Annotated in this window: 53 protein-coding genes, 1 tRNA gene and 2 pseudogenes (1 of these 56 running past the window's edge); 33 read left to right on the top strand and 23 right to left on the bottom strand. The window is 62.1% G+C overall.

Annotation, left to right across the window (positions count from 1 at the left end; genetic code table 11):
• The 3 genes from I8746_RS11465 to I8746_RS11455 all read left to right on the top strand — a co-directional run.
• A protein-coding gene (locus tag I8746_RS11465; RefSeq protein WP_003251307.1) for a hypothetical protein crosses the window boundary here: on the top strand, positions 1–133 show its 3' portion. Its footprint begins 29 nt before the window's first position; only the last 133 of its 162 coding nucleotides appear in the window; its start codon lies off the left edge, out of view; it ends in the stop codon at positions 131–133.
• A 97-nt stretch (positions 134–230) separates the two neighbouring features.
• Entirely contained in the window at positions 231–467 is a 237-nt protein-coding gene (locus I8746_RS11460) for a hypothetical protein (protein ID WP_088512501.1), read from the top strand.
• A gap of 417 nt (positions 468–884) precedes the next feature.
• Complete coding sequence (locus tag I8746_RS11455; RefSeq protein ID WP_012051789.1) at positions 885–1,742, top strand: RHS repeat-associated core domain-containing protein; 858 nt, start codon at positions 885–887, stop codon at positions 1,740–1,742.
• A 46-nt stretch (positions 1,743–1,788) separates the two neighbouring features.
• Here I8746_RS11455 and I8746_RS27550 read toward each other — a convergent pair.
• The 3 genes and pseudogenes from I8746_RS27550 to I8746_RS11445 all read right to left on the bottom strand — a co-directional run.
• A pseudogene (locus tag I8746_RS27550) lies at positions 1,789–1,893 on the bottom strand (IS5/IS1182 family transposase); the annotation flags it as partial.
• A pseudogene (locus I8746_RS11450) lies at positions 1,893–2,063 on the bottom strand (IS5/IS1182 family transposase); the annotation flags it as partial. The pseudogenes I8746_RS27550 and I8746_RS11450, both read right to left, overlap by 1 nt.
• Positions 2,064–2,180: 117 nt before the next feature.
• The gene (locus I8746_RS11445) at positions 2,181–3,863 is read right to left on the bottom strand and encodes an AMP-binding protein (RefSeq protein WP_221100700.1); all 1,683 of its coding nucleotides are present in this window, start codon (positions 3,861–3,863) and stop codon (positions 2,181–2,183) included.
• 324 nt (positions 3,864–4,187) lie between these two features.
• On the opposite strand from I8746_RS11445, the gene I8746_RS11440 reads away from it, so the two are divergent.
• From I8746_RS11440 to I8746_RS11425, 4 genes are read left to right on the top strand one after another with little or no spacing between them, the layout of a single operon-like run.
• Positions 4,188–5,351 (top strand): isovaleryl-CoA dehydrogenase, encoded by a 1,164-nt coding sequence (locus I8746_RS11440; RefSeq protein ID WP_003251317.1) that lies wholly within the window; start codon positions 4,188–4,190, stop codon positions 5,349–5,351.
• 19 nt (positions 5,352–5,370) lie between these two features.
• Entirely contained in the window at positions 5,371–6,978 is a 1,608-nt protein-coding gene (locus tag I8746_RS11435; RefSeq protein WP_004576464.1) for a carboxyl transferase domain-containing protein, read from the top strand.
• A 3-nt stretch (positions 6,979–6,981) separates the two neighbouring features.
• Positions 6,982–7,797, top strand: a complete 816-nt coding sequence (locus I8746_RS11430; protein ID WP_003251320.1) for a gamma-carboxygeranoyl-CoA hydratase — start codon at positions 6,982–6,984, stop codon at positions 7,795–7,797.
• Positions 7,794–9,746, top strand: coding sequence for an acetyl/propionyl/methylcrotonyl-CoA carboxylase subunit alpha (locus I8746_RS11425; protein WP_014755937.1), 1,953 nt, complete (start codon positions 7,794–7,796; stop codon positions 9,744–9,746). Before I8746_RS11430 ends, I8746_RS11425 begins: the two co-directional genes overlap by 4 nt.
• 147 nt (positions 9,747–9,893) lie before the next feature.
• On the opposite strand, the gene I8746_RS11420 is transcribed toward I8746_RS11425, so the two are convergent.
• Both I8746_RS11420 and I8746_RS11415 read right to left on the bottom strand, forming a co-directional pair.
• Positions 9,894–10,559 carry a LexA family transcriptional regulator gene (locus I8746_RS11420; RefSeq protein ID WP_014755936.1) on the bottom strand — a complete coding sequence of 222 codons (666 nt, stop codon included), beginning with the start codon at positions 10,557–10,559 and terminating at the stop codon, positions 9,894–9,896.
• 65 nt (positions 10,560–10,624) lie between these two features.
• Positions 10,625–11,278, bottom strand: coding sequence for a LexA family transcriptional regulator (locus I8746_RS11415; protein WP_003251326.1), 654 nt, complete (start codon positions 11,276–11,278; stop codon positions 10,625–10,627).
• 130 nt (positions 11,279–11,408) lie between these two features.
• Here I8746_RS11415 and I8746_RS11410 point away from each other — a divergent pair, with 130 nt between their 5' ends.
• From I8746_RS11410 to I8746_RS11400, 3 genes are all read left to right on the top strand, one after another.
• Positions 11,409–11,708 (top strand): DUF6124 family protein, encoded by a 300-nt coding sequence (locus tag I8746_RS11410; protein ID WP_003251328.1) that lies wholly within the window; start codon positions 11,409–11,411, stop codon positions 11,706–11,708.
• Positions 11,709–12,156: 448 nt separating this feature from the next.
• On the top strand, positions 12,157–12,672 hold the full coding sequence (locus I8746_RS11405) for a DUF4880 domain-containing protein (RefSeq protein ID WP_012051784.1): 516 nt from the start codon (positions 12,157–12,159) through the stop codon (positions 12,670–12,672).
• Between the two features lie 673 nt (positions 12,673–13,345).
• On the top strand, positions 13,346–14,023 hold the full coding sequence (locus I8746_RS11400; protein WP_004576451.1) for a DsbA family protein: 678 nt from the start codon (positions 13,346–13,348) through the stop codon (positions 14,021–14,023).
• Positions 14,024–14,180: 157 nt separating this feature from the next.
• Here the strand turns inward: I8746_RS11400 and I8746_RS11395 are convergent.
• From I8746_RS11395 to I8746_RS11365, 7 genes are all read right to left on the bottom strand, one after another.
• Positions 14,181–14,256: transfer RNA gene (locus I8746_RS11395), tRNA-Gly, on the bottom strand.
• Positions 14,257–14,319: 63 nt separating this feature from the next.
• Complete coding sequence (gene pgsA / locus I8746_RS11390; RefSeq protein ID WP_003251374.1) at positions 14,320–14,880, bottom strand: CDP-diacylglycerol--glycerol-3-phosphate 3-phosphatidyltransferase; 561 nt, start codon at positions 14,878–14,880, stop codon at positions 14,320–14,322.
• 33 nt (positions 14,881–14,913) lie between these two features.
• Positions 14,914–16,737, bottom strand: coding sequence for an excinuclease ABC subunit UvrC (gene uvrC / locus I8746_RS11385; RefSeq protein WP_003251376.1), 1,824 nt, complete (start codon positions 16,735–16,737; stop codon positions 14,914–14,916).
• Positions 16,738–16,743: 6 nt separating this feature from the next.
• Positions 16,744–17,382, bottom strand: coding sequence for a UvrY/SirA/GacA family response regulator transcription factor (uvrY, locus tag I8746_RS11380; RefSeq protein WP_003251380.1), 639 nt, complete (start codon positions 17,380–17,382; stop codon positions 16,744–16,746).
• Between the two features lie 63 nt (positions 17,383–17,445).
• On the bottom strand, positions 17,446–17,835 hold the full coding sequence (locus I8746_RS11375; protein ID WP_012051783.1) for a helix-turn-helix domain-containing protein: 390 nt from the start codon (positions 17,833–17,835) through the stop codon (positions 17,446–17,448).
• 107 nt (positions 17,836–17,942) lie between these two features.
• Positions 17,943–18,386 (bottom strand): GNAT family N-acetyltransferase, encoded by a 444-nt coding sequence (locus tag I8746_RS11370; protein WP_012051782.1) that lies wholly within the window; start codon positions 18,384–18,386, stop codon positions 17,943–17,945.
• 10 nt (positions 18,387–18,396) lie between these two features.
• Positions 18,397–18,783 (bottom strand): DUF488 domain-containing protein, encoded by a 387-nt coding sequence (locus I8746_RS11365; RefSeq protein ID WP_221100699.1) that lies wholly within the window; start codon positions 18,781–18,783, stop codon positions 18,397–18,399.
• A 128-nt stretch (positions 18,784–18,911) separates the two neighbouring features.
• Between I8746_RS11365 and I8746_RS11360 the strand changes: the two genes are divergently transcribed.
• Positions 18,912–20,528 carry an inorganic phosphate transporter gene (locus I8746_RS11360; RefSeq protein WP_017148209.1) on the top strand — a complete coding sequence of 539 codons (1,617 nt, stop codon included), beginning with the start codon at positions 18,912–18,914 and terminating at the stop codon, positions 20,526–20,528.
• 158 nt (positions 20,529–20,686) lie between these two features.
• Here I8746_RS11360 and I8746_RS11355 read toward each other — a convergent pair whose 3' ends face one another.
• The 3 genes from I8746_RS11355 to I8746_RS11345 all read right to left on the bottom strand — a co-directional run bounded on the left by I8746_RS11355 (position 20,687) and on the right by I8746_RS11345 (position 23,407).
• Positions 20,687–21,382 (bottom strand): glutathione S-transferase N-terminal domain-containing protein, encoded by a 696-nt coding sequence (locus I8746_RS11355; protein ID WP_003251392.1) that lies wholly within the window; start codon positions 21,380–21,382, stop codon positions 20,687–20,689.
• 87 nt (positions 21,383–21,469) lie between these two features.
• Positions 21,470–21,967, bottom strand: a complete 498-nt coding sequence (locus I8746_RS11350; protein WP_014755926.1) for a PaaI family thioesterase — start codon at positions 21,965–21,967, stop codon at positions 21,470–21,472.
• Positions 21,968–22,024: 57 nt separating this feature from the next.
• Positions 22,025–23,407, bottom strand: coding sequence for an amino acid permease (locus I8746_RS11345; protein ID WP_003251396.1), 1,383 nt, complete (start codon positions 23,405–23,407; stop codon positions 22,025–22,027).
• 257 nt (positions 23,408–23,664) lie between these two features.
• Between I8746_RS11345 and gcvA the strand changes: the two genes are divergently transcribed.
• Both gcvA and I8746_RS11335 read left to right on the top strand, forming a co-directional pair.
• Entirely contained in the window at positions 23,665–24,561 is an 897-nt protein-coding gene (gene gcvA / locus I8746_RS11340) for a transcriptional regulator GcvA (protein ID WP_221100698.1), read from the top strand.
• Positions 24,562–24,741: 180 nt separating this feature from the next.
• Complete coding sequence (locus I8746_RS11335; protein WP_221100697.1) at positions 24,742–25,992, top strand: aspartate aminotransferase family protein; 1,251 nt, start codon at positions 24,742–24,744, stop codon at positions 25,990–25,992.
• A gap of 3 nt (positions 25,993–25,995) precedes the next feature.
• On the opposite strand, the gene I8746_RS11330 is transcribed toward I8746_RS11335, so the two are convergent.
• On the bottom strand, positions 25,996–26,298 hold the full coding sequence (locus I8746_RS11330; protein WP_014590324.1) for a hypothetical protein: 303 nt from the start codon (positions 26,296–26,298) through the stop codon (positions 25,996–25,998).
• Positions 26,299–26,544: 246 nt separating this feature from the next.
• Between I8746_RS11330 and I8746_RS11325 the strand changes: the two genes are divergently transcribed.
• Entirely contained in the window at positions 26,545–26,970 is a 426-nt protein-coding gene (locus tag I8746_RS11325) for a hypothetical protein (protein WP_014755923.1), read from the top strand.
• A gap of 73 nt (positions 26,971–27,043) precedes the next feature.
• Complete coding sequence (fusA, locus tag I8746_RS11320; protein WP_014755922.1) at positions 27,044–29,155, top strand: elongation factor G; 2,112 nt, start codon at positions 27,044–27,046, stop codon at positions 29,153–29,155.
• 112 nt (positions 29,156–29,267) lie between these two features.
• On the opposite strand, the gene I8746_RS11315 is transcribed toward fusA, so the two are convergent.
• The 3 genes from I8746_RS11315 to I8746_RS11305 form a co-directional block, all read right to left on the bottom strand.
• Positions 29,268–30,710 carry a SulP family inorganic anion transporter gene (locus I8746_RS11315; RefSeq protein WP_003251409.1) on the bottom strand — a complete coding sequence of 481 codons (1,443 nt, stop codon included), beginning with the start codon at positions 30,708–30,710 and terminating at the stop codon, positions 29,268–29,270.
• An 83-nt stretch (positions 30,711–30,793) separates the two neighbouring features.
• Positions 30,794–32,503, bottom strand: coding sequence for a S8/S53 family peptidase (locus tag I8746_RS11310; protein WP_221100696.1), 1,710 nt, complete (start codon positions 32,501–32,503; stop codon positions 30,794–30,796).
• 53 nt (positions 32,504–32,556) lie between these two features.
• Positions 32,557–33,732 (bottom strand): hypothetical protein, encoded by a 1,176-nt coding sequence (locus I8746_RS11305; protein WP_221100695.1) that lies wholly within the window; start codon positions 33,730–33,732, stop codon positions 32,557–32,559.
• A gap of 125 nt (positions 33,733–33,857) precedes the next feature.
• Between I8746_RS11305 and I8746_RS11300 the strand changes: the two genes are divergently transcribed.
• The 16 genes from I8746_RS11300 to nuoN all read left to right on the top strand — a co-directional run bounded on the left by I8746_RS11300 (position 33,858) and on the right by nuoN (position 52,727).
• Entirely contained in the window at positions 33,858–34,622 is a 765-nt protein-coding gene (locus I8746_RS11300; protein WP_173879731.1) for a secretin N-terminal domain-containing protein, read from the top strand.
• A gap of 490 nt (positions 34,623–35,112) precedes the next feature.
• Positions 35,113–36,438 carry an isocitrate lyase gene (gene aceA / locus I8746_RS11295; protein ID WP_012051772.1) on the top strand — a complete coding sequence of 442 codons (1,326 nt, stop codon included), beginning with the start codon at positions 35,113–35,115 and terminating at the stop codon, positions 36,436–36,438.
• A gap of 289 nt (positions 36,439–36,727) precedes the next feature.
• Positions 36,728–37,390, top strand: a complete 663-nt coding sequence (locus I8746_RS11290; RefSeq protein ID WP_221100694.1) for a lysoplasmalogenase — start codon at positions 36,728–36,730, stop codon at positions 37,388–37,390.
• Between the two features lie 383 nt (positions 37,391–37,773).
• Complete coding sequence (locus I8746_RS11285; protein WP_003251427.1) at positions 37,774–38,187, top strand: NADH-quinone oxidoreductase subunit A; 414 nt, start codon at positions 37,774–37,776, stop codon at positions 38,185–38,187.
• A gap of 9 nt (positions 38,188–38,196) precedes the next feature.
• The gene (locus I8746_RS11280; RefSeq protein ID WP_003251429.1) at positions 38,197–38,874 is read left to right on the top strand and encodes an NADH-quinone oxidoreductase subunit B family protein; all 678 of its coding nucleotides are present in this window, start codon (positions 38,197–38,199) and stop codon (positions 38,872–38,874) included.
• A gap of 79 nt (positions 38,875–38,953) precedes the next feature.
• Positions 38,954–40,735, top strand: coding sequence for an NADH-quinone oxidoreductase subunit C/D (gene nuoC / locus I8746_RS11275; RefSeq protein WP_003251431.1), 1,782 nt, complete (start codon positions 38,954–38,956; stop codon positions 40,733–40,735).
• Positions 40,736–40,737: 2 nt separating this feature from the next.
• Positions 40,738–41,235 carry an NADH-quinone oxidoreductase subunit NuoE gene (gene nuoE, locus I8746_RS11270; protein WP_012313767.1) on the top strand — a complete coding sequence of 166 codons (498 nt, stop codon included), beginning with the start codon at positions 40,738–40,740 and terminating at the stop codon, positions 41,233–41,235.
• Positions 41,232–42,593 carry an NADH-quinone oxidoreductase subunit NuoF gene (gene nuoF, locus I8746_RS11265; RefSeq protein ID WP_010954901.1) on the top strand — a complete coding sequence of 454 codons (1,362 nt, stop codon included), beginning with the start codon at positions 41,232–41,234 and terminating at the stop codon, positions 42,591–42,593. Before nuoE ends, nuoF begins: the two co-directional genes overlap by 4 nt.
• Before the next feature lie 132 nt (positions 42,594–42,725).
• On the top strand, positions 42,726–45,440 hold the full coding sequence (gene nuoG, locus I8746_RS11260) for an NADH-quinone oxidoreductase subunit NuoG (protein WP_012051769.1): 2,715 nt from the start codon (positions 42,726–42,728) through the stop codon (positions 45,438–45,440).
• The gene (gene nuoH / locus I8746_RS11255) at positions 45,437–46,444 is read left to right on the top strand and encodes an NADH-quinone oxidoreductase subunit NuoH (RefSeq protein ID WP_003251440.1); all 1,008 of its coding nucleotides are present in this window, start codon (positions 45,437–45,439) and stop codon (positions 46,442–46,444) included. Before nuoG ends, nuoH begins: the two co-directional genes overlap by 4 nt.
• Positions 46,445–46,455: 11 nt before the next feature.
• A complete protein-coding gene (gene nuoI / locus I8746_RS11250) occupies positions 46,456–47,004 on the top strand; it encodes an NADH-quinone oxidoreductase subunit NuoI (protein WP_003251442.1) in 549 nt (182 codons plus the stop codon).
• A 10-nt stretch (positions 47,005–47,014) separates the two neighbouring features.
• Positions 47,015–47,515, top strand: coding sequence for an NADH-quinone oxidoreductase subunit J (nuoJ, locus tag I8746_RS11245; protein ID WP_221100693.1), 501 nt, complete (start codon positions 47,015–47,017; stop codon positions 47,513–47,515).
• A gap of 3 nt (positions 47,516–47,518) precedes the next feature.
• Positions 47,519–47,827: an NADH-quinone oxidoreductase subunit NuoK gene (gene nuoK / locus I8746_RS11240; RefSeq protein ID WP_003251446.1), complete on the top strand. Its 309-nt coding sequence runs from the start codon at positions 47,519–47,521 to the stop codon at positions 47,825–47,827.
• Positions 47,824–49,677: an NADH-quinone oxidoreductase subunit L gene (nuoL, locus tag I8746_RS11235; RefSeq protein WP_003251447.1), complete on the top strand. Its 1,854-nt coding sequence runs from the start codon at positions 47,824–47,826 to the stop codon at positions 49,675–49,677. Before nuoK ends, nuoL begins: the two co-directional genes overlap by 4 nt.
• Positions 49,678–49,717: 40 nt before the next feature.
• Positions 49,718–51,250, top strand: coding sequence for an NADH-quinone oxidoreductase subunit M (nuoM, locus tag I8746_RS11230; protein WP_003251448.1), 1,533 nt, complete (start codon positions 49,718–49,720; stop codon positions 51,248–51,250).
• Between the two features lie 7 nt (positions 51,251–51,257).
• Positions 51,258–52,727 carry an NADH-quinone oxidoreductase subunit NuoN gene (gene nuoN, locus I8746_RS11225; RefSeq protein ID WP_014861246.1) on the top strand — a complete coding sequence of 490 codons (1,470 nt, stop codon included), beginning with the start codon at positions 51,258–51,260 and terminating at the stop codon, positions 52,725–52,727.
• A gap of 90 nt (positions 52,728–52,817) precedes the next feature.
• Here nuoN and I8746_RS11220 read toward each other — a convergent pair whose 3' ends face one another.
• Entirely contained in the window at positions 52,818–53,081 is a 264-nt protein-coding gene (locus I8746_RS11220) for an ogr/Delta-like zinc finger family protein (protein ID WP_004576942.1), read from the bottom strand.
• A 179-nt stretch (positions 53,082–53,260) separates the two neighbouring features.
• On the opposite strand from I8746_RS11220, the gene I8746_RS11215 reads away from it, so the two are divergent.
• Entirely contained in the window at positions 53,261–53,641 is a 381-nt protein-coding gene (locus I8746_RS11215; protein ID WP_180688578.1) for a helix-turn-helix domain-containing protein, read from the top strand.
• Here the strand turns inward: I8746_RS11215 and I8746_RS11210 are convergent.
• From I8746_RS11210 to I8746_RS11200, 3 genes are read right to left on the bottom strand one after another with little or no spacing between them, the layout of a single operon-like run.
• Complete coding sequence (locus I8746_RS11210) at positions 53,638–54,000, bottom strand: hypothetical protein (protein WP_180688579.1); 363 nt, start codon at positions 53,998–54,000, stop codon at positions 53,638–53,640. The two genes, I8746_RS11215 and I8746_RS11210, sit on opposite strands and share 4 nt — an antisense overlap.
• The gene (locus tag I8746_RS11205) at positions 53,993–54,340 is read right to left on the bottom strand and encodes a head completion/stabilization protein (RefSeq protein WP_221100692.1); all 348 of its coding nucleotides are present in this window, start codon (positions 54,338–54,340) and stop codon (positions 53,993–53,995) included. Before I8746_RS11205 ends, I8746_RS11210 begins: the two co-directional genes overlap by 8 nt.
• 12 nt (positions 54,341–54,352) lie before the next feature.
• Complete coding sequence (locus I8746_RS11200; protein ID WP_003251454.1) at positions 54,353–54,601, bottom strand: helix-turn-helix domain-containing protein; 249 nt, start codon at positions 54,599–54,601, stop codon at positions 54,353–54,355.
• A gap of 220 nt (positions 54,602–54,821) precedes the next feature.
• On the opposite strand from I8746_RS11200, the gene I8746_RS11195 reads away from it, so the two are divergent.
• Positions 54,822–56,894 (top strand): TonB-dependent receptor domain-containing protein, encoded by a 2,073-nt coding sequence (locus I8746_RS11195; RefSeq protein ID WP_221100691.1) that lies wholly within the window; start codon positions 54,822–54,824, stop codon positions 56,892–56,894.
• Positions 56,895–56,987 lie beyond the last annotated feature (93 nt).

Raw genomic sequence — 56,987 nt, 5'->3', positions numbered from 1 at the left:
CGATCCCAACATCGACGACCCGAGCTTGCCGCCACCCGTACCGGAAGAAGACCCGGACGAGCTGCCGATCAAGCCGACCGTGCCGCCGACGGTTGGTGACCCGCCGAGTCAGGAGCCACCGGTGAAGGCTTAAGGGTAGACCACGCTACCTGATATTTTTGCCAGTAGCGGTGCCGATGGGTTGTGCTGAAGATTGAGGCTCCAGATATCAAGCCAGGAGCCTCTTAATCGTGGATACCGCAACCCGCCGGCAGCGTGAGGAATATGAGCGACAAGTGGTCGATATGCTTCAGGATGCAGGTGTGGTCGACTCGGGGCCAGGTACCGTGCTGGCACATCTGGACAGGGACAAATGCGAATTTGCGTTGATGCGCCTGGAGGCGCGTTACAGTGTTCGTTTGCGGCGTGATTACCTGAGCGTTGCCGAGGTTGCCGGCGAACTCTACAAGGCGTTGGATGAGCGCTGACCATTTCGGCCCTTTCGCGGGCTTGCCCGCGCCCACAGGTACTGCGCCGTATCATAGGTCGGCGCGGGCCCTGTAGGAGCAACTGTCTTCTCGTGGAAGCTGGCCTTGCCTGCGCGAAATAGGGGCCGGACAGCCCAGCACATCATTCATGTTGACGCGGTTTAACTGTGCTCGCCGCTACGAATGACCGTTACTGGATCACTGAGTCGCGACAGCTATTAAATCCATTAGCCTAGGATTTACACAGAGTTCAATACAACTGACATTTCTGCCAGCAGCACAGGTGCTCTACTTTAGAGCATGCTTCCCGTGATTACCCTACTAAAAGCGGCTTGGCTTGGCCGTACATAGACCGAGGCGAAATCACAGCACTTTCAAGAAGCAAGCCGACAACTGCGCGAAGCAAAGGAGTCATGAATGCCCCCATCAACTCCACACACTCAAAGCCCTCTGCCGATATGCTTTACCCCCTATGGCCACAGTGGGGGGATCGGCGACGCGGCCATCGCCACTGGTTTCAATGGTGTTCCGTTTGATATTCACGCCAATTGCTACCACTTAGGCCAGGGCTATCGGGCATTCTTTCCCGGGTTAATGCGATTCTCCAGCCCCGATAGCCTGAGCCCGTTTGGGCTCGGTGGACTGAACGCGTATGCCTATTGTAATGGCGACCCTGTTAACTACGGCGACCCCCAGGGCACAGCCGGAGTGCCGATTGGGCGGACTGGGAACACCCCTCGTCCTGGGAGGGTCACCGCGAAAGGCCAATTTGGTATTGGCAACACATCGCATCAAGTAAAATCCTATAGGAACGCAATGCGGGAGAATGAGAAGGTGCAGGGAGTCGATATCGCTCTGGGCCTCTTAAATCATGAAGTTGATCTATTCAATGCCGTGACAAAGGATCTGAAAAAATTGGATAATACCGCCGTTCGTAGAAACCCCTTCGTCCGGGAAAAGCTCATCAAGGCTAGTACTGAGGCGTTTACAGACCATATGAAGAATGTATTAGTCGGCGAGAAGCGACGGTATGCTGATGATGTTATTTTAACCGATGCGCATAGAAAATACCTGAGCACCCTCGATTCAGCATTGATACGTGCCTACGCTCCGTACCGGGAACATCAGAGCCACTGGTACCACCCTGGGTACCATATTGAGGGGATAAGGGATACACCCCTGTTGCTGGCACAATGGGCAATAAGGGACGCTAAATTATTGCTCGATGTCGGTGATTCACCACTTTACCGCGGAGTTAAGGATAGTCTGAAGTAGTCATACATTTCTGGCTGACTGCAGTATCTGCCGATTTCAAAAGCGCCAGGCACACCTCTGCTGCGTTGGCCAGCAAATGTCGGCGGGCCATCCACAGATTCGACAGGGCAAACAGCGTCACCATCTGCGCCGCATTCTCTGACAATCCTCGCCGCGATCCCCCAGGTGGCCGTTGATCACGGCCAGAATTACGTACGCCAACTTATGGTTCTCCAGCAGACGACGGAAGTTGAGGATGGGGGTTTCGTACGGCGCTTCCTCCATCGCAGGATCGCTGTAACCGAACCAGTTCTACATCAGGTGCACGCGCAACATCGCAATTTTCCTGGCATGCAGCGACCTCAATATCGAGCCAATGTAATAGATCCGGAATCTGATGCTGGCATGGCTTGGCCTCATCGTGGGTTCACCCGCGAAGAGGCCGGATAACCCAGTGCATCAACCTGCAGAAACAGCCGAAATTTCTGCGACACTGATCTCACGCATCCTGAATTTTTGCACCTTGCCTGTCACCGTCATCGGGTATTCGTCAACGAAACGGATATACCGCGGCACCTTGAAGTGGGCAATGCGCGCCTTGCACCAGCCCTGCAGCTCCTCGGCCGTGGCGCTGTGCCCAGGGTGCAGCTTGATCCAGGCGACGATCTCTTCGCCATAGCGGCTACACGGGATGCCGATCACCTGCGCATCGGCCACCGCCGGGTGGGTGTAGAAAAACTCTTCCAGCTCACGCGGGTAAATGTTCTCGCCGCCGCGAATGATCATGTCCTTGTTGCGCCCGACGATTCGCACATAGCCCTGCTCATCCATCACCGCCAGGTCGCCCGAATGCATCCAGCCGGCCGGGTCGATGGCATCCGCCGTGGCCTGGGGGTTGTCCCAGTAGCCCAGCATCACGCTGTAGCCGCGGGTGCACAGTTCGCCAATCTCGCCGCGGGCGATGATGCAGCCGTCGGCGTCCACCAGTTTGTTTTCCAGCTGCGGCTGGGTGCGGCCGACGGTGGTCACGCGCAACTCCAGGTCATCGTCCGGGCCGGTCTGCAGCGACACCGGGCTGGTTTCGGTCATGCCGTAGGCGATCTGCACTTCAGCCATGTGCATCTGGTCGATGACCCGGCGCATCACCTCGATCGGGCAGGTGGCGCCGGCCATGATGCCGCTGCGCAGGGTCGACAGGTCCATCTGCGCACGCGATGGGTGATCGAGCATGGCGATGAACATGGTCGGCACGCCGTACAGGATGCTGGCACGCTCCTCGGCCACGGCGCGCAGGGTGAGCTCGGCGTCGAAGGCGTCGTTGGGGTAGATCATGGTGCTGCCGTGGGTGATGCAGCCGAGGTTGGCCATGACCATGCCGAAGCAATGGTACAGCGGCACCGGGATCACCATACGGTCGCGGGCCGTCAGGCCTAGGCTTTCACCCACCATGAAACCGTTGTTGAGGATGTTGTAGTGACTGAGCGTGGCACCTTTGGGCGCACCGGTGGTGCCTGAGGTGTACTGGATGTTTACCGGCTGGTCGAATTGTAGGCTTTGCTGACGGGCTGTGCAGGCCTCAACAGACGTCTGCCCTGCCCGCTCGGCCAAGGCGTGCCAGGGCAGGAAGCCGGCAGGCGGGTTGGCGGCCAGGCTGATGACACCACGCAACTGGGGCAGGCATTCACTGGCCAGCTCACCAGGCCGGGCGCTGGCCAGTTCAGGCACCAGCGCCAGCACCATGGCGTGGTAATCAGACGTCTTGAAGGCTTCAGCGCAGACCAGCCAGCGGCAACCGGACTGGCGCAACACGTATTCCAGCTCACCCACACGGTAGGCCGGGTTGATGTTGACCAGGATGGCGCCGACCTTGGCACTGGCCAACTGCAAGATGCACCACTGGGCGCAGTTGGGCGACCAGATGCCAACACGGTCGCCGGTGTTCACGCCCAGTGCGATCAGCGCACGGGCGTGTATTTCGACCTGTTCGGCCAACTGCCGCCAGCTGTAACGCAAGCCCTGGTGGCGGGACACCAGGGCCTCGCTGTCGCAACAGCGGGCCACGGTGGCATCAAAGGCCTGGCCGATGGTCTGGGTCAGCAAGGGTCGGTCCTGGCGACCGCGGGTATAGCTCGGTTGACTCATGGGTGTCCCTTCTTGTGGTTGTTTTGGGCACGGCTGAAGCAAGCGGGAATACTCTGGCGCAGATTTACGTTTACGTAAAGGTGACGAGTGGATTGACAGTGCCTCCCCGCAGGTTTACGTTAACGTAAAGGTGATGAACGATACCGGAACCTCCGGCATGACGCCGACCCTTGCAGGAGCGGGCTTGCCCGCGAATGCGATCACCCAGGCAATGACGGTGGTCCTGCTGACGCATTCGCGGGCAAGCCCGCTCCTACAGGGGTCGGCGGTTAGGCTTTGAGCTACGGTGTTACCCAATTTCCAAGAACAAGAAGGTGCCCCAGCATGCATTACCCCTCCCTGAACTTCGCCCTGGGCGAGACCATCGACATGCTCCGCGACCAGGTGCGCACCTTCGTCGCCGCCGAACTGGCCCCGCGTGCCGCGCAGATCGACCACGACAACCTGTTCCCCGCCGACATGTGGCGCAAGTTCGGTGACATGGGCCTGCTGGGCATCACCGTACCGGAAGAGTATGGCGGCGCTGGCCTGGGCTACCTGGCCCATGTGGTGTCGATGGAAGAAATCAGCCGTGGCTCCGCCTCGGTGGCGCTGTCCTACGGCGCCCATTCCAACCTGTGCGTCAACCAGATCAACCGCAACGGCACCCATGAGCAGAAGCTCAAGTACTTGCCCAAGCTGATCAGCGGCGAGCACATCGGCGCCTTGGCCATGAGCGAGCCCAATGCCGGCTCCGACGTGGTGTCGATGAAACTGCGCGCAGAAAAACGCGGCGATCACTACGTGCTCAACGGCAGCAAGACCTGGATCACCAACGGTCCCGACGCCAACACCTACGTGATTTACGCCAAGACCGACCTGGACAAGGGTGCGCACGGCATCACCGCGTTCATCGTCGAGCGTGACTGGAAGGGCTTCAGCCGCAGCAACAAGTTCGACAAGCTGGGCATGCGTGGGTCCAACACCTGCGAGCTGTTCTTCGACGGTGTGGAAGTGCCGGCAGAGAACATTCTGGGCCAGCTTAACGGCGGCGTGCGCGTCCTGATGAGCGGCCTGGACTACGAACGTGTGGTGCTGTCCGGCGGCCCGACCGGCATCATGCAAAGCTGCATGGACCTGGTGGTGCCGTATATCCACGACCGCAAGCAATTCGGCCAGAGCATCGGCGAGTTCCAGCTGATCCAGGGCAAGATTGCCGACATGTACACCCAGCTGAACGCCAGCCGCGCCTACCTGTATGCCGTGGCCCAGGCCTGCGACCGTGGCGAGACCACCCGCAAGGATGCTGCCGGGGTGATCCTGTACACCGCCGAGCGCGCCACGCAAATGGCCCTGGAGGCGATCCAGATTCTTGGCGGCAACGGCTATATCAACGAATTCCCGGCTGGGCGCCTGTTGCGCGACGCCAAACTGTACGAAATCGGTGCCGGCACCAGCGAAATCCGCCGGATGCTGATCGGCCGCGAACTGTTCAACGAAACCCGCTGAACATAAGGGACGGGCGCACATGGCTACCTTGCACACCCAGATCAACCCGCGTTCGGCAGAATTTGCCGTCAACAGCGCGGCCATGCTCGAACAGGTCCAGGCCCTGCGCGGCTTGCTCGCCCAGGTTGCCCAGGGCGGCGGGCCCAAGGCCCAGGAACGGCATACCTCGCGTGGCAAACTGCTGCCGCGCGAGCGTATCGACCGCCTGCTGGACCCGGGCTCGCCGTTCCTCGAAATCGGCCAGTTGGCCGCCCATGAGGTGTACGGCGAAGACGTGCCAGCGGCGGGCGTGATTGCCGGCATCGGCCGCGTGGAAGGCGTGGAATGCATGATCGTGGCCAACGACGCCACGGTAAAAGGCGGTTCGTACTACCCGCTGACGGTGAAGAAGCACCTGCGTGCACAAACCATCGCCCTGCAGAACCGCCTGCCGTGCATCTATCTGGTGGACTCCGGCGGCGCCAACTTGCCACGCCAGGACGAAGTGTTCCCCGACCGCGAGCATTTCGGGCGCATCTTCTTCAACCAGGCCAACATGAGCGCGCAAGGCATCCCGCAGATCGCCGTGGTGATGGGCTCGTGCACCGCTGGCGGCGCCTACGTGCCGGCCATGGCCGACGAAGCGATCATGGTGCGCCAGCAGGCGACCATCTTCCTCGCCGGGCCGCCGTTGGTAAAAGCCGCCACCGGTGAAGTGGTGAGCGCCGAAGACTTGGGGGGCGCCGATGTGCATTGCCGCACCAGCGGCGTGGCCGACCACTATGCCGACAACGACGAACATGCCCTGGCCCTGGCCCGGCGCAGCGTGGCCAACCTCAACTGGCACAAGCAGGGCAAGCTACAACGCCTGGCACCGGTGGCACCGCTGTATGCGGCCGATGAGCTGTACGGCGTGGTGCCGGCCGATGCCAAGCAACCGTTCGACGTGCGCGAGGTGATCGCCCGCCTGGTCGATGGCTCGGTGTTCGATGAGTTCAAGGCGCTGTTCGGTACCACGCTGGTGTGCGGTTTCGCCCACCTGCATGGCTACCCGGTGGCGATCCTGGCCAACAACGGCATCCTGTTCGCCGAAGCCGCGCAAAAAGGTGCGCACTTCATCGAACTGGCCTGCCAACGCGGCATCCCGCTGCTGTTCCTGCAGAACATTACCGGTTTCATGGTCGGCAAGAAGTACGAAGAAGGCGGCATCGCCAAGCACGGCGCCAAGCTGGTCACCGCCGTGGCCTGCGCCCAGGTGCCGAAGTTCACGGTGATCATCGGCGGCAGCTTTGGTGCCGGCAACTACGGCATGTGCGGCCGCGCCTACGACCCGCGCTTCCTGTGGATGTGGCCCAACGCACGGATTGGCGTGATGGGCGCCGAACAGGCCGCCGGGGTGCTGGCCCAGGTCAAGCGCGAGCAGAGCGAACGCAGCGGCCAGCCATTCAGTGCCGAAGACGAAGCCAGGCTCAAGCAGCCGATCCTCGACCAGTACGAGCGTCAGGGCCACCCCTATTATTCCAGCGCCCGCCTGTGGGACGACGGCGTCATCGACCCGGCACAGACCCGCGACGTCCTCGGCCTGGCGTTGTCTGCCGCGCTGAACGCGCCGATCGAACAGAGCCGCTTCGGCATTTTCCGGATGTGACCCATGAGCGATTTCAGCACCCTTGAAGTGATCCGCGACCCGCGCGGCTTTGCCACCCTGTGGTTAAGCCGCGAGGACAAGAACAACGCCTTCAACGCGCAGATGATCCGCGAGCTGATCGTGGCCATCGACCAGTTGGCCGAAGACGCCAGCCTGCGCTTTGTGCTGCTGCGTGGCCGTGGCCGGCATTTCAGCGCCGGTGCCGACCTGGCCTGGATGCAGCAGTCGGCACAACTGGACTTCAACACCAACCTGGATGATGCCCACGAACTGGGCGAGCTGATGTACGCCCTGCATCGCCTCAAGGCCCCGACCCTGGCCGTGGTGCAAGGCGCAGCCTTTGGCGGCGCGCTGGGCCTGATCAGCTGCTGCGACATGGCCATCGGCGCCGAAGACGCCCAACTGTGCCTGTCGGAAGTACGCATCGGCCTGGCCCCGGCGGTCATCAGCCCGTTCGTGGTCAAGGCCATTGGCGAACGCGCCGCGCGCCGCTACGCCCTCACCGCCGAGCGTTTCACTGGCGTGCGCGCCCGCGAGCTGGGCCTGCTGGCCGAGGTGTACCCCGCCAGCGAACTGGACGACCACGTCGAAGCCTGGGTAAGCAACCTGCTGCAGAACAGCCCACAAGCATTGCGCGCCACCAAGGACTTGCTGCGCGAAGTGGACGACGGCGAACTCAGCCCGGCCCTGCGCCGTTACTGCGAAAACACCATCGCCCGTATCCGCGTCAGCGCCGAAGGCCAGGAGGGCCTGCGCGCTTTCCTGGAAAAACGCCGCCCTGCCTGGCAAACCGTTGACAAGAAGGAGCCGCGCCCATGAGCCGCCCCGCTTTGACCACCCTGCTGGTCGCCAACCGCGGCGAAATCGCTTGCCGGGTGATGCGCACCGCCAAGGCCATGGGCCTGACCACTGTCGCCGTGCACAGCGCCACCGACCGTGACGCCCGTCACAGCCGCGAAGCCGACATCCGCGTCGACCTGGGCGGCACCAAGGCTGCCGAAAGCTACCTGCTGGTCGACAAGCTGCTGGCCGCAGCCAAGGCCAGCGGCGCCCAGGCCATCCACCCAGGTTATGGCTTTCTGTCCGAGAACGCAGGTTTCGCCCGCGCCATCGAGCAGGCCGGACTGATCTTCCTCGGCCCACCGGCCAGCGCCATCGACGCCATGGGCAGCAAATCGGCAGCCAAGGCGCTGATGGAGGCCGCCGGCGTGCCGTTGGTACCGGGCTACCATGGCGAGGCCCAAGACCTGGACACCTTCCGCGCCGCGGCCGAACGCATCGGCTACCCGGTGCTGCTCAAGGCCAGCGCTGGCGGCGGTGGCAAGGGCATGAAAGTGGTCGAGGAAGAAAGCCAGTTGGCCGACGCCCTGGCGTCGGCCCAGCGTGAGGCACAGTCGTCGTTCGGCGATGCGCGCATGCTGGTAGAAAAGTACGTGCTCAAGCCGCGCCATGTCGAAATCCAGGTGTTTGCCGACCAGCACGGTAACTGCCTGTACCTTAACGAACGCGACTGTTCCATTCAGCGTCGCCATCAGAAGGTGGTGGAAGAGGCCCCTGCCCCCGGCCTGTCGCCCGAACTGCGCCGGGCCATGGGCGAAGCGGCGGTGCGTGCCGCCCAGGCTATCGGTTACGTGGGTGCTGGCACCGTGGAGTTTCTGCTTGATGCACGTGGCGAATTCTTCTTCATGGAGATGAACACCCGCCTGCAGGTGGAACACCCGGTCACCGAGGCCATCACCGGCCTGGACCTTGTTGCCTGGCAAATTCGCGTGGCCTGCGGCGAAGCCCTGCCGATCACACAGGAACAGGTGCCGCTGTTCGGCCATGCCATCGAAGTGCGCCTGTATGCCGAAGACCCGGCCAACGATTTCTTACCCGCGACCGGCAAATTGGCGCTGTACCGTGAATCGGCACCTGGCGAAGGCCGGCGGGTGGACAGCGGGGTCAGCGAAGGCGATGTGGTGTCGCCGTTCTACGACCCGATGCTGGGCAAGCTGATTGCTTGGGGTGAAAACCGCGAACAGGCACGCCTGCGCTTGCTGGCCATGCTCGACGAGTTTGCCATTGGCGGATTGAAGACCAACATCGCCTTCCTGCGCCGCATTCTCGCGCACCCTGCGTTCGCGGCGGCAGAGCTGGACACCGGCTTCATTCCCCGCCACCAGGATGTGCTGCTGCCGGCGCCACGTGCGCTGCCGGCTGGCTTTTGGGAGGCGGCAGCCGAAGCCTGGCTGCAGGGCCAGGCGGGGCATCAGCGCGAAGACGATCGCCATTCGCCGTGGAGCGGGCGTAATGGACTGCGCTTGGGCCTGCCTGCACGCAGCAGCTTGCATCTGGTGAGTGCTGGGCACGATCAGGCAGTGGCCCTGGAGCGCAGCGCTGCTTCTACCTGGCAGCTGCAAGGTGAGCAGTTGGTGCATGACCAGAACGGCGTGCGTCGCCAGCATCTGGCAATCCGTCGGGGTGGCACGCTGTACCTGCACTGGGATGGCGAAATGCATGCCATCGAAGCCTTCGACCCGATTGCCGAGGCCGAAGCCAGCCACAGCCATCAGGGTGGGCTGGGTGCGCCCATGAACGGCAGTATCGTGCGGGTGCTGGTCGAACCTGGGCAGGTGGTGGAAGCCGGTACTGCGCTGGTGGTACTGGAGGCCATGAAGATGGAGCACAGCATTCGTGCGCCGCATGCCGGCACAGTGAAGGCGCTGTTCTGCCTGGAGGGGGACATGGTCAGCGAAGGGACTGTGCTGGTCGAACTGGTGGAATAACGGTGCCGGAGGGCCGCTTTGCGGCCCTAACGCAACACAAGGCTGCCACTGCAACAGCCCGTAGGAGCGGGTTCACCCGCGAAGAGGCCGTGCCTGCTGGCCAATCTCCATCCGCCGTTCACCGTTGCCGCCGCTACTCAAACCCTTTCAAAAGGCCCCATGCACCCGCACGACCACCCCAAGAAATTCGCAACCCTCTTCGCACAACAGCGCCGGGTAGTTACTGTTCAATGCCTTCAGATAACGCTGCCCACCTTCCTCGGCCAGCTCGCGGAAAATCGCCGGTTTGCCGGGCTGACGAGCGATAACCAAACGCCCCGCCTCAGCCTCTACACCTGGGTCCACCAGCATCCGCATGCCCTGCGGCACACTGCGGCCACTGACAGCGCTCATGGCATCGTTTTCCACGGTTAGCCAGAACGCCTTGCCCTGTGCCAGGTAGTCAGTCTGCTCGAAAACAGCAGGCTCTACAGCCGTTGCAGCCTCTAACTCACTCCAACCCAGCACCGGGTAACGGAAGCAGACGATGTATCGCATGAGGTCGGGTTCGTCATCATCGTCATCCACCCCAGAAACACAACGTTCACCATCAGCCTGCCCGTGAATACGCAATTGCAAGCGGACGCAGTAGTGGGGCATGCCAATCTCAACCAAAGTGCGGTTCATCGACTCGAGCTTCGGTTGGCGCCGTTTGTTCACCCAATGTCCTACACTGCCTTGCGACACGCCTACGCGCTCGGCAAGCTGCTCTTGGGTAAGCCCTAATTCCTCCATCCGGTCGCGAACGAGGGCAATCCACTTATCCATGTTCATGGCTGGCATGCCCCTCACGTATAGCGGCCTTGTGGCGTGACACAGCTTCGCAGCAACCCGGCAGCCTAGAAGGCCCCATGTACCCGCACCACCACTCCCAGAAACGCGCAGCCTTCTTCACACAAAACCGTCGGATAGCGCGTATTCAGTGGCCTGAGCATCTTGTCTCCACCCTCTTCGACCAACTGCCGCAATACCGCCGGGCGCCCCGGCTGCCGTGCAATGACCAACCTGCCGGGCTGTGCCTCCAGCCCGGTATCCACCAGCACGCGCATACCCTCGGGCACGCTCTTACCACTGGCCGCGTTCATCGAGTCGTTTTCCACCACCAGCCAGAACGCATTGCCGGCGGGCATATAGTCCGTCTGCTCATGGGACGTGCTCGTTTCAGGCAATGGCCCCTGCAGGTCAGCCCAACTCAGCACCGGGAAGCGGAAGCTGGCATAGAGCAGCGCCTCGGCTGAAACCGGCTGCTCGGCCGTATAGAGCCCTTGCGCTTCACGCACGATGTCGCGCTCGACCACCATGACCTGGGCTTCCAGAAACACCAGCCCAAGCTTCTCCAGCTTTTCATTGATGGTTTCCAGCGTCGGCCGACGCGTGCCACGCAGCCAATGCCCCACGCCCCCCTGCGTCATGCCCAGGCGCTCGGCCAGTTGGAGCTGACTGAGGTTATGTTCGCGCTTGTAGCGCTTGAGAAATGCGTTCCAGTTTTCCATGAGCGGCAACAATACGGACTGTATTAACCGCTGCAATACACAATCTGAATTATTTATTTGGAACTACATAGTACAGCTTGACCTATTCTGTGATTCCAGTGTGCTTGAAGGGAAATCAGCAGGTATTGCCATGAAACCATCGAAAAACGACGAAACAGATCTCGACAGCGAAGCCGCACGCCGCGCGCTCGACTATTACCTCAACCCCAACCCACCGCGGCCCACCCTGGACAACAGAATCTGGACCCTGCACGAAGGCGTAACCGGCGACCAGGCCCAGGAACACGCCATCGCCCTGCTGCGCTGCGCTGCGGCCACCGCCCAGGAAACCGCCACTCACCAGCACGGCAGCCAGCGAGAACTGACGTTCGCGTTGATGCACATGATGGACATGGCTCGCGCACTGCTGGAGCACAAACGCACCGAGTGAGCGGGTTTATAGATAAAAAAGAAGGGAGAGAACGTGATGGCCAGGTAACGGCAAAGGCCCCGATTGCCGGGACAAGGAAGCGCGCCGGTAAAACTTTTTTACCGGATTAGCGAAAATTCATTTGACTGGCAAATGATAACGATTATTATTGCACTCAGCTGATCGCGAGATCCGCTGGATAACCTGAAAGCTTAGGTCGCTCTCAGATTATCTCCTCATCAGGCTAATCACGGTTTTTGACCCGGCTTTTTTGCCGGGTCTTTTTTTTGGCTCTTCAGGCTAATGAAGATCGTGATGGCGCGCATGATAGCAAAGGTGTTTCAGGGCGTGAACGCTCGTTACAAAACTTTGCGGAATCAGCACTTGAGAATCAATCTCGTTTCGCCTACGCTGTTTCCGCATCAAGGAAGATGCCCCCTCCTCCCCTTTACAGAGCAAGGAGCTGTCCATGACCCGTCTGCTGCTGCCCCTTGAGCACCCCACTCCTGCTGCCGAGCACGATGCCGACGATGCCCTGATGCATGCACTGAAGCGGCTACCACGGCGCGTACAGCAAGTATTCCTGCTCAACCGCCTCGATCAGCTGGACTTCGCCAGCATCGCTGCGCGCCTTGACCTGCCACTGGCGACTATCGAGCGCAACATGGGCCAGGCGCTGCAGGCTGGCCGCTCGCGCCGGGATGTGCTGGCGAGCGTGGCCGGGCAATGGTATGTGCGCTTGCAGAGCCCGCAGGTGACGGCGTGCGAGCGTATCGACTTCCGCCGCTGGCTGGATGCCGATACGGCAAACTTGCAAGCGTTTCACGATACGGAACTGCGGTGGCGCAGCCTGCTGGTGCCGGCACGGCAACTGGGCCATGACGGCTGGTATCGGCAAGGCCGGGCGGCGCTGTCGCTGGGCGGCTGCTCGGTTGCGGTCGGGCTGGGCGTGGCGGCGTTGGTGCTGGTTGGGTTCTGGGCTTGATCAGCGCTTAGGCAAGTCGGACTGTCCGTACTGCACCCAGTAAACTCGCTCAGGATAGGGGGCGGTCCAAAGTGGAAATGGCAAACATCAGCGAGAATGCCATGCTCCTTAAGAACCTGCACAATCATCTGCTCGCCGTCATCGCCTGGAAAATCCGTTGATTCGTGCGTCAATCCAGATACGCAAGACAAGGGCCCAGGACCAGAGAGTAACGCTTCAGCCGCTTGCCCGATTCGCCTTGGCCTACCTGAGGAATCAAACCGCGAATCCCCTCGCCAGCAAAACCGAAGCTCAGAAAAGCTGGCTGATTGAGCAGGGCTTCCCAGGTTCAGGCTTGCACCTGCGCTGACGCATGCTGCCTGCAGGCTATGCGTTTCAAGGGGTAGAGGGAGATTATGTGAATTTACTTCCAAACCGCCGCGGCGCCACTTCGATCGAAAGCGTTTAACCCCGCGGCGTCCATCGTTGAAACAAAGGTGGAGCCGTTGTTCCGCACCGTGCCACCCGTTCATATCTGGCACTGGCGATGACGGAACCTGAAGAGCAAGCCAGCGTCATAGCCTCATGCAGCAACTCGGCATCAGTGGACTCGATGCCGCCATCCGCATGACTCAGGATGGAGACGGCTCAACGGTTTCGAGCCGTTCGATCTGGAATTGCCAGGAGCAACAACATGCGCAAACGGATGAGTGCAACCAACCTAAAGTGGGCCTGCGGCTGGCTCGCAGCCGCGGTTTTGGCACTGTGCTGGTGGCTGCCGCTACCTTTTCGCTCCACCGCCGATGATGGCCCGCCGCGGATCTACGGCAACCCCGAAGCGCGCTTCACCCTCACCCTCTACGCCGAACTTGAATGCCCGCACTGCCAGGCCTACCTGCCGCAATTGCAGCGCTGGATCGTCACCAACGATCACGTCAACCTGGCCTGGCATCACCTGCCCCTCCCCCAGCATGAACCGGCCGCCAGTCGGGAAGCGCGACTGATCGAATGCATGGGCCAGCGAGAGGGTCGCGAAGGCGTTTGGGGGGCGATGCTCTGGGTCTACCTGCATACCCAAGGCAACGGCCGTGGGTTGGCTGCTGGACACGACTATCCGGACATCGGCCCGTCCCTGCAACGCTGCCTGGCCGGCGAACGGGCTGCCCAAGTCGTGGACACGCAAAAAGCGCAAGCCTTGGAGAACGGATTCAACGCCACCCCCACGCTGCGCCTGACCGACAATCACACCCAGCACACCCTGATCCTGGAAGACCCAATCGATCCCGATGCCTTGCTGTCCGCAGTGGACCTGTTGAGCGCACCCGAGATTTTTGAAATGCCCGCTGACGTGATCAGCGATATGTCCAGGTAGCCCACGGCGTCACGGCCAGGGCGCCGCGTTGTGGTGTTTGTACTTGAATTTCGTGGAGGGAGGGGATTGAGGCAGAATGCATTCGAACGAAAAAAGGCCCCGAAGGGCCTTTTTTCAACGACTTACAGACTTCGAGTGAAACCTGTAGATCTTTATTTGGAGCGGGAAACGAGACTCGAACTCGCGACCCCGACCTTGGCAAGGTCGTGCTCTACCAACTGAGCTATTCCCGCGTCGTGATGGGTGCCATTCTAGCGATTTCTAAAACAGCGTCAACCCCTTGATTCAAAAAACTTTTATTTTTTTTCCGAGCCTTCGCGCAGGTGCGGCCAGGCGGCCAGCAGGTAGTGCACCATCGACCACAGCGTCAGCCCCGCTGCCACCAGCAGCAGTCCGTAGCCCAGGATCACCCAGAAGGTCACCGCCGGTGGGTTGCCCAGCAGGATCACCAGCGCCAGCATCTGCGCCGCAGTCTTCCACTTACCGAGGTTGGACACCGCCACATGCGCCCGCGCGCCTAGCTCAGCCATCCACTCGCGCAGCGCAGACACCACGATCTCGCGGCCGATGATGACCGCGGCGGGCAGGGTCAGCCAGAAGTTGGCGTGGGTCTGCACCAGCAGCACCAGGGCCACTGCCACCATCAGCTTGTCGGCCACCGGGTCGAGGAAGGCGCCGAACGGCGTGCTCTGCTGCAGTCGACGCGCCAGGTAGCCGTCCAGCCAATCGGTGGCGGCGGCTACGGCGAATACGCTGCTGGCGGCCATGTAACTCCACTGATAGGGCATGTAGAACAGCAGAATGAAGCACGGAATGAGCAGGACGCGTAGAACGGTGAGCAGGTTTGGAATATTCATCGGTACGACTGGCTGCAAGTTGAGCCCGGCATTCTACTCGCTATGCAGGCTGGCATAAATCGACTCGGCAAGCTTTTTACTGATGCCGGGGGCTTTGGCGATTTCATCGATACTGGCGCGGTTGAGCTCCTGCAGGCCGCCGAAATGTTTCAGCAGGTCGCGGCGGCGCTTGGGCCCTACCCCGGCCACATCTTCAAGGCTGGAGACTCGACGGGCCTTGCCACGGCGGGCGCGGTGGCCGGTGATAGCGAAGCGGTGGGCTTCGTCGCGGATCTGTTGGATCAGGTGCAACGCCGATGAATCGCCCTTGAGGGTGAATTCATGATGCACATCGTTCAGGTACAGGGTTTCGAAACCCGCCTTGCGTGTAACGCCCTTGGCCACACCCAGCAGGGTCAGGTCGGTGAAGCCCAGCGCCTGCATCACATCGCGGGCCATGTTCAGCTGGCCCTTGCCGCCGTCCACCAGCAGCACGTCGGGCAGCTTGCCCTCGCCGTCCTTGATGCGCCCATAGCGGCGGGTCAGGGCCTGATGCATGGCCGCGTAATCGTCACCTGCGGTGACGCCTTCGATGTTGAAGCGGCGGTAGTCGGACTTGATCGGCCCTTCGGGGCCGAACACCACGCAACTGGCCACGGTCGCTTCACCACTGGAGTGGCTGATGTCGTAGCATTCCAGGCGTTGCGGCACTTCATCCAGGCCCAGCACTTCGGCCAGGGCTTCGAAGCGCGCAGCCATGTGCTGGCGGTTGGCCAGGCGGGCATTCAGCGCCTGCTCGGCATTGGTCACGGCCAGTTGCTGCCAGCGGGCGCGGGTGCCACGCACCCGGTGGCTGATGGTCAGTTCGCGGCCACGCAGCGTGTGCAGCGCTTCGGTGATGGCGTTGAAGTCTTCGTGAACAACGTTGACAATCAACTCGCCGGGCAGCTCGCGCTCTGCGTTGCCCAGATAGTACTGGGACAGGAACGCGGCCATGACCTCAGCCACCTCCTCCTCGATGCCCACCTGCGGGAAGAAGTTCTTGCTGCCCAGTACTCGCCCGCCGCGCACGCTGATCAGGTGCACACAGGCACCACCCGGGTTGACGAAGGCGGCGATGACGTCGACATCGCCGCTGCCGCCCTCGATGTACTGCTGGTCCTGCACGCGGCGCAACAAGGCGATCTGGTCACGCAGCTCGGCGGCTTTTTCGAAATCGAGGGCCATGGCGGCCTTCTCCATCTCGGCGTTCAACTCATTGCCCAGTTGCTGGCTACGCCCTTCCAGAAACATCACCGAATGGCGCACGTCCTCTGCGTATTCCTCGGCAGTCACCAGGTCGGTGCAGGGCCCTTTGCAGCGCTTTATCTGGTACTGCAGGCATGGCCGGGTGCGGTTGGCGTAGTAGCTGTCTTCGCACTGACGCACAGAAAAGGCCTTTTGCAGCAGGCTGAGGCTTTCGCGAATGGCCCCGGCGCTGGGGTACGGGCCAAAGTAACGGCCCTTGGCCTTTTTCGCCCCACGGTGAATGCCCAGGCGCGGGAACTCGCCATCGGACAGAAACACGTAGGGGTAGGACTTATCGTCGCGCAGCAGGATGTTGTAAGGCGGCCGCCACTCCTTGATCAGGTTCTGCTCCAGCAGCAACGCCTCGGTTTCGTTGGCGGTGATGGTGGTTTCAACCTGGGCGATGCGCGCAACCAGCGCGGCGGTCTTAGGCGCAAGGCCAGCCTTGCGGAAATAGCTGGCCAGGCGCTTCTTCAGGTTCTTGGCCTTGCCCACGTAAAGTAGCCGGGCTTCGCCGTCGAACATCCGGTAAACGCCCGGGCGACCGCTGCAGGTCGCCAGGAATGCGCTGGCATCAAAGACTTGGGACATGAGGTTTTACAGGCTTGCGTCAACCATACCGTGGCGAACGGCCAGCAAGGTCAATTCGACGTCGCTGGTGACCGAGAGTTTTTCAAAGATCCGATAACGGTAAGTATTGACGGTCTTGGGCGAGAGGCACAACTTGTCGGAGATGATCTGCACTTTCTGGCAGCCGACAATCATCAGGGCAATCTGGATTTCCCGCTCGGACAGCGCGTCGAACGGCGAGCCCTGCGGCTGGAACGGTTTCAGCGCCAACTGCTGGGCGATCTGTGGGCTGATATAGCGCTGGCCGGCAAAGGCCAGACGAATGGCCTGAACCATTTCGTCAAGGCCTGCACCCTTGGTCAGGTAGCCGGCAGCGCCGGCCTGCAACAAGCGTGTGGGGAACGGGTCTTCCTCGCACACCGTCACCGCTACTACCTTGATGTCAGGGTGGCTGCGCAGCAGCTTGCGGGTGGCCTCCAGGCCGCCGATGCCGGGCATTTTCACATCCATCAGCACAACGTCCGGTTTCAGCTCCCGGGCCAGTTTCAGCGCCGACTCGCCGGAATCTCCCTCACCCACCACCTGCAGGCCGTCTATGTCGGCCAACATGCGTGTAATACCGGTTCGTACCAGATCGTGATCATCGACCACTAAGACCCTAATCAAGCACACACCTCGTCAGCAGGGCGATTGGATCCCGCCACCTTAACAAAATTTTTCACGGTGGGCCTAACGCATTGCTTCCGTCAGAAACGACTGACGTTCGACTGTGAGAGGCCGCACTATTTGCCGGGGCTTGGCGTCGTTGGCCAACCGCCCCAAAAGGTGCAAGAGCGCCGCCTGATCATCCGACCGCAATTTCCGAAAAGCCCCCAGCAAACCGGACTCATTCGTGTTCAAACCTTCGTGTGCTGCCGGGGTGCGCAGGCCGCTGAGGACATACAACGCATCCACGCCCCGGGTCGCCAATGCCGCCAGGTAATCTAGCCGCGGCGTGCGCTCACCGCTTTCGTACTTGCCCTGAGCGTTGGGCTCGACGCCACCGATATCGCCAAATACACGCTGGGTCATACCCAGCCGCTCACGCTCTTCCCGCAGCCGTGGACCGATTCCGTTCATAGGGGCTTCTCCTTTTCCCTTATCCTCTCAAGTACGGCCTGCCCGCCTGCAGGCAGCCGTAAAGGTGTGGATCCACTATGCCCATGCTCTGCGGTCGCCACAAGCCATCATTTAGCTACTACGTTGATATCCCGCTGCATCCGCACAAAGCATTCGTCTTCACCCATTTCGATGAAGCCATGGCGCTGGTACAGCAGGCGGGCCGGGTTGCTGCGGAACACCATCAGCCGCAACAGGGGAAGGCGCCGCTGCCTGGCCCACAGCGCCAGTTCTTCCAGCACCCAGCTACCGACCCCTCGCCCACGGTACTCAGGCAACAGGTGCAACTCGCGGATGAACAGCGCCTGGCGGTCCTGGCTGAGGCTGCAAAAACCCAACAGCGTGTCGCCTTCGATCACCAGCCACTGCTCGCGCCAGCCCCAGGCCGCGTCGAAGGCGTCCTCGATCCACAGCAGGTCGAATTCACGGTAGTAGGGCAACATGGCGCGGCGCGTAAGGTTACGGGCGAAGGTGCAGTGGATGTCTTGGGCGGGAATCAACTGTAAGGGCATCGCATCGCGCTCATTGGGCATAACACACTGGCGAACTGCCAGGGCCACACCTGTCCAGTTCGTTTTCCAACCAGTCGGCCAGCACCCGGGCATTGTTGTGCTCGCTGTCCTTGCCGGCATAAAGCAATGTCAGCGTCCCCTTCCTGGCCATGTCCAGCAGCGGGTACCAGTGTTCGGGGTGGGCCGCCAGCGCTTGCTGGTACCGCTGGGTAAAACCGGCGAAATCCACTTCACCCTGATGGAACGCCTTACGCAATTCATTCGAAGGTGCCACTTCGCGCAACCACTGCCCATGGAGGTCTTCCTTGCGCTTGTTGCGCGGCCAAAGGCGGTCGACCAGCACACGCTGGCCATCTTCATCCTCAACCGCATCATAGAAACGTTTGCAGCGAATCATGGGCGTCTCCTGCCATTACCGTCCGTCTTGAGCCTAGATAATTCATTGATCGAGGTCACGGCCGGGTTACGAATTGTTTCTATGCTCAAGGCCTTCGGCACTTTCGCCCAACGCCAACCGGAGCCCCCATGGCAACCCCGTCAGTGGCCAGCGGCCCACTACTGGCCAAACACGACGCTCGCCCGCAGCTCTCCCACAAACCTGGGCGTGCCACCTTAACGTTGTTCTTCAGCCTGCTGCTGGCGGGTATCGCCTACACCGCCTGGAGCCTCAAGCAGGATGTGACCGCAAGCGGTACGGTCATCACCACGGCCACACCGTTCCTTCTGCTGGGCCTGGCGCTGGTGATTGCCCTGGGCTTCGAGTTCGTCAACGGCTTCCACGACACCGCCAACGCGGTAGCCACCGTGATATACACCCATTCATTGCCGGCGCCGGTAGCGGTGGTGTGGTCTGGGCTGTGCAATTTCCTGGGCGTGCTTTTTTCCAGTGGCGCGGTGGCCTTCGGCATCATCGCCTTGCTACCGGTAGAACTGATTCTACAGGTGGGTTCTTCGGCCGGCTTCGCCATGGTCTTCGCCCTGCTGCTGGCGGCGATCATCTGGAACCTTGGCACTTGGTGGCTGGGCCTGCCGGCATCGTCCTCGCACACCCTGATTGGCTCGATCATCGGCGTGGGCGTGGCCAATGCGCTGATGCATGGGCGTGACGGCACCAGCGGCGTGGACTGGGCCCAGGCCAGCAAGGTGGGTTATGCCCTGCTGTTCTCACCGCTGATTGGTTTTGCTTGCGCAGCCCTGTTGCTGCTGGCCCTGCGCGCGCTGGTCAAACGCAAGGCGCTTTACCAGGCACCGGAAGGCCAAACACCGCCACCGTGGTGGATCCGCAGCCTACTGATTCTGACCTGCACCGGGGTCTCTTTTGCCCACGGCTCCAACGATGGCCAGAAAGGCATGGGGCTGATCATGCTGATTCTGGTCGGCACCCTGCCGATGGCCTATGCGCTGAACAAGACCATGCCCAACGCGCAGGCCCTGCAGTTTTCCGCCGTCGCCGAGGTGACCCGCCAGGCACTGGTACGCAGCAACCCGCAAGCGGCCCCGGATGACCCGCGCCAGGTGCTTACCCTGTTCATTGCCCAGCCCAAGGCCAGCCCGCACCTGGTACCGGCATTGGCGGCGCTGACCGGGATGATCGGCGAAGAGGTCAAAGGCTATGGCTCGCTCAAACGCGTACCGGCTGAAGCCATGGCCAACGTGCGCAACGACATGTACCTGACCAGTGAAGCCATCCGCCTCATGGAGAAAAACCACCTGGTGACATTCGATGCCGACACCCGCAGCCAAGTGCTGTTGTTCAAGGCCCAGCTGGACGACGCCACCCGCTATATTCCGTTGTGGGTGAAGGTGGCTGTAGCCATCGCGCTCGGGCTGGGGACCATGGTTGGCTGGCGGCGTATTGTGGTCACCGTTGGCGAGAAGATCGGCAAGACCCACCTCAGCTATGCCCAAGGCGCATCGGCTGAAGTGGTGGCGATGTGCACCATTGGCGCGGCGGATATGTTCGGGTTGCCGGTGTCGACCACGCATGTGCTGAGTTCGGGGGTGGCCGGCGCCATGGTCGCCAATGGGTCGGGGATTCAGAAACGCACGTTGTTCAATCTGCTGATGGCCTGGGTGCTGACCCTGCCAGCGGCAATGCTGTTGGCTGGCAGCCTGTACTGGCTGCTGAACCACATCTTCTGAACCCGTACGCCACCTTCTGTAGGAGCGGGTTTACCCGCGAATACGGTAGCGGCGGCAACCGTGAACGGCGGGTGGAGATTGGCCAGCAGGGCCGGCCTACGGGCGACCGCGCAGGCCTTTCAACGTTTGCACAAGGCGGTTGTCCCTACACAGGTTGATCAGCCCGGGATTTTCAGGCCACGCTGCACGGCTGGCCGTTCGAGGAAATTCGCCAGCACGCGCTGCACTTCCTTGAACTGGTCGAAGCCCACCAGGTCACGGGCGTTGTAGCGCTCCACCAGGTTGCGCACCCAAGGGAAGATGGCGATGTCGGCAATGCTGTATTCCTCAGCCATCCACTGCCGACCTTTCAAATGCCGATCCAGCACGCCCAGCAGCCGCTTGGACTCGTTGACATAGCGGTCGCGCGGGCGCTTGTCTTCATATTCCTTGCCCGCAAAGAAATGGAAGAACCCGACCTGGCCGAACATCGGCCCGATGCCGCCCATCTGGAACATCAGCCACTGCAGGGTCTGGTAGCGCTGGGCGGGGTCCTGGCTGAGCAGCTGGCCGCTCTTCTCCGCCAGGTACTGCAAGATCGCCCCCGACTCGAACAGCGGCAGCGGCTGACCGCCCGGCCCGTTCGGGTCGAGGATGGCGGGGATCTTGTTGTTCGCGCTGAGCGAGATGAACTCGGGGCTCAATTGGTCATCGTTGTCGAAGCTGACCTTGTGCGCCTCGTAAGCCAAGCCAATCTCTTCGAGCATGATCGACACCTTCACCCCGTTGGGCGTCGGCAGCGAGTACAACTGCAGGCGTTCGGGATGTTTGGCGGGCCATTTGCGGGTAATGGGGAAAGCACTGAGTTCGGTCATGATCAACCTTGCCAAGGGAATGAGCCTGTCACTCTAGAGACATCCCCAGCCGCTGACCATCACCGACCACTCATCAGCGTTGGCAGCTCAGGCCTGGCCGTGGGCCTTGAGCTTGAGCTTTTCGGTATCGACGCGGACAAACACGGAATCGGCAGTCACCGTCAGTACATCCTCTGCCCAGACTTCGCAGATGACCCGGCTCTTGCGCCCCACTTCGCCTTCGACACGCGCCTTGAGCAACAGCTCGACACCCATCGGCGTAGGTTTCAGGTAGGTCAGGTTGAGCGTGCCGGTAACGCAGTCGATACGCGGCAGGCTGCCCGGTTCTCGGCCTTCGTTACGGTAGTGGTAGGCCATCGCCGTCCAGTTGGAGTGGCAGTCGACCAGCATCGCCAGCAGGCCACCGTAAACCAGGCCAGGCCAGCCAATGAAGGTGCTGTCGGGCGAGTGCCGGCACACCAGGTGAACACCGTCGGCGTCCCAGTGGCTTTGCAGGTGCAGGCCGCTGGGGTGGGAACAGCCGCAGCCATAGCAAGTACCCTCAGGGGCCGCGAGGGCTTGAAGGGAAAGGGTGTGCTCAGTCATACGCTTCCTGTGCTTGTTGGAATGGGGGCGCGCAACGCCCCCATTAAAGCAGAAACATCAGACCGTCTGGGCAACCATCTTCGTACGCCGCTGGGTCAGTGAAACCAGCAGGATGAACGCGGTCACCCCGGCAGTCATCAGCGTCTCATAGCGGTAGGCGTCGCTGAACAGCATGTAGCCCAGCACCATGACGATGGTGCCGATCACCAGCCAGGTCAGCCATGGGAACAGCCACATCTTCAGTTCCAGCGGGCGCCCTTCACGCTCGGCACGGGCACGCATGCGCAGCTGCGACACGGCAATGACCAGGTACACCAGCAAAGCGATGGCGCCAGTGGTCGACAGCAGGAAGCCAAACACCTTGCCCGGGAACACATAGTTGACGAGGCAGCCAGCGAAACCCGCCAGGGTCGAGAAGATCACTGCCACGGTCGGCACGCCGGAACCGGAGATGCGCTTGGTCACGCTCAGCGCCTGGCCACGCGCACCAAGCGAATAGAGCATGCGCGACGCCGTGTACAGCCCCGAGTTCATGCAACTTGTCACCGCCACCAGCACCACCAGGTCAACCAGCAACTTGGCGCCCGGCACGTTCAGCACTTCCAGTACACGCTGGAACGACCCTACGGCTTTCAGCCCGGGGTCGTTCCAGGCCACCAGCGACACCACCAGGAAGATCGACGCCAGGTAGAAGATGGCGATGCGGTACACCACCAGGTTGGTGGCGCGGCGAATCTTGTCTTTCGGGTTGGCGGTTTCGTCCGCCGCGATGGTGACGATTTCGGCACCGAAGAACGAGAAGATGGTGATCAGCACGCCCCCAAGCACCGTCCCGAACCCATTGGGCATGAAACCACCGCTGTCCCACAGTCGGCTGACCCCGGAGACCTCGGCCAGCGGCCAGAAACCGAACACCGCCAAGGTGCACACCCCGATGAAGCCAATGATCGCGACCACCTTGACCAACGCGAACCAGTACTCGAAAGCACCGAAGTTCTTCACGCTGACCAGGTTGGTGCCCGACAGCACCAGCATGATCAGGAAGGCGAACAGCCAGGACGGCACGCCAGGGAAGTAGGCATGCAGGATGTCAGCACCGGCAATGGCTTCCACCGGAATGATCAACACCCAGAACCACCAGTACAGCCAGCCAATGGTAAAGCCCGCCCAAGGCCCGATGGCCTCCGAGGCGTAGGTGGAAAAAGAGCCGCTGTTGGGGTTTGCGATGGCCATTTCACCCAGCATGCGCATCACCAGCAAGACCAGCAGGCCAGTCATGGCGTAGGAGATGAGGATGGCCGGGCCGGCGGTGGCAATGGCGTTGGAGGACCCGATGAACAGCCCGGCGCCGATGATGCCGGCAATGGAGATCATGGAAACCTGACGGGAAGTCAGGCCGTGCTGCAGTGAGCGCTGTTTCTTGTTGTCTTGCGAAGCCATGAAGAACCCTCGAATGGGTCGGCCGCAGCAAAGCGGCTGAAGGTCTGAGCAGAATTCTTATAAATTTCTGATGTGTGTTGTTGTTGTTTTTTGCAGATGACCGAAGCGGGTATTGACCTCCTCTTCGCATGACCGGTTGTAATCGTTGATCCAGGTCAGTATTAATCTATAGGCCGGGGTCAACAAACGACCTTTTCGAACCACATAATTCCTTTATGGAATGAACTCCTTCCTTTTTTGCTCGGTATTCGCCCGTCATGTCCAAACGCCTGATGCCTTCGACCACCGCCCTTCAGTGCTTCGAAGCGGCCGCTCGCCACCTCAGCTTCACCCGCGCGGCCCAGGAACTGCACCTGACCCAGAGCGCCGTCAGCAAGCAGGTCGCGCAGCTTGAAGACATGCTCTCGCACTCGCTGTTCCAGCGCATTCGCCGGCGCCTGCACCTGACCCCGGCCGGCGCGCTGTACCTCACCGAAGTGAACAAGATCCTCACCCAGATCGACATATCCAGCCGCTACATCCTCAGCTACGGCGACGAAACCGAAGTGCTGCGCATCGCCACACAGCCGACCTTCGGCGCCCGCTGGCTGGTGCCCCGGCTCAAGGGTTTTGGTGACCGCTACCCACGCATTCACCTGGATGTGCGCAACGAGCTGGAGCCATTCGACCTGGTACAGGCCAAGGCTGACGTCGCCTTTTTCTTCGGCCAGGGCACCTGGCCCGGGGCGACCTGCATCGAGTTGTTCAGCGAAGAAGTGGTGCCGGTGTGCAGCCCGCAGCTGCTGGCCAGCCACCGTTTCGACAGCGCCCAGGCATTGACTGAGCACCGCCTGTTGCAATGCGTGTCGCGGCCGGAGGCCTGGCATGAGTGGTTCCTGGGGCTTGGGTTGCATAGCCAGAACAGCTACCACGGGCCGCGCTTCGACACGTTCTACCTGTGTATCCGCGCGGCCATCTCCGGCTGCGGCATAGCCCTGATTCCCCGCTATCTGGTGGCCGAAGAGCTGAGCGAAGGCAAGCTGGTGGTGGCCTGGGACCACTCTGTGGCAAGCAACGGGAGGCACTTCATTGCGCATGCCGAGCATGCGGCCGAAGTGCCCAAGATCAGGGCCTTCGTGCAGTGGATCCGGGAGCGGGTGGCTGAAGGCGATTGATTTGACCTGCCCCGGCCTCTGGTAGGAGCGGGCTTGCCCGCGAAGAGGCCGGCACAGCCAACCCAAAAAACCGGCCAGATCACGAATCCATGGAATGATCGCAATCGAATAATTCGTTTGCGGAATAACCCGCCGACACGCTTGGATAATAAGAAACTCGAACAAGGTCCGCGTGCCCCCATGAACCAGGAAAGTATCAGCCAATCCATTGCCATCGTTCACCCGATCACACTTTCCCATGGCCGTAATGCCGAAGTCTGGGACACTGACGGCAAACGTTACATCGACTTCGTCGGCGGTATCGGCGTGCTCAACCTGGGCCACTGCAACCCCGCTGTAGTCGAGGCCATCCAGGCTCAGGCCACCCGCCTGACCCACTACGCCTTCAACGCGGCCCCTCACGGCCCGTACCTGGCCCTGATGGAGCAACTGAGCCAGTTTGTGCCAGTCAGCTACCCACTGGCCGGCATGCTCACCAACAGCGGCGCGGAAGCGGCGGAAAACGCCCTGAAAGTGGCCCGCGGCGCCACCGGCAAGCGCGCCATCATCGCGTTCGACGGCGGCTTCCATGGCCGCACCCTGGCCACCCTGAACCTCAATGGCAAGGTCGCCCCCTACAAGCAGCGGGTCGGCGAACTGCCCGGGCCGGTGTACCACCTGCCCTACCCTGGCGCGGATACCGGGGTTACCTGCGAACAGGCACTCAAGGCCATGGATCGCCTGTTCAGCGTCGAGCTGGCCGTGGAGGACGTCGCGGCGTTCATCTTCGAGCCGGTGCAGGGTGAAGGCGGCTTCCTTGCCCTGGACCCGGCCTTCGCCCAGGCCCTGCGCCGCTTCTGCGACGAGCGTGGCATCCTGATCATCATCGACGAGATCCAGTCGGGCTTCGGCCGCACCGGCCAGCGCTTCGCGTTTCCGCGCCTGGGTATCGAGCCCGACCTGCTGCTGCTGGCCAAGAGCATCGCTGGCGGTATGCCGCTGGGTGCAGTGGTCGGGCGCAAGGAATTGATGGCGGCGCTGCCCAAGGGCGGCCTGGGTGGCACCTATTCAGGCAACCCGATTGCCTGTGCGGCGGCCTTGGCCAGCCTGGCGCAGATGACCGACGAAAACCTAGCAATCTGGGGTGAACGGCAGGAACAGGCCATCGTCAGCCGTTATGAGCGCTGGAAGGCTTCGGGCCTGAGCCCGTACATCGGCCGCCTGACCGGCGTGGGCGCCATGCGAGGGATCGAGTTCGCCAATACCGATGGCAGCCCGGCACCGGCACAACTGGCCAAGGTGATGGAAGCGGCCCGCGCCAAGGGCCTGCTGCTGATGCCCAGCGGCAAGGCGCGGCACATCATTCGCCTGCTGGCGCCGTTGACCATCGAGGCCGAGGTGCTCGAGGAAGGGCTGGATATCCTCGAGCAGTGCCTGGCAGAACTGAACTGAGGCTTACAGGCCGAGTTCTTCCGGGGTAAGCATGTCGGACTCGAAGGCGATCCAGCCGCCTTCCAGTTCGGCATGGCCGTTGACGATCGGGCCGTAATAGGTCAGGCCGTTCTCCAGGGTCACGCAAATGTGCGTGGCCGGTTTCTCAGGGGCCGCGAGCGTACCGACGAAATGCACCTTCTTCAGGGTTTCGGTCACCGCTTCCAGGCCCACGCGCATCTTGGGGTTTTCCGAAGCCTCGGTATCTCCGCCACGGTCTTCAGCGCTGATGGTCACGGTGGCGATGTACGGGTACTTGATGCTCAAACGGGGTTACCTCGGTGGGTGTATAGGCGTACGGGCGCGTAGAGTACGGCAGGCCGTCTCTGTTGTCTCTACTGGCCTCTTCGCGGGCACGCCCGCTCCCACAGGGATCGCATGTTGCTTGGGGTATGCAGGGCACCTGTGCGGGGCGGGTCTGCCTGGGAAGAGCCGGGCCTGCAACAGGTGATCTGAATGCCCCGATCTGTTAGGGTGCCCGCCGATGCACGCCACACCACACGAGGATCCCGAGTGAGCGCCGAAGAACCCCTGATCGCCGACCTGTTCGAAGTCGACAAACGCCTGTCCCTCAAGCCCGTCGTGGACTTCAACAGCTACCTGCGCAATGCCTTCGGCGAGGGCCCATGCCGCTGCCACCGCTGCGTAGAAGGCGCCGACCAAAGCACCTACAGCCACGCGCACAACTTCACCTTCGAAGGCCGCCAGTGGCACCGCCGGTTCGCCACCACCGCCGGCAGCGACGTCGCCCAGGTGTTGAAAAAAGCCTGGCTGTCGTACACCAAGGCTGATCTCAACCTGGTCGGCGCGCTGGACCTGACCACCCTCAAGACCTTCACCGAGGCCGCCCTGCACACGCGCCTGCTGGCCTTGCTGCCGGCCAGCGGCCTGGCCCGTGAAGTAGATGGCCAGTGGATGCTGCAAGCCCAGGCCGACTGACGGCCCGGTGGCAGGGCAGGATTCCACCGGTCTGCTAACTTGGTGGAATCCGTCCACCCACAGGTAGTCCGCCATGGCCCGCACAACGCCCATCGAGCTGTACCGCAATATCGGCATCGTCGCCCACGTGGATGCCGGCAAGACCACGACCACCGAGCGGATCCTGTTCTACACCGGGGTCAACCACAAGATGGGCGAAGTGCACGATGGCGCGGCGACCATGGACTGGATGGCCCAGGAGCAGGAACGCGGCATCACCATCACCTCGGCGGCGACCACAGCGTTCTGGCAAGGCTCGACCAAGCAGTTCGCCCACAAGTACCGTTTCAACATCATCGACACCCCAGGCCACGTCGATTTCACCATCGAGGTGGAGCGCTCATTGCGCGTGCTCGATGGCGCGGTCGTGGTATTCAGCGGCGCGGACGGCGTCGAGCCGCAGTCCGAGACAGTCTGGCGCCAGGCCAACAAGTATCACGTGCCACGCTTGGCCTACATCAACAAGATGGACCGCCAGGGGGCCGACTTCCTGCGCGTGGTCAAGCAGATCGATCAGCGCCTGGGGCACCACCCGGTGCCCATCCAGCTGGCCATCGGCAGCGAAGAAAACTTCATGGGCCAGATCGACCTGGTGAAGATGAAGGCCATCTACTGGAACGATGCCGACCAGGGCACCAGCTACCGCGAAGAAGAAATCCCCGCCGAACTGAAGGCTCTGGCCGACGAATGGCGCGCGCACATGATCGAAGCTGCGGCCGAGGCCAATGACGAGCTGACCATGAAGTTTCTCGATGGCGAGGAGCTGAGCGTCGAAGAGATCAAGGCCGGGTTGCGCCAGCGCACCATCGCCAACGAAATCGTGCCGACCATCCTCGGCTCCTCTTTCAAGAACAAGGGCGTGCCGCTGATGCTCGATGCGGTAATCGATTACCTGCCCGCCCCCTCGGAAATTCCTGCCATCCGCGGCACCGACCCGGACGATGAAGAAAAGCACCTGGAACGGCACGCCGACGACAAAGAGCCGTTCTCGGCACTGGCTTTCAAGATCGCCACCGACCCGTTCGTCGGCACCCTCACCTTCGCCCGCGTTTATTCCGGCGTGCTCAGTTCAGGCAATGCGGTACTCAACTCGGTCAAAGGCAAGAAGGAACGCATCGGCCGCATGGTGCAGATGCACGCCAACCAGCGCGCAGAAATCAAGGACGTGTGTGCCGGCGATATCGCCGCGCTGATCGGCATGAAAGACGTGACCACCGGTGACACCCTGTGCGACATGGACAAGCCGATCATTCTCGAACGCATGGACTTCCCCGACCCGGTGATTTCCGTCGCAGTAGAGCCGAAAACCAAGGCCGACCAGGAAAAAATGGGGATCGCGCTGGGCAAGCTGGCCCAGGAAGACCCCTCATTCCGCGTGCGTACCGATGAAGAGACTGGCCAGACCATCATCTCGGGCATGGGCGAGCTGCACCTGGACATCATCGTCGACCGCATGCGCCGCGAGTTCAACGTCGAGGCCAACATCGGCAAGCCGCAGGTGGCCTACCGGGAAAAAATCCGCAATACCTGCGAGATCGAGGGGCGTTTCGTGCGCCAGTCCGGTGGCCGTGGCCAATACGGCCATTGCTGGATCCGTTTCGCCCCCGGTGATGAAGGCAAAGAAGGCCTGGAGTTCATCAACGAGATCGTCGGCGGCGTGGTACCCCGCGAGTACATCCCGGCAATCCAGAAGGGTATCGAAGAGCAAATGAAGAACGGCGTGCTTGCCGGCTACCCCCTGATCAACCTCAAGGCCGCCGTGTTCGACGGCTCGTACCACGATGTCGACTCCAACGAGATGGCCTACAAGATCGCCGCGTCAATGGCCACCAAGCAGTTGTCGCAGAAAGGCGGCGCAGTGTTGCTGGAGCCGGTGATGAAGGTAGAGGTGGTGACGCCCGAGGAATATCAGGGCGACATCCTCGGCGACTTGAGCCGACGTCGCGGCATGATCCAGGACGGTGATGAAACACCGGCTGGCAAGGTGATACGTGCCGAAGTGCCGTTGGGTGAAATGTTCGGCTACGCCACCTCGATGCGCTCGATGACCCAGGGCCGGGCCAGCTTCTCGATGGAGTTCACCCGCTATGCCGAGGCCCCGGCGAGCATTGCCGATGGCATCGTCAAGAAGAGCCGCGGAGAGTAAGCAGTTCTCCTGTGCCGGCCTCTTCGCGGGTAAACCCGCGCCTACAGGGGTATGCGATCCCCCGTAGGCGCGGGTTTACCCGCGAAGAAACCGACACAGACACCAACAGTTTTCAGTGCTGCTCGCCCGCCCGCTTCAACAGCTTCTTGCACCGCTCGGACAAATGCACCACGCGCAAATGCTTGCCCGCCTTGGCATAGCGCTCGCGCAGGGTTTTCAGCGCCGCAACCGCCGAATAGTCGACAAAGCTCAAATGCTGGCAATCCAGCGTGACCTGGGCCGGGTCCCCGGCCGTGTCGAACTGGTTGAGGAACGAGGTGGTCGAGGCAAAGAACAGCGTGCCATGCAGCTGATAACGCTTGCCGCCCTCCGCGTCCTCATGGGTGTCGGCATACAGCTCCCGCGCATGCTGCCAGGCAAAGTTGAGCGCCGCGATGATGATACCGAACAGCACTGCCATGGCCAGGTCGGTGAGCACCGTGACCACGGTCACCGCCACGATCGCCAGCACATCATTCACCGGCACCTTGTGCAACACCCGCAACGACGCCCAGGCAAAGGTCTGCTGGGCCACCACGAACATCACCCCAACCAGCGCCGCCAGGGGAATGCGCTCGATCAGCGGCGACAGGAACAGCACGAACAGCAGAATCATTACCCCGGCCACTACCCCCGACAACCGGCCCCGGCCATTGGAGCTGAGGTTGATCACCGTCTGCCCGATCATCGCGCAGCCGCCCATGCCGCCGCACAGGCCCGACACCATGTTCGCAGCGCCCAATGCCACACACTCGCGGTCCGGGAAGCCACGGCTCTCGGTGATCTCATCGGTCAGGTTGAGGGTGAGCAGGGTTTCCAGCAGGCCGACCATGGCCATCAGCACCGCGTAGGGGGCGATGATCTTCAGGGTTTCCAGATTCCAGGGCACCTCCGGCAGCGCCAGCCCTGGCAGGCCACCGGCGATATGCGCCATGTCGCCCAGGGTGCGGGTAGGCAGCCCGAGCACGTACACCAGCAGGCCAACACCGAGGATCGCCACCAAGGCCGGCGGCACCGCACGGGTCAGTTTCGGCAGCACATAAACCACCGCCATGGTCAGCGCGACCAGGCCGATCATCAGGTACAGCGGCGTGCCACTGAGCCAGTGTTCGCCGTCCTTGAAATGCTCCAGCTGAGCCATGGCGATGACGATGGCCAGGCCGTTCACGAAGCCAAGCATGACCGGGTATGGCACCAGGCGCACCAGTTTGCCCAGACGCAGCAGGCCGAACAGGATCATCACCACACCGCCCAGCAGCACCGTGGCCAGCAGGTACTGCACGCCGTGCTGCACCACCAAGGCGACGATCACCACCGCCATCGAGCCGGCAGCGCCTGAGATCATCCCCGGCCGCCCGCCGAACAGCGCCGTCAGGGTACAAATGATGAACGCGCCATACAGGCCCATCAGCGGGTTGAGGTGGGCCACCAGGGCAAAGGCGATGCACTCGGGGACCAAGGCGAACGAGGTGGTAAGGCCGGCGAGCAGGTCGGCGCGTAGTCGGGCGGGCTTCATGGGCTTCCTGTGGTGCAGTCCTGACGGACGTTAGAAAAACGAGGGGCGCGATGTTACGGAATTTGTCTGACAGCGGCCACCGCTCAACGCACCCGTTCCAGGCTCTGCACGGCCAGGTCCAGCGCACGCTGCATGTCCAGGCGCGCCGAACGGCCCAGGTCCGGGTCGTTCAGGCGGCCACCACGCTCTGAGGGCAGGATCGGCGCCGTCAGGTCTTCGGCATCCATCGCTTCAAAATCCTGTTCGGCGCCCAGGGTCAAGGCACTGCGCCGCAACAGCATGCGCACCTGTTCCGGGGTAAGTGCCGGGTTGATCGACAGCATCGTCGCCACAGTGGCAGTCACCAAGGGTGTTGCGTACGACGTGCCGCAATGCGCAGCCTCGGCAGACACTGGGCGTATGCAGGCAGCAGCACTGACGTCCACGCGCATGTCGATATTGGAACTGTGACGCTTGCGCACGTGATCGTGGGCTTCAACTGCCGTAGCCTTGTCACTGCGCTGATGCCCGCCCACCACCAGCAATTGTTCGGTGATGAATGACGAAGGCAGGCGATATTCATCGGTCCCCGACCAGGACGCACCATTGCCCGCCGAATTCACCACGACCACATCAGGGTGCTCCTTGCGCAGCCAGAGGAAGAACTCCTCAAGTAACTCCTCGTAGCCACTCATTGCCAGCCCGGAGCGCACCAGCGAATCGACCTCATCACCCTTCACATTGCGTGCCCCGACCCGGTGAATGCCCCAGCTCCAGTTCAGCACCCGCACGCCATCTTCGACCAGGTTCACCGAGGCAGCGATGTTGGCGGTGATACCGGCATCCGAGTTGCGCTCTACCACCACCTCGAAGCCAGGGCTGTGCTTGCCCAGCCCTGGCAAAAAGCCCTCACCCTGCCCAGCGAGAATGCCTGCGACATGGCTGCCGTGGCTTGCCGGGCGATTACCGTCGCGAGCGTAGAGGCATGTCTGGCCTTGTTCGCAGCCCCCTCGATAATGGCTGAACCCCGGGGCGTCAAAGTCCACTTCGCGCTCGATTACCCCGACCCGCACGGGCTTCACCGGCAAGCGAGAAGCGGCAATCCGGCGCCGGTAGAAATACAGCGCGTCCATGAAGCGGTTGGCGGCCCATTCGTCCGCCTGGTCGATGGCCCGGGTGCTGCGCCCATTGCCCTCCTCCCCGCGCTCGGGGCCGGACTCTTCGACAATCACGGCATCCACACTGACTTCACTGCCCATGCGCAGGACCATCGCATCGCGCTGCACCAGGTCATCTACCGGCAAGCGCAGCTGGTAGACATTCAGCGGCGGTATGGCACCGACAACCTGGGCGCCGTATTTGCCGGCGATGCGCCGGGCCTCGTCGAGGCCGTCGTATTTTTCTTCGATCAACAGGCTGACCAGATCGACATAGGTGGTCAGGCCATCCATGTTCTTCGCCACTTCATCGGGCCCTGCGGCGATCACATGACTGCGTTGGCGGCTCAGCCATACCGGGTTGCTGGTGCGGCCGCCATCGGCCAGCCAGAGCGGGGCACTGCGCTGGGCTTGTCTCGCCAGTTTCAGCGTTAGCCGGTCACCTTGGCGCTCGATATCGGCTTCTGACAGCCGCGTACCGCCGAGCCATACCGTTGGCAGATTTGCCCGGAGCCCTTCGACACGCAGGCACCATCGCTGCTGGCTATCGCTGAACAAGTCGCCGCAACGCTGCAGCTGCTTGATGCGCAGCGTGTCCGCTGCAGCCTGTGCACCAAGACTGCAAAGCCATAACAGCAAGATCAGGACACCCTTCATGCAATCACCCCACGCGCTCCCTGTGAGTGCGACTTACGGGGCACCTCAAAGGTTCACCTGTGGCTGACAACTGCCTGGTCGCGGGCGAGCCATTCGGCCATGGCAGTATCCTCCAACGCGTACTCGCCACGATTGGCCTTCCACACCAGCTCCTTGTCGCGCAGGGCATCAAGGGCCTTCTGTACGTTTGCCGTGTTGACGTTGGCTACCGCCTGGGCCTGCTCCAGCTTGCGGCTGACCTCAACCAGGGTTTGCTCGGTAAACGGGGAAAACGACTGCCGGCCCAGCGTGCGCTCGGCCATGACCTCTAGCACGGCCTGCTGCAACGGCGTAAGTTCGTTCCAAGCGCTTTCGTAGTCACTCCACACCCCGGCTTGATGGTTCAGCGCCCCATTGCGCAGCAGTTCACCCAGGTTGCCCGCCTCACCCAGGCCGACACTGACTTCGGCCAACAGTTTGTTGAGCATTTCCGGGCGCCGGCCGACCAATTCGAACGCGTATGCCAGGTCCTCTACCTTGAACTGGTTACTGTCGGCCAGGCGACGGTTCCACAAGGCGGTGATGAATTCGACATATTCACGCCCCAGCAACGGAAATGGCGTGATGCTGGCACCAAAGAATGGCTGCTTGCTCTTGAGTACCAGGTTGGCCAGCTTGTCGCGACTAGAGCCCGTGAACACCAGGCGCAAGCCGTCCGGACGGTCGCCACGGTTAAGGTGGTCACGCGCGGCTTTCAGCGCGAACATCGCATTAAGGCCATCTTCGCTGTTAAGGGCGTGCTGAGCCTCGTCGATGATCAGTACTACCAACTGCCCTGACACTTGATGCAACACGGCAAGCGCCTGGGCCAGGGTAGTACCCGCAGGCAGTTGCGGGCGGGTGAAATCCCAGCTCAGGGTGCGCAGCAGGTTGATCTTGTCGATACCGGCCTTTTTCGCGGTCCTGGCCAGCGCGCCTTCGAATCTGGCCAGCGCAGTACCGATGGCGCCGCTGATGAGCTGCGCAGGGGCGGCGTCGCGATCCGACCACAGGTCGACGTAAACCGGTAGCCAGCCGCGCTGTACGCATTCCGGTATGAAGTCGTTGTTGAGGAAGGTGCTCTTGCCCGTACGCCGGGGCGCGGCCAGGAACATGCCCGAGCTGTAATCGACCAACGACTCGCCGGCCAGGTCTTGGGCCAGTGCGGTGGCCAACTGATGACGGCGAAGGAGCGGGCGAACGGGAGACATGCAATTAACCTCAATTATCTTACCTACTATAATTTATAGCCTACAAGATAAACCAGGATAATACGACCGTCCGCAACAGTGCCGGCGTGATCCAGATCCGGCAAAAAGTCAGCAAATTTGCCATCATGTTGATTCCACCTGCGGAGATCATGGACATGCCGCTACGCCCCCTTTTCACCTCCCTGTTGCTGGTCGCCAGCCTCACCGCCCATGCCGCCACCGAGGTGGTGCCACTTCAGCATCGCAGCAGCGCCGAACTGCTGCCCGCCCTGCAGGCGTTCATCGGCAAGGACGGCACGGTCAGCGCCTTCGAGAACAAACTGATCGTCAACGCCAGCCCCGAGCGCATCGACGACCTGCGCGCCCTGCTGCAACAGCTGGATACCGCGCCCAAGCGCCTGCTGATCAGCGTCGACAACAACGACAGCAACTTCCAGGACAACCGCGGCAACGCACGCGTCATTCACTACGGCACCAGCAACCGCGACGGCGGCATGCAGCAGGTACAAGCCAGCGAAGGGCAACCGGCACTGATCCAGGTAGGCCAGAGCATCCCCATTACCAGCACCAGCACAGACGGCTATGGGCGCATTCAGAGCAACACCGAATACCGCAACGTGACCCAAGGCTTCTACGTGACCCCCAGCCTGAGCGGCGAAACGGTTCGTCTGCAAATAAGCAGCAATAATGACCGTATCAGCCATGAACGTGCAGATGTAGTGAAAGTACAAAGTACCGACACGACAGTCACGGGCAAGCTCGGCGAGTGGATCACCCTGGCGGGGTTCAACCAGCAGAGCCAAGCCGATCGCAGCGCATCAAGCCATACGTACAGCACCCAACGGGGTGAAAACATGACATTGCGGGTCAAAGTCGACCTTGTTGACTGATACCAGGCAATTCAAGGCTTCGACCAAAGGCCTTGAAACTGACTGCCAAGTCGCATTAGACCAAAGATGTAGTAAGTACAAAAAAGCACTACAAAACATTTGACAGGGTCTTTTTCCCAAGGGCATGATGGCCTCGCTCCCGCTAATCAGGGGCCCTGGCAAGGGCCTTCGAGGCGTGCTCCTCCCACCCCTGGAGGCGCCTCGTGTCTATACGGCCCACAAGGCGGTTCGACGGGATTGCGACTGCAACGAAGAAGTTGTCCCGAGGGACGGAAGCGCATCACCGCAGTACTGGCAATCGCGTCGCACCGCAGCAAGGCAACCACGAGCCGACCTGCCGGAGCACACCTTCGCCTGGTCTGCCCACCCTTCCCCTTCGAGCCTTCGCGTTCGCCGCCGCATTCCTGCGAACAGGACAGCCGCCAGGCACCTGATCTGCTCCGAGCATCAGCACAATTAACCCAAGATCGATGCGACGAGGTTTATTTCCATGGCACTGACACGCGAACAGCAAATTGCAGCCCTCGAGAAAGACTGGGCCGAAAACCCGCGCTGGAAAGGCGTGACCCGTACCTACACCGCCGCTGATGTCGTTCGCCTGCGTGGCTCCGTGCAACCTGAGCACACCTTTGCGCGTCAGGGCGCAGAAAAACTGTGGAAGCTGGTCACCGAAGGTGCCCACCCGTCCTTCCGCCCCGAAAAAGATTTCGTCAACTGCATGGGCGCCCTGACGGGCGGCCAGGCTGTACAGCAGGTCAAGGCCGGCATCCAGGCCATCTACCTGTCCGGCTGGCAGGTTGCCGCCGACAACAACTCGGCCGAGTCGATGTACCCTGACCAGTCGCTGTACCCGGTCGACTCGGTACCGACCGTGGTCAAACGCATCAACAACGCGTTCCGCCGCGCCGACCAGATCCAGTGGAAAGCCGGCAAGAACCCGGGCGACGAAGGGTACATCGACTACTTCGCGCCCATCGTGGCCGACGCCGAAGCCGGTTTCGGTGGCGTACTGAACGCCTACGAGCTGATGAAGAACATGATCGAAGCAGGCGCCGCCGGCGTGCACTTCGAAGACCAGCTGGCCTCGGTTAAAAAATGCGGCCACATGGGCGGCAAGGTGCTGGTGCCGACTCAGGAAGCCGTACAGAAGCTGGTGGCCGCTCGCCTGGCCGCTGACGTGTCGGGTGTACCGACCATCATTCTGGCCCGCACCGACGCCAACGCCGCCGACCTGCTGACCAGCGACTGCGACCCGTACGACCAGCCGTTCGTGGTTGGCGAGCGCACCCGCGAAGGCTTCTACAAGGTCCGTGCCGGCCTCGATCAGGCCATTGCCCGCGGCCTGGCCTATGCCCCGTACGCCGACCTGATCTGGTGTGAAACCGCCAAGCCGGACCTGGACGAAGCCCGTCGCTTCGCCGAGGCGATCAAGAAGGAGTACCCGGACCAGATCCTGTCGTACAACTGCTCGCCTTCCTTCAACTGGAAGAAAAACCTGGACGACGCCACCATCGCCAAGTTCCAGCGCGAACTGTCGGCCATGGGTTACAAGCATCAGTTCATCACCCTGGCCGGCATCCACAACATGTGGCACGGCATGTTCAACCTGGCGCACGACTACGCCCGCAACGACATGACCGCCTATGTGAAGCTGCAGGAGCAGGAATTCGCTGACGCCAGCAAGGGCTACACCTTCGTGGCGCACCAGCAGGAAGTGGGCACTGGCTACTTCGACGACATGACCACCGTGATCCAGGGTGGCGCTTCGTCGGTGACTGCACTGACCGGTTCGACCGAGGAAGAGCAGTTCCACTGATAGTGGGCTGCGGTTGAACAAGGCCCGGGGCTTGTGAAAGCTCCGGGCCTTTGTTTTTACCCGAGAAAGGGCCGGGGCTGCTGGCCAATTTTTACCAGCCGTTCAGCGTTGCCGCCGCTACCGTATTCGCGGGTAAACCCGCTCCTACACTAATCGGGAGGAGACACACATCGGCGATTGGGCGCAGGCCGCTGCAGGAACGGGTTTACCCGCGAAAGGGCCGGCACAGGCCGCAGCAAAACCCCGGATCAGGGCTATGCTTGTGGCAGCCCAGCAGCAAGGACCGCCCATGCCTCGTCCAAGCCACCTGATGATTCTCGCCCTGACCGCCGCTGCCCTCTATCTATATGCACTGGCCAGCGACAACACCCTGCTCGCCCTCATGACCAAACCCATCCCGGTGCTGGCCTTGATTGCCTGGCTGCGCAGCACCCCGGTTTCGCCTTATCGCACATGGATCTCGATCGGCCTGGCCTTCTCGGTACTCGGCGACATCCTGCTGGCCATCCCCGCCGACCTGTTCGTGTTCGGCTTGGCTGCTTTCCTTTGTGCCCACCTTGCTTACCTGCGCGGCTATTGCGGCATTACCCTGCGCCCCGCCCTGCCCGCACTGATCTTCAGCGCAATCACGGGCATCGCGCTGCTCGGTGTACTGGCCAGCCACAGCCTCGGCCCGTTGCTGATCCCGGTAGCGCTCTACGCCCTGGCCATCAGCGCCATGCTCTGGCGCGCACTGGCCTGCGGGGGAGTGGCAGCACTGGGTGCCGGCCTGTTCGTGTTCTCCGACAGCCTGATCGGCATCGACCGCTTCGTCAGCCCGTTCGCCGCCGCACCGTACCTGATCATCCTCGCCTACTGGCTCGGCCAATGGGCCATCGCTTCATCAGTCAGTCATCGCTCAACCGATAAAGTATTGACCCAGAGCGGTGCACGCAGGACCGAGAGCTGCTAGAACAAGGGTTTTTTGCAATTGCAAGTAGGGGGAATCGCCAGATGAACTTTACAAGGCACAGAAGAGCCAAATTCAACGGCAGCAGCTCAAATGATATTAATTATCATTACAGGAGTTGCAATTCGTTACCTGCAGCAAGAAACATAATTAACAAAACCGCGCGTAATGCCCGAATTTCAAGGCTCTCAGCCAGTTACGAACGGTTTTTGTACTTAATCCTACGAATAAATTTGCGACAGAAATTTTACTTGCACCAGGTTTACCCATAAAATCAGCCCGATTGATCCGGCTGCGACATTTGGTCACTGCATGTGCGACGCCAAGTCGCCGCTCTACACTTATTTCAGACTGCAGAGCTGGGTCTCTGTATAAGGATTTCTAGCATGTCCGATTCGGCAGGACTCATCGCCCACAACTGGGGCTTTGCCATCTTCCTCCTGGGTGTCGTCGGCCTGTGCGCCTTCATGCTCGGCCTGTCCAGCCTGCTCGGTAGCAAGGCTTGGGGCCGCGCCAAGAACGAACCCTTCGAATCCGGCATGCTGCCCGTAGGCAGCGCGCGCCTGCGCCTGTCCGCCAAATTCTATCTGGTCGCGATGCTGTTCGTGATCTTCGATATCGAAGCCCTCTTTCTCTTTGCATGGTCTGTGTCCGTCCGCGAAAGCGGCTGGACCGGATTCGTCGAAGCACTCGTTTTCATAGCAATTCTGTTGGCAGGTCTTGTCTACCTATGGCGCGTCGGGGCACTTGATTGGGCTCCCGAAGGTCGCCGCAAGCGGCAAGCGAAGCTGAAACAATGAGGCTTTGGCATGCAATACAATCTCACCAGAATCGATCCGGATGCGCCCAACGAGCAGTACCCGGTCGGTGAACGGGAAACCGTCACCGATCAACTGCTAGAGGACCAGGTCCACAAGAACATCTTCATGGGCAAACTCGAAGATGTGCTGCGTGGTGCGGTCAACTGGGGTCGCAAGAACTCCCTCTGGCCGTACAACTTCGGCCTGTCCTGCTGCTACGTGGAAATGACCACGGCCTTCACGGCACCCCACGACATCGCCCGCTTCGGCGCCGAAGTCATCCGGGCCTCGCCGCGTCAGGCCGACTTCATGGTCATTGCCGGTACCTGCTTCGTGAAGATGGCGCCGATCATCCAGCGCCTGTACGAGCAGATGCTCGAACCAAAATGGGTCATTTCCATGGGTTCGTGCGCCAACTCCGGTGGCATGTACGACATCTACTCGGTCGTTCAGGGGGTCGACAAGTTCCTCCCCGTGGACGTCTATGTGCCTGGCTGCCCGCCACGCCCTGAGGCTTTCCTGCAAGGCTTGATGCTGTTGCAGGAGTCGATCGGCCAAGAACGACGCCCGCTTTCCTGGGTTGTTGGTGATCAAGGTATTTACCGTGCCGAGATGCCAGCCCAGAAAGACCTGCGTCGTGAGCAGCGCATTGCAGTAACCAACCTGCGCAGCCCCGACGAAGTCTGATCCAGCGACCTGCCGCCCGCTCCCGAAGGAGCCGGCGGCCTGGCTTCATTCTTAACGTTGACCCAAAGCGACCGAGACCATGACAGCGGACAACGCTATTTTCATTCCGCCCTACAAGGCTGACGACCAGGATGTGGTCGTCGAACTGAACAACCGTTTTGGCGCCGAAGCATTCGTCGCCCAGGAGACCCGCACCGGCATGCCCGTGCTGTGGGTAAAACGCGCCCAGCTCAAAGAGGTGCTCAGCTTCCTGCGCGGCGTCGCCAAGCCTTACAGCATGCTGTACGACCTGCATGGCGTCGACGAGCGCCTGCGCACCCAGCGCCGTGGTCTGCCAGCCGCCGATTTCAGCGTGTTCTACCACCTGTTGTCGATCGAGCGTAACAGCGATGTGATGATCAAGGTGTCGCTCAGCGAAGGCGACCTGAACCTGCCGACCGTGACGGGCATCTGGCCAAACGCCAACTGGTACGAGCGCGAAGTCTGGGACATGTTCGGCATCGACTTTGCCGGCCACCCGCACCTCAGCCGCATCATGATGCCGCCGACCTGGGAAGGTCACCCGCTGCGCAAGGACTACCCTGCCCGTGCGACCGAGTTCGACCCCTACAGCCTGACCCTGGCCAAGCAGCAGCTTGAAGAGGAATCGGCACGCTTCAACCCGGAAGCCTGGGGCATGAAACGTCAGGGCGCCAACGAGGACTACATGTTCCTCAACCTCGGCCCCAACCACCCTTCGGCGCACGGTGCGTTCCGTATCGTCCTGCAGCTGGACGGTGAAGAAATCGTCGACTGCGTACCGGACATCGGCTACCACCACCGTGGCGCCGAAAAAATGGCCGAGCGCCAGTCCTGGCACAGCTTCATCCCCTATACCGACCGTATCGATTACCTCGGCGGGGTGATGAACAACCTGCCGTACGTGCTTGCGGTAGAGAAGCTGGCCGGCATCAAGGTGCCGCAGAAGGTCGACGTGATTCGCATCATGCTGGCCGAGTTCTTCCGCATCACCAGCCACCTGCTGTTCCTGGGTACCTACATCCAGGACGTCGGCGCCATGACCCCGGTGTTCTTCACCTTCACCGACCGCCAGCGCGCCTACACCGTGATCGAAGCGATCACCGGTTTCCGCCTGCACCCGGCCTGGTACCGCATCGGTGGCGTCGCCCACGACCTGCCACGTGGCTGGGACAAGCTGGTCAAGGACTTTGTCGAGTGGCTGCCCAAGCGCCTCGACGAATACACCAAGGCCGCCCTGCAAAACAGCATCCTCAAGGGCCGTACCATCGGCGTTGCCGCGTACAACACCAAGGAAGCGCTGGAATGGGGCACCACCGGTGCCGGCTTGCGTGCCACCGGTTGCAACTTCGACCTGCGTAAAGCCCGTCCTTACTCCGGCTACGAAAACTTCGAGTTCGAAGTACCGCTGGCCCACAACGGCGATGCCTACGATCGCTGCATGGTCCGTGTCGAGGAGATGCGTCAGAGTATCCGCATCATCGACCAGTGCCTGCGCAACATGCCGGAAGGCCCGTACAAGGCGGATCACCCGCTGACCACGCCGCCGCCGAAAGAGCGCACCCTGCAGCACATCGAAACCCTGATCACGCACTTCCTGCAAGTCTCGTGGGGCCCGGTCATGCCGGCCAACGAGTCGTTCCAGATGATCGAAGCGACCAAGGGCATCAACAGTTACTACCTGACGAGCGATGGCGGCACCATGAGCTACCGCACCCGGATCCGCACCCCGAGCTACCCGCACCTGCAGCAGATCCCTTCGGTGATCAAAGGCAGCATGGTTGCCGACCTCATTGCGTACCTGGGCAGTATCGACTTCGTTATGGCTGACGTGGACCGCTAAGCATGAACAGCACGCTTATCCAGACAGACCGTTTCGCCCTGAGCGAAACCGAGCGCTCGGCCATCGAGCACGAAATGCATCACTACGAGGACCCGCGCGCGGCGTCCATCGAAGCCCTGAAGATCGTCCAGAAGGAGCGTGGCTGGGTGCCGGACGGCGCCATTTACGCCATCGGCGAAGTGCTGGGCATTCCGGCCAGCGACGTCGAGGGTGTCGCCACCTTCTACAGCCAGATCTTCCGCCAACCGGTCGGCCGCCACATCATCCGCGTGTGCGACAGCATGGTCTGCTACATCGGCGGCCATGAGTCGGTCGTCAGCCAGATCCAGAGCGAGCTGGGCATCGGCCTCGGCCAGACCACCGCCGACGGCCGTTTCACCCTGCTGCCCGTGTGCTGCCTGGGCAACTGCGACAAGGCCCCGGCACTGATGATCGACGACGACACCTTCGGTGACGTGCAGCCGGCTGGCGTTTCCAAACTGCTGGAGGGTTACGTATGACCATTACTTCCTTCGGCCCGGCCAACCGCATCGCGCGCTCGGCCGAAACCCACCCGCTGACCTGGCGCCTGCGTGACGACGGCGAGCCGGTCTGGCTGGCCGAGTACGAATCGAAGAACGGCTACGCCGCAGCCCGCAAGGCGCTGGCGCAGATGTCCGCCGACGACATCGTGCAGAGCGTCAAGGACTCCGGCCTCAAAGGCCGTGGCGGCGCAGGCTTCCCCACTGGCGTGAAGTGGGGCCTGATGCCCAAAGACGAATCCATGAACATCCGCTACCTGCTGTGCAACGCGGACGAGATGGAGCCGAACACCTGGAAGGACCGCATGCTGATGGAGCAACAGCCCCATCTGCTGGTCGAGGGCATGCTGATCAGCGCCCGCGCCCTCAAGGCCTACCGCGGCTACATCTTCCTGCGTGGCGAATACACCACCGCAGCGAAAAACCTCAACCGCGCCATCGACGAAGCCAAGGCCGCCGGCCTGCTGGGCAAGAACATCCTGGGCAGCGGTTTCGATTTCGAGCTGTTCGTGCACACCGGCGCCGGCCGCTACATCTGCGGTGAAGAAACCGCGCTGATCAACTCGCTGGAAGGCCGCCGCGCCAACCCGCGCTCCAAGCCGCCCTTCCCTGCCGCCGTTGGCGTGTGGGGCAAGCCGACGTGCGTGAACAACGTCGAAACCCTGTGCAACGTCCCGGCCATCGTCGCCAACGGCAACGACTGGTACAAGTCGCTGGCCCGCGAAGGCAGCGAAGACCATGGCACCAAGCTGATGGGCTTCTCCGGCAAGGTAAAGAACCCAGGCCTGTGGGAACTGCCATTTGGCGTTACCGCACGCGAATTGTTCGAAGACTACGCCGGTGGCATGCGTGATGGCTTCAAGCTCAAGTGCTGGCAGCCAGGCGGCGCCGGTACCGGCTTCCTGCTGCCCGAGCACCTTGATGCACAAATGTACGCCGGTGGCATCGCCAAGGTCGGCACCCGTATGGGCACCGGCCTGGCCATGGCGGTCGACGACAGCATCAACATGGTGTCGCTGCTGCGCAACATGGAAGAGTTCTTCGCCCGCGAATCGTGCGGCTGGTGCACCCCATGCCGTGACGGCCTGCCGTGGAGCGTGAAGATGCTGCGCGCACTGGAAAACGGCCAAGGCCGCGCCGAGGACATCGAGACGCTGCTGGGACTGGTCAACTTCCTCGGCCCGGGCCGTACCTTCTGTGCTCACGCACCGGGTGCCGTCGAGCCGCTGGGCAGTGCCATCAAATACTTCCGCTCGGAGTTCGAGGCCGGTGTGGCGCCAGAAAGCGCTGCCACCCTGCGCCCCGACCTGGCGAAGCCGATCGTGGTCGGCGCATAACAAGATGATTAGGCGGGTGGTCCGTGCCACTCGCCAGCTTACCGGCAGGCCCGAGCAATCGAGGCGTGTCGCAAGCTCACCGATTTCCATTAGCCACGCCCGCTCACGCGGGCCAACGAAGAACTTTGAACAATGGCCACTATCCACGTAGACGGCAAAGCGCTCGAAGTCAACGGTGCAGACAACCTGTTACAGGCATGTCTGTCGCTCGGCCTCGACATCCCTTATTTCTGCTGGCACCCGGCGCTTGGTAGCGTTGGCGCCTGCCGGCAATGCGCAGTCAAGCAGTACACCGACGAGAACGACACCCGTGGTCGTATCGTCATGTCCTGCATGACCCCTGCTTCCGACGGCACCTGGATTTCCATCGACGATGAAGAGTCGAAGGCGTTCCGCGCCAGCGTCGTCGAATGGCTGATGACCAACCACCCGCACGACTGCCCGGTGTGCGAGGAAGGCGGTCACTGCCACCTGCAGGACATGACGGTAATGACCGGCCACAACGAGCGCCGCTACCGTTTCACCAAGCGTACCCACCAGAACCAGGACCTCGGCCCGTTCATCGCCCATGAGATGAACCGCTGCATCGCCTGCTACCGCTGCGTGCGCTATTACAAGGACTACGCCGGTGGTACCGACCTGGGCGTCTACGGCGCCCACGACAACGTGTACTTCGGCCGCGTCGAAGACGGTGTGCTGGAAAGCGAGTTCTCCGGCAACCTGACCGAGGTCTGCCCGACCGGCGTATTCACCGACAAGACCCACTCCGAGCGCTACAACCGCAAGTGGGACATGCAGTTTGCCCCGAGCATCTGCCATGGCTGCTCCAGCGGCTGCAACATCAGCCCGGGCGAGCGCTACGGCGAACTGCGCCGTATCGAAAACCGCTTCAACGGTTCGGTCAACCAGTACTTCCTGTGCGACCGCGGCCGCTTCGGCTACGGCTACGTCAATCGCAAGGACCGCCCACGCCAGCCACAACTGGCCGACGGTACCAAGCTGGGCCTGGACGCCGCCCTGGACAAGGCCGCCGACCTGCTGCGCGGCCGTACCATCGTCGGTATCGGCTCGCCACGCGCCAGCCTCGAAAGCAACTACGGCCTGCGTGAGCTGGTCGGCGCCGAGTACTTCTACTCGGGCATGGAAGCGGGCGAACTGGCCCGCGTACGCCTGGCCCTGAACGTGCTGAACAACAGCCCGCTGCCCGTGCCGACCCTGCGCGACATCGAAGACCACGACGCCGTGTTCGTGCTCGGTGAAGACCTGACCCAGACCGCTGCCCGCGTTGCCCTGGCCGTGCGCCAGGCCACCAAAGGCAAGGCCGAGGCCATGGCCGAAGCAATGAAAGTGCAGCCTTGGCTCGACGCTGCCGTGAAGAACATCGGCCAGCACGCGCTGTACCCGCTGTTCATCGCGTCCCTGGCGGAAACCAAGCTGGACGACGTCGCCGAAGAGTGCGTACACGCCGCGCCGGCCGACCTGGCCCGCATCGGTTTCGCCGTGGCCCACGCCATCGACCCGAGCGCCCCTGCCGTCGCCGGCCTGGACGACGAAGCCAAGGCCCTGGCCCAGCGCATCGCCGACGCCCTGGTTGCCGCCAAGCGCCCACTGGTCGTTGCCGGTACGTCGCTGGCCGACCCAGCGCTGATCGAAGCCGCCGCTAACATCGCCAAGGCCCTGAAGCTGCGCGAGAAAAACGGCTCGCTGAGCCTGGTGGTACCTGAGGCCAACAGCCTCGGCCTGGCCATGCTCGGTGGCGAGTCGGTCGATGCCGCGCTGGACGCAGTCATCAGCGGCAAAGCTGACGCCATCGTCGTGCTGGAAAACGACCTGTACGCCCGCGTACCGGCCGCCAAGGTCGATGCAGCCCTGGCTGCAGCCAAGGTGGTGATCGTTGCCGACCACTCCAAAACCGCCACCGTCGACCGCGCCCACCTGGTGCTGCCGGCCGCCTCGTTCGCCGAGGGTGACGGTACCCTGGTCAGCCAGGAAGGCCGTGCCCAGCGCTTCTTCCAGGTGTTCGACCCGCAGTATCTGGACAGCAGCATCCAGATCCACGAAGGCTGGCGCTGGATGCACGCCCTGCGTGCCACCCTGCTGAACAAGCCGGTCGACTGGACCCAGCTGGACCACGTCACCAGCGCCTGCGCCGAAGCCGCCCCGCAACTGGCCGGCATCGTCAACGCCGCGCCAAGCGCTGCGTTCCGCATCAAGGGCATGAAGCTGGCCCGTGAGCCGCTGCGCTACTCCGGCCGTACCGCCATGCGTGCCAACATCAGCGTGCACGAGCCGCGCACCCCGCAAGACAAGGACACCGCGTTCGCCTTCTCCATGGAAGGCTACTCGGGTTCGGCCGAACCGCGCCAGCAGGTGCCGTTCGCCTGGTCGCCGGGCTGGAACTCCCCACAAGCCTGGAACAAGTTTCAGGACGAGGTCGGTGGCCACCTGCGTGCCGGTGACCCAGGCGTACGCCTGATCGAATCGCAAGGCGACCGCCTGAACTGGTTCAACGCCATTCCGGGGGCCTTCAACCCGGCCCGTGGTACCTGGACTGCCGTACCGTTCTTCCACCTGTTCGGCAGCGAAGAAAGCTCCTCGCGCGCCGCCCCGGTTCAAGAACGCATCCCGGCTGCCTACGTGGCCCTGGCCAAGTCCGAAGCCGACCGCCTGGGCGTCAACGAGGGTGCCCTGCTGAGCCTGAACGTCGCCGGTGTGGCCCTGCGCCTGCCGCTGCGTATCAATGAAGAGCTGGGCGCTGGCCTGGTCGCGCTGCCGAAAGGCCTGGCTGGCATTCCGCCTGCCATCTTCGGTGCATCCGTCGAAGGTCTGCAGGAGGCAGCACAATGAGCTGGTTCACCCCCGAAGTGATCGATGTGATCCTCACCGTGCTGCGGGCCATCGTGGTCCTGCTCGCCGTGGTGGTCTGCGGTGCGCTGCTCAGCTTCGTCGAGCGCCGCCTGCTGGGCTGGTGGCAGGACCGCTACGGTCCGAACCGCGTCGGCCCGTTCGGCATGTTCCAGATCGCTGCCGACATGCTGAAGATGTTCTTCAAGGAAGACTGGAACCCACCCTTCGTCGACCGCGTGATCTTCACTCTGGCACCGGTAGTGGCCATGAGCGCCCTGCTGATCGCCTTCGTGGTCATCCCGATCACCCCGACCTGGGGCGTTGCCGACCTGAACATCGGCCTGCTGTTCTTCTTCGCCATGGCCGGCCTGTCGGTCTACGCGGTGCTGTTCGCCGGCTGGTCGTCGAACAACAAGTACGCCCTGCTGGGCAGCTTGCGTGCTTCGGCACAGACCGTGTCGTACGAGGTGTTCCTGGGCCTGGCGCTGATGGGCGTGGTGGTGCAGGTGGGCTCGTTCAACATGCGCGACATCGTTGAGTACCAGGCGCAGAACCTGTGGTTCATCATTCCGCAGTTCTTCGGCTTCTGTACCTTCTTCATCGCTGGCGTCGCCGTGACTCACCGTCACCCGTTCGACCAGCCAGAAGCAGAACAGGAACTGGCCGACGGCTACCACATCGAGTATGCCGGCATGAAGTGGGGCATGTTCTTCGTCGGTGAGTACATCGGCATCATCCTCATCTCGGCGCTGCTGGTAACCCTGTTCTTCGGCGGCTGGCACGGCCCGTTCGGCATCCTGCCGCAACTGTCGTTCCTGTGGTTCGCCCTGAAGACCGCGTTCTTCATCATGCTGTTCATCCTGCTGCGCGCCTCGATCCCGCGCCCACGCTATGACCAGGTGATGGACTTCAGCTGGAAGTTCTGCCTGCCGCTGACCCTGATCAATTTGCTGGTGACCGCTGCGATCGTGCTCTACAACACGCCAGCCGTCGCGGCCCAGTGAGGATTTGACCCATGTTCAAGTATATCGGCGACATCGTTAAGGGCACCGGCACCCAGCTGCGCAGCCTGGCAATGGTGTTCTCCCACGGGTTCCGCAAGCGCGACACCCTGCAGTACCCCGAAGAACCCGTGTACCTGCCGCCGCGCTACCGCGGCCGCATCGTCCTCACCCGCGACCCCGATGGCGAGGAGCGCTGCGTAGCGTGCAACCTCTGCGCGGTGGCCTGCCCGGTTGGCTGCATTTCGCTGCAGAAGGCCGAGACAGAGGACGGCCGCTGGTACCCGGAGTTCTTCCGCATCAACTTCTCGCGTTGCATTTTCTGCGGCCTGTGTGAAGAAGCGTGCCCGACCACCGCGATCCAGCTGACTCCGGATTTCGAAATGGCCGAGTTCAAGCGTCAGGACCTGGTGTACGAGAAAGAAGATCTGCTGATCTCCGGCCCCGGCAAGAACCCTGACTACAACTTCTACCGTGTTGCGGGTATGGCAATCGCTGGCAAGCCGAAGGGCTCTGCACAGAACGAAGCCGAGCCGATCAACGTGAAGAGCTTGCTCCCATAAGGACAGAAAGATGGAATTCGCTTTCTACTTCGCATCCGGGATCGCCGTGGTCTCCACCCTTCGGGTGGTAACTGGCACCAACCCCGTGCACGCCTTGCTTTACCTGATCATTTCGCTGATTTCCGTGGCCATGATCTTCTTCGCCCTGGGTGCGCCGTTTGCCGGCGCCCTGGAAGTGATCGCCTACGCCGGCGCCATCATGGTGCTGTTCGTGTTCGTGGTGATGATGCTCAACCTCGGGCCGGCTTCGATCGCCCAGGAACGGGGCTGGCTCAAGCCCGGTATCTGGGCAGGGCCGGTGATCCTCGGCACCCTGCTGCTGGCGGAGCTGCTGTACGTCCTGTTCGTCGCCCCGAGCGGCGCCGGCATCAGCGGTACCACCGTGGGCCCGAAAGCCGTGGGCATCAGCCTGTTCGGCCCGTACCTGCTGGTGGTCGAACTGGCGTCGATGCTGCTGCTGGCTGCAGCCGTCACCGCCTTCCACCTGGGCCGCAACGAGGCGAAGGAGTAAATCATGGGTGCTATCCCTCTCGAGCATGGTCTGGCGGTCGCCGGCATCCTGTTCTGCTTAGGTCTGGTTGGCCTGATGGTCCGCCGCAACATCCTCTTCGTGCTCATGAGCCTGGAAGTCATGATGAACGCCTCTGCCCTGGCGTTCGTCGTCGCCGGTGCCCGTTGGGTCCAGCCCGACGGCCAGGTGATGTTCATTCTGGTGATCAGCCTGGCAGCCGCCGAGGCCAGCATTGGCCTGGCCATCCTGCTGCAGCTGTATCGCCGCTTCCACACTCTCGACATCGATGCTGCCAGTGAGATGCGCGGATGAACCTTCTCTTCCTGACTTTCGTCTTTCCCCTCATCGGCTTCCTGCTGCTGTCGTTCTCGCGCGGACGGTTCTCGGAGAACCTGTCCGCCCTGATCGGCGTCGGCTCGGTAGGCCTGTCGGCCGCCACGGCCGCTTACGTCATCTGGCAGTTCAACGTCGCCCCGCCTGAGGGCGGCGCGTACAGCCAGCTGCTGTGGCAGTGGATGTCGGTGGACGGCTTCGCGCCGAACTTCACCCTGTACCTGGACGGCCTGTCGGTCACCATGCTCGGTGTGGTGACCGGTGTCGGCTTCCTGATCCACCTGTTCGCATCCTGGTACATGCGTGGCGAAGCCGGCTACTCGCGCTTCTTCTCGTACACCAACCTGTTCATCGCCAGCATGCTGTTCCTGATCCTTGGCGATAACCTGCTGTTCATCTACTTCGGCTGGGAAGGCGTGGGCCTGTGCTCGTACCTGTTGATCGGTTTCTACTACAGCAACCGCAACAACGGTAACGCGGCACTCAAGGCATTCATCGTCACCCGTATCGGCGACGTGTTCATGGCCATCGGCCTGTTCATCCTGTTTGCCCAGCTGGGCACCCTGAACGTGCAGGAACTGCTGGTGCTGGCACCGCAGAAGTTCCAGGCTGGCGACACCTGGATGGTGCTGGCCACGCTGATGCTGCTGGGTGGTGCGGTCGGTAAATCGGCACAGCTGCCACTGCAGACCTGGCTGGCCGACGCCATGGCGGGCCCGACTCCGGTTTCGGCACTGATCCACGCCGCAACCATGGTGACCGCGGGCGTGTACCTGATCGCCCGTACCAACGGCCTGTTCCTGCTGGCGCCGGACATCCTGCACCTTGTAGGTGTGGTCGGTGGCGTGACCCTGGTACTGGCAGGCTTCGCTGCGCTGGTACAGACCGATATCAAGCGTATCCTCGCCTACTCGACCATGAGCCAGATCGGCTACATGTTCCTGGCCCTGGGCGTGGGTGCCTGGGACGCGGCGATCTTCCACCTGATGACCCACGCCTTCTTCAAGGCCCTGCTGTTCCTTGCCTCCGGTGCGGTGATCGTTGCCTGCCACCACGAGCAGAACATCTTCAAGATGGGCGGCCTGTGGAAGAAGCTGCCGCTGGCCTACGCCAGCTTCGTGGTCGGTGGTGCGGCACTGGCGGCCCTGCCGATCGTGACCGTAGGCTTCTACTCCAAAGACGAGATCCTCTGGGAAGCCTTCGCCAGCGGCAACACCGGCCTGCTGTATGCCGGCCTGGTAGGCGCGTTCATGACCTCGCTGTACACCTTCCGCCTGATCTTCATCGCCTTCCATGGCGAAGCCAAGACCGAAGCCCACGCGGGCCACGGCATCAGCCACTGGCTGCCGCTGGGCGTGCTGATCGTGCTGTCGACCTTCGTCGGCGCCTGGATCACCCCGCCGCTGGCCGGTGTGCTGCCAGAAAGCGCCGGCCATGCCGGTGGCGAAGCCAAGCACGCGCTGGAGATCACCTCGGGTGCCATCGCCATCGCCGGTATCCTGCTGGCCGCCCTGCTGTTCCTGGGCAAGCGCCGCTTCGTCAGCGCCGTCGCCAACAGTGGCATCGGTCGCGTCCTGTCGGCCTGGTGGTTCGCTGCCTGGGGCTTCGACTGGATCTACGACAAGCTTTTCGTCAAACCGTACCTGCTGATCAGCCACATCCTGCGCAAGGACCCGGTTGACCGCACCATCGGCCTGATTCCTCGGATGGCGCGTGGTGGCCACGTGGCCATGAGCAAGACCGAGACTGGCCAACTGCGCTGGTACACCGCCTCTATCGCCGTGGGTGCCGTGCTGGTGCTCGGTGCCGTGGTAGTGGCTGCGGTATGACTATGAATCTTGCGACTTTGCCAAAGGAAACCAACCCGTCATGATTTTGCCTTGGCTGATCCTGATCCCCTTCATCGGCGGCTTCCTGTGCTGGCTGGGTGAGCGCTTCGGCGCCACCCTGCCGCGCTGGATCGCGCTGCTTACCATGTCCCTGCTGCTTGGCATCGGCCTGTGGCTGTGGGGTACCGGCGACTACACCCTTGCTCCCGCCCCGGGCGCCGAACCGGCCTGGGCCCTGGAATACAAAGTCCAGTGGATCCAGCGCTTCGGCATCAGCATCCATCTGGCCCTTGATGGCCTGTCGCTGCTGATGATCCTGCTCACCGGCCTGCTCGGTGTGCTGTCGGTACTGTGTTCCTGGAAAGAGATCCAGCGCCACGTCGGCTTCTTCCACCTCAACCTGATGTGGATCCTCGGCGGCGTGGTCGGTGTGTTCCTGGCCCTGGACCTGTTCCTGTTCTTCTTCTTCTGGGAAATGATGCTGGTGCCGATGTACTTCCTCATCGCGCTCTGGGGTCACAGCTCGGCAGACGGCAAGAAGACCCGGATCTACGCGGCGACCAAGTTCTTCATCTTCACCCAGGCCAGCGGCCTGATCATGCTGGTGGCGATCCTGGGCCTGGTGCTGGTCAACTACAACACCACTGGCGTGCTCACCTTCAACTACAGCGACCTGCTCAAGGCCGAGCTGCCTGCCGGTGTCGAGTACGTGCTGATGCTGGGCTTCTTCATCGCCTTCGCGGTGAAGCTGCCGGTGGTGCCGTTCCACTCCTGGCTGCCTGACGCTCACGCCCAGGCACCGACCGCAGGCTCGGTGGACCTGGCGGGTATCTTGCTGAAGACAGCGGCCTACGGCCTGCTGCGCTTCGCCCTGCCGCTGTTCCCGAACGCCTCGGCCGAGTTCGCGCCGATCGCCATGACCCTGGGCCTGATCGGTATCTTCTACGGTGCCTTCCTGGCCTTCGCACAAACCGACATCAAGCGCCTGATCGCCTTCTCCAGCGTCTCGCACATGGGCTTCGTGCTGATCGGTATCTACTCCGGCAGCCAGCAGGCCCTGCAAGGTGCGGTGATCCAGATGCTGGCCCACGGCCTGTCGGCTGCGGCACTGTTCATCCTGTCCGGCCAGCTGTACGAGCGCCTGCACACCCGTGACATGCGCCAGATGGGTGGCCTGTGGCACCGCATCGCTTACCTGCCGGCCATCAGCCTGTTCTTCGCAGCGGCATCGCTGGGCCTGCCAGGCACCGGCAACTTCGTCGGCGAGTTCCTGATCCTGATCGGCAGCTTCGTGCATGTACCGTGGATCACCGTGATTGCCACCACCGGCCTGGTGTTCGGTTCGGTGTACTCGCTGATCATGATCCACCGCGCCTACTTCGGCCCGGCCAAGACCGACACCGTGCTGGCCGGCATGGACGGTCGCGAACTGATCATGGTTCTGGGTCTGGCGGTATTGCTGATCCTGCTGGGCGTGTATCCGCAGCCGTTCCTCGACACCTCTGCCGCCACCATGAGTGGTGTGCAGCAGTGGCTCGGATCCGCTTTCACTCAACTCGCTTCGGCCCGGTAAGAGCGCTATGGAATTCACCACTCAACACTTCATCGCATTGGCGCCGATGCTGATCACCACCATCACCACGGTGGTGGTGATGCTGGCGATCGCCTGGAAGCGCAACCACTCGCAGACCTTCCTGCTGTCCACCGTGGGCCTGAACCTGGCCCTGCTGTCGCTCCTGCCGGCGCTTAAGGTCGCGCCGCTGGCGGTCACCTCGCTGATCACCATCGACAAATTCGCCTGCCTGTACATGGCGATCATCCTCATCGCGACGCTGGCCTGCGTCACCCTTGCCCACGCCTACCTCGGCGAGGGCTCCAAGGGTTTCCCGGGCAACCGTGAAGAACTGTACCTGTTGCTGCTGATGTCGGCCCTCGGTGGCCTGGTGCTGGTCAGCGCCAACCACCTGGCCGGCCTGTTCATCGGCCTGGAGCTGCTGTCGGTACCGGTCTACGGCCTGGTGGCGTATGCCTTCTTCAACAAGCGATCGCTGGAAGCCGGCATCAAGTACATGGTGCTGTCGGCCGCAGGCTCGGCTTTCCTGCTGTTCGGCATGGCCCTGCTGTACGCCGACGCCGGCAGCCTGAGCTTCGACCAGATCGGCAAAGCCCTGGCTACCACCAGCATGCCAAGCCTGGTGGCCCAGCTGGGCCTGGGCATGATGCTGGTCGGCCTGGCCTTCAAGCTGTCGCTGGTGCCGTTCCATCTGTGGACCCCGGACGTGTACGAAGGCGCTCCGGCGCCGGTCGCCGCGTTCCTGGCAACCGCCAGCAAGGTGGCAGTATTCGCCGTTGTCGTACGCCTGTTCATGCTCTCCCCTGCTGCCAGCAGCGGCGTGCTCAGCACCGTACTGGCGGTGATTGCCGTAGCCTCGATCCTGATTGGTAACCTGCTGGCGCTGACCCAGAGCAACCTCAAGCGTCTGCTGGGTTACTCGTCCATCGCCCACTTCGGTTACCTGGTCATCGCGTTGGTCGCCAGCAAGGGCCTGGCCCTGGAAGCCATGGGCGTTTACCTGGTCACCTACGTGATCACCAGCCTGGGCGCCTTCGGCGTCATCACCCTGATGTCCTCGCCATACGGCGGCCGTGACGCCGATGCCCTGTACGAGTACCGCGGCCTGTTCTGGCGCCGCCCGTACCTGACAGCGGTACTGACCGTGATGATGCTGTCGCTGGCGGGTATCCCGCTGACCGCCGGCTTCATCGGCAAGTTCTACATCATCGCTACCGGCGTCGAATCGCACCTGTGGTGGTTGGTCGGTGCGCTGGTGATCGGTAGCGCCATCGGCGTGTACTATTACCTGCGCGTCATGGTTACCCTGTACCTGGTCGAGCCGAATCTGCGTCGTCACGACGCCCCGCTGAAGTGGGAACAGCGCACCGGCGGCGTCATGCTGCTGGCTATCGCCATTCTCGCTTTCGTACTGGGTGTGTACCCGCAGCCCCTGCTGGAAATGGTTCAGCAAGCGGGCCTGCAACTGATCGGTTGATCACCCCGGCAGCCCCGGTAACAGAAAACACCCCGCCTAGGCGGGGTGTTTTTTTATCTGCACGTTTTGCTACCTGCGCCCACGGGTGCCTCACTCACTCGGGCAGCCCTGACCTGCGCCCGGCAAGGCGGCCTTGCGCAAATCACCATTGGCCGAAGGCAGGTACACTTCCGGGTTGGGCATGCCGCTGGGGGAGAGTTCATGGGTCATTTCGAATTCGGCGCGCACTGACCAGCCACACGCCTCGGTGGTGCATTGCAAATAAGCGATTCGCAGGAAAATATGGCGCCCTTCGCTAGTACGTATGCGCATCCGGCTGTGGCAATGCGGGCAAACCAGCTTGTAAGTACTCACGGCAAGTACCTGCTAGCATTGCCCAGGCTAGCCTGTGTATCAGTATTGGCTGCAACTGTGGGTGTATTCTTCAATTTGATGGTTCTCATTGCAGAAGTGCTCCTTAAAACGCAGGGCTGTATTCATAACGAGTAGTTTAAGCCCATGGAATATCATTAAACCAGTCATGGATATTTGTTATGAGTACTCACATACTTGCTGAGGTGCTCACCCGCCTTAAGCTTCTCACTGGCGCAAACACTGATGCCGAGCTGTCACGTGCACTGTCGGTCAGCCCGCAAACGCTGAGCAGCTGGAAGGTTCGCGAAAGCATTCCTTACTCACTTTGCATAGACATCGCCAAAAAGCATGCATGCTCACTGGACTGGCTATTGCTGGGTCAAGCCGAGCACATCGCCGCCGACCCAGGTGATGCGGGCTGGGAGTGCGAAATGCTCGAACGGCTGCGCACGCTCTCGCACAGCGATCGCCAGGCCATCCTGCTGTTCATCAAGGACAAACAGCGCATCCAGCAGTTGGAACAGCAACTGAGCGAGCTCGGCGGCGCAACCAGTGGCTAACCCCGACGGCGCCAGCGCTGGATGAGTTCGCGTGGGTCGAGTGTATCCAGCCAGACCATGACCTTGAGGCTGATGGGGATCACCACCACAGCGGCCACGAATGCCGCCATGCCCCGGGTCAGTAATGGCACCAATGACGAAACCAGTGGCTCGAACAAATGGCCCACGCCCACGGTCACGAATAGCAGCAGCAGTTTCTTGGCCAGTGTCAGGCGCCTGGCCTCACTGGTGATCAATCGATCGCGTGCCGCGCTCACCAACAATGCTCCCAGCAGCGCGGCGAACAGCACATCGCCATCCACGCCCAGGAACGTCACCAATGCCGGGGCCAGGTGGTCGAAAACAGTTCGCTCAGGCATGCACTTGCCCTCCGCGCGGAACAGGCGGGCAGGCGGTTGAACCCAGGCTGTACATGACCGCCGCTTCGACAAAACGGATGTAGCACACCTGCAAGGCACGCCCATGATCATGCCCGGCCACATCCTCGAGCCGCTTGTAGCCCCGCTCTCGCAGCACTGACCGCCAGCGGGCGAATTCGCGTGCTGCCTCGATAGCAGCGCAGCGCGCGGCCACTTCCAAAGCAGCATCACTGACAGCCCGCGGCAGTTGCAGATGCTCACGCAAACTGCCCAAATCCACTCGCGGCCAGAACGGGTCATGGCAATCGACAAAGCGCGGTAGCCGAGGATCGTTGCTCATGCTCTACCCCCCTTACTGCTCGGCCAGCATGCCGTAGCGAATGGCCTTGATCACAGCTGCCACCCGGGTAGGCACTTCAAATTTGCGCAGGATGTTGGACACGTGAAAGTTGACCGTCGACTCCTTGCATTCAAGGATCTGGCCGATCTCCCACGAGCTCTTGCCATAAGCACACCACAACAGCACTTGCTGTTCACGTGGCGTCAGGCGAACCGGGGCGTCCGCCAAGGGTTGCTGCGAGTGTCGAGCGTTGTCAGTCATGTTTGAACTCCACGGGTGATTGAGCGAGGCATTACTGCCTACCTGCAGTCACCTTACGAAGCACAGGCCACCCACCTCCACCGCCGTGGTTTGTAAAGAACTTTCGTACAAGACCGTATGACGAAGGTTACGCACGATTTGCTGACTTTCTGCGTGCTCCAAGCCGCATTTCGCTCGTCTCAACGCCGTTGTCCATTCGCCTTTCGCCTGGAGTCGTACAATGCGTTCCGATTTACCCCTCTCGTCCTGCCTCGGTCTGCTGGCGGCCTTGGCTGCTACTCAGCCCGCTCTGGGGGCATCCTCGGTCGAATTGGGCCGAGTGCTGATCACCGATGAGGAGCAGAACGAGCTGACGGCAGCCAGCGAGCGCCTGCGTGAAATACCGGGGGCCAGCAACCTGGTGGACATGCAGCGCGTGGGGCAAGGCCGGGTGGCCAGCAACCAGGACGTGCTGGCCTATCAGCCTGGGGTGTTCGCCCAATCGGCAGGCAACGACGGCATCAAGCTGTCGATACGCGGCTCGGGCCTCAACCGCGCGCCGGGGGCGCACGGTTCCGGCGTTTACACGATGTTCGACGGCCTGCCGCTGACCGGCCCGGGCGGCACGCCTTACGAATTGTTCGAATCGCTGTGGCTGAGCCGTGCCGAAGTGCTGCGTGGCGCCAATGGCTTTGACCAAGGCTCCCTGGCCTTGGGCGGTGCCATCAACTACGTCACCCACACCGGCTACGAGGCGCCTGCACTGCAAGTACGCTACGAGGTCGGTAGCCGCGGCTACCAGCATCGGCACATCAGTTCGGGCCAGGTGCTGGGCAATCTCGACTATTACGTGGCCCTGACCGACTCGGAATATGACGGCTACCAGGCGCACAGCAGCGGCAGCGCCAAGGGCATTGCCGCCAATGTCGGTTACCGCTTCAACCCCGACCTGGAAACCCGCTTCTACCTGCGCTACCGGGAAACTGAAAACGAACTGCCTGGGCGCCTGACCAAAGACCAGATCAAGCACCACCCACGCGCGGCCAACCCCAACTATCTGGCACGCGACGACAGCCGCCCGCAACCAGGCAGCACCTGGGTGGGCAACAAGACCACCTTCTACCTCGACGACGAGGCGCGCCTGGAAGCCGGCGTGGTCTATCACGACTACCCGATGGACCTGCGCGAAGGCCCCATGCGCCTGAAGGTCGCCTATACCGATGTCAGCGGTACGCTGAACTATTTCCGCCGCGACACACTGTTCGGGCGCGAGAGCAAGACCACCGTCGGTTGGCGTACCACCAAGCACCTGCCCAACAGCGGCGCTTCGCAATTTACCCGCAATGGCGATGTGTTCGGCGAGCGCACCCGTGACTTCACCTACCAGGGCTCGGACACCGTGCTGCATGTTGGCAACGATCTGGAACTGGTCCCCAACCTGTGGCTGAGCACCGGCCTGGCCATGGTCTACACACGCCGCGAAAGTGACGTGACCTACCCCGCTGAAGGCGGCAAGGTGAGCATGCATGACTGGGACTATGCCCCCCGCCTGGGGCTGCGCTACGACATCCGCCCGGACTTGCAGGTGTACGGCAACCTGAGCCGCTCGGTAGAGCCGCCACACCCGTGGTCGCTGATCTGGAGCGCGCCCAGCACAGGCGGCAAGCAGATCCAGCCGATCGAGATGCAGAACCAGACAGCCACCACCCTGGAACTGGGCGCCCGTGGAGACTCGGCGCTCGGCCGCTGGGACCTGGCCTGGTACTACTCGCAAGTGCGCCACGAACTGCTGGCCGTTGAGGTAGTGCCGAATTTCACCTCGGAATTCAACGCCAGCGCTACCGTGCACCAAGGCGTGGAAGCCGGCCTCGACAGCACCCTGTGGGAACGCGCGGGCACTGGCAAGCTGAGCTTGCGCCAGGCCTACACCTTCAGCGACTTCCACTACCGTGATGACGACACGTTTGGCGACAACCGTCTGCCCGGCATCCCCATGCACTACTACCAGGCCGAGCTGCGCTATGACTGGCCGAGCGGCTTCTATGCCGGGGTCAACACACAAATGGCTTCGAAGGTGCAGGTGGACTACGCCAATAGCTACCACGCCGATGAATATGCCTTGCTCGGCGCACGCGTTGGCTGGGACTCACCGAAACAGGACTGGCAGACCTGGCTGGACCTGCGCAACCTGACCAACCAGCGCTATGCAGCGACCGTGACGCCGGCCTACAACGACGCTGGCCAGGACAATGCCCGTTCGACACCGGGCGAAGGGTTTGGCGTATACGCGGGGGTTTCCTACAGCTTCCGCTGACGGGTAGGCGCGGGGGTTGACCCCCCTGGGGCCGCCAAATAAAAGACGCAGGAGCGGGGAGAACCCCCCCCACACACCGGGGGGGGACACGAG

The organism is Pseudomonas sp. USTB-Z (assembly GCF_019691255.1).
In the GTDB taxonomy this organism is placed as follows: Bacteria; Pseudomonadota; Gammaproteobacteria; order Pseudomonadales; family Pseudomonadaceae; genus Aquipseudomonas; species Aquipseudomonas alloputida.
This window is presented reverse-complemented; position numbering and strand designations above follow the sequence as displayed.

Coding starts and splice junctions, on each gene's coding strand:
- I8746_RS11195 (WP_221100691.1), top strand. CDS start 54,822: ATGCGTTCCGATTTACCCCTCTCGTCCTGCCTCGGTCTGCTGGCGGCC.
- I8746_RS11315 (WP_003251409.1), bottom strand. CDS start 30,710: ATGAAGCCCGCCCGACTACGCGCCGACCTGCTCGCCGGCCTTACCACC.
- aceA (WP_012051772.1), top strand. CDS start 35,113: ATGGCACTGACACGCGAACAGCAAATTGCAGCCCTCGAGAAAGACTGG.
- I8746_RS11200 (WP_003251454.1), bottom strand. CDS start 54,601: ATGACTGACAACGCTCGACACTCGCAGCAACCCTTGGCGGACGCCCCG.
- I8746_RS11210 (WP_180688579.1), bottom strand. CDS start 54,000: ATGCCTGAGCGAACTGTTTTCGACCACCTGGCCCCGGCATTGGTGACG.
- I8746_RS11445 (WP_221100700.1), bottom strand. CDS start 3,863: ATGAGTCAACCGAGCTATACCCGCGGTCGCCAGGACCGACCCTTGCTG.
- I8746_RS11290 (WP_221100694.1), top strand. CDS start 36,728: ATGCCTCGTCCAAGCCACCTGATGATTCTCGCCCTGACCGCCGCTGCC.
- I8746_RS11215 (WP_180688578.1), top strand. CDS start 53,261: ATGAGTACTCACATACTTGCTGAGGTGCTCACCCGCCTTAAGCTTCTC.
- I8746_RS11410 (WP_003251328.1), top strand. CDS start 11,409: ATGAAACCATCGAAAAACGACGAAACAGATCTCGACAGCGAAGCCGCA.
- I8746_RS11350 (WP_014755926.1), bottom strand. CDS start 21,967: ATGACTGAGCACACCCTTTCCCTTCAAGCCCTCGCGGCCCCTGAGGGT.
- nuoM (WP_003251448.1), top strand. CDS start 49,718: ATGATTTTGCCTTGGCTGATCCTGATCCCCTTCATCGGCGGCTTCCTG.
- nuoJ (WP_221100693.1), top strand. CDS start 47,015: ATGGAATTCGCTTTCTACTTCGCATCCGGGATCGCCGTGGTCTCCACC.
- I8746_RS11375 (WP_012051783.1), bottom strand. CDS start 17,835: ATGAACGGAATCGGTCCACGGCTGCGGGAAGAGCGTGAGCGGCTGGGT.
- I8746_RS11415 (WP_003251326.1), bottom strand. CDS start 11,278: ATGGAAAACTGGAACGCATTTCTCAAGCGCTACAAGCGCGAACATAAC.
- fusA (WP_014755922.1), top strand. CDS start 27,044: ATGGCCCGCACAACGCCCATCGAGCTGTACCGCAATATCGGCATCGTC.
- I8746_RS11205 (WP_221100692.1), bottom strand. CDS start 54,340: ATGAGCAACGATCCTCGGCTACCGCGCTTTGTCGATTGCCATGACCCG.
- nuoL (WP_003251447.1), top strand. CDS start 47,824: ATGAACCTTCTCTTCCTGACTTTCGTCTTTCCCCTCATCGGCTTCCTG.
- nuoC (WP_003251431.1), top strand. CDS start 38,954: ATGACAGCGGACAACGCTATTTTCATTCCGCCCTACAAGGCTGACGAC.
- nuoN (WP_014861246.1), top strand. CDS start 51,258: ATGGAATTCACCACTCAACACTTCATCGCATTGGCGCCGATGCTGATC.
- gcvA (WP_221100698.1), top strand. CDS start 23,665: ATGTCCAAACGCCTGATGCCTTCGACCACCGCCCTTCAGTGCTTCGAA.
- I8746_RS11455 (WP_012051789.1), top strand. CDS start 885: ATGCCCCCATCAACTCCACACACTCAAAGCCCTCTGCCGATATGCTTT.
- nuoG (WP_012051769.1), top strand. CDS start 42,726: ATGGCCACTATCCACGTAGACGGCAAAGCGCTCGAAGTCAACGGTGCA.
- nuoE (WP_012313767.1), top strand. CDS start 40,738: ATGAACAGCACGCTTATCCAGACAGACCGTTTCGCCCTGAGCGAAACC.
- I8746_RS11420 (WP_014755936.1), bottom strand. CDS start 10,559: ATGAACATGGATAAGTGGATTGCCCTCGTTCGCGACCGGATGGAGGAA.
- nuoH (WP_003251440.1), top strand. CDS start 45,437: ATGAGCTGGTTCACCCCCGAAGTGATCGATGTGATCCTCACCGTGCTG.
- I8746_RS11405 (WP_012051784.1), top strand. CDS start 12,157: ATGACCCGTCTGCTGCTGCCCCTTGAGCACCCCACTCCTGCTGCCGAG.
- I8746_RS11355 (WP_003251392.1), bottom strand. CDS start 21,382: ATGACCGAACTCAGTGCTTTCCCCATTACCCGCAAATGGCCCGCCAAA.
- I8746_RS11365 (WP_221100699.1), bottom strand. CDS start 18,783: ATGATTCGCTGCAAACGTTTCTATGATGCGGTTGAGGATGAAGATGGC.
- I8746_RS11425 (WP_014755937.1), top strand. CDS start 7,794: ATGAGCCGCCCCGCTTTGACCACCCTGCTGGTCGCCAACCGCGGCGAA.
- I8746_RS11430 (WP_003251320.1), top strand. CDS start 6,982: ATGAGCGATTTCAGCACCCTTGAAGTGATCCGCGACCCGCGCGGCTTT.
- I8746_RS11285 (WP_003251427.1), top strand. CDS start 37,774: ATGTCCGATTCGGCAGGACTCATCGCCCACAACTGGGGCTTTGCCATC.
- pgsA (WP_003251374.1), bottom strand. CDS start 14,880: ATGAATATTCCAAACCTGCTCACCGTTCTACGCGTCCTGCTCATTCCG.
- I8746_RS11370 (WP_012051782.1), bottom strand. CDS start 18,386: ATGCCCTTACAGTTGATTCCCGCCCAAGACATCCACTGCACCTTCGCC.
- I8746_RS11360 (WP_017148209.1), top strand. CDS start 18,912: ATGGCAACCCCGTCAGTGGCCAGCGGCCCACTACTGGCCAAACACGAC.
- I8746_RS11310 (WP_221100696.1), bottom strand. CDS start 32,503: ATGAAGGGTGTCCTGATCTTGCTGTTATGGCTTTGCAGTCTTGGTGCA.
- I8746_RS11280 (WP_003251429.1), top strand. CDS start 38,197: ATGCAATACAATCTCACCAGAATCGATCCGGATGCGCCCAACGAGCAG.
- I8746_RS11300 (WP_173879731.1), top strand. CDS start 33,858: ATGTTGATTCCACCTGCGGAGATCATGGACATGCCGCTACGCCCCCTT.
- I8746_RS11435 (WP_004576464.1), top strand. CDS start 5,371: ATGGCTACCTTGCACACCCAGATCAACCCGCGTTCGGCAGAATTTGCC.
- uvrC (WP_003251376.1), bottom strand. CDS start 16,737: ATGTCCCAAGTCTTTGATGCCAGCGCATTCCTGGCGACCTGCAGCGGT.
- I8746_RS11345 (WP_003251396.1), bottom strand. CDS start 23,407: ATGGCTTCGCAAGACAACAAGAAACAGCGCTCACTGCAGCACGGCCTG.
- nuoI (WP_003251442.1), top strand. CDS start 46,456: ATGTTCAAGTATATCGGCGACATCGTTAAGGGCACCGGCACCCAGCTG.
- nuoK (WP_003251446.1), top strand. CDS start 47,519: ATGGGTGCTATCCCTCTCGAGCATGGTCTGGCGGTCGCCGGCATCCTG.
- I8746_RS11335 (WP_221100697.1), top strand. CDS start 24,742: ATGAACCAGGAAAGTATCAGCCAATCCATTGCCATCGTTCACCCGATC.
- I8746_RS11305 (WP_221100695.1), bottom strand. CDS start 33,732: ATGTCTCCCGTTCGCCCGCTCCTTCGCCGTCATCAGTTGGCCACCGCA.
- nuoF (WP_010954901.1), top strand. CDS start 41,232: ATGACCATTACTTCCTTCGGCCCGGCCAACCGCATCGCGCGCTCGGCC.
- I8746_RS11440 (WP_003251317.1), top strand. CDS start 4,188: ATGCATTACCCCTCCCTGAACTTCGCCCTGGGCGAGACCATCGACATG.
- I8746_RS11400 (WP_004576451.1), top strand. CDS start 13,346: ATGCGCAAACGGATGAGTGCAACCAACCTAAAGTGGGCCTGCGGCTGG.